Origin of the sequence: Neisseria sp. 27098_8_139, from assembly GCF_041433195.1 — a bacterium.
Lineage (GTDB): Bacteria > Pseudomonadota > Gammaproteobacteria > Burkholderiales > Neisseriaceae > Neisseria > Neisseria subflava.
Window position 1 is genome coordinate 1 of record NZ_JAPWBA010000013.1, and the last position, 52,973, is coordinate 52,973.

50 protein-coding genes are annotated in these 52,973 nt (G+C 49.4%); 21 read left to right on the plus strand and 29 right to left on the minus strand.

What is annotated here, in order from left to right; genetic code table 11:
- Both pta and trmA read left to right on the plus strand, forming a co-directional pair.
- On the plus strand, nucleotides 1–1,240 hold a 1,240-nt coding region (gene pta / locus O3660_RS09755; protein ID WP_371464910.1), incomplete at its 5' end, for a phosphate acetyltransferase.
- A 117-nt stretch (nucleotides 1,241–1,357) separates the two neighbouring features.
- Nucleotides 1,358–2,440, plus strand: coding sequence for a tRNA (uridine(54)-C5)-methyltransferase TrmA (gene trmA / locus O3660_RS09760; RefSeq protein ID WP_371464911.1), 1,083 nt, complete (start codon nucleotides 1,358–1,360; stop codon nucleotides 2,438–2,440).
- Nucleotides 2,441–2,509: 69 nt separating this feature from the next.
- On the opposite strand, the gene O3660_RS09765 is transcribed toward trmA, so the two are convergent.
- Nucleotides 2,510–3,550: a zinc-dependent alcohol dehydrogenase family protein gene (locus tag O3660_RS09765; protein WP_293193080.1), complete on the minus strand. Its 1,041-nt coding sequence runs from the start codon at nucleotides 3,548–3,550 to the stop codon at nucleotides 2,510–2,512.
- 162 nt (nucleotides 3,551–3,712) lie between these two features.
- Here O3660_RS09765 and mutY point away from each other — a divergent pair, with 162 nt between their 5' ends.
- Nucleotides 3,713–4,747, plus strand: a complete 1,035-nt coding sequence (gene mutY / locus O3660_RS09770) for an A/G-specific adenine glycosylase (RefSeq protein ID WP_049352129.1) — start codon at nucleotides 3,713–3,715, stop codon at nucleotides 4,745–4,747.
- Between the two features lie 6 nt (nucleotides 4,748–4,753).
- Here the strand turns inward: mutY and O3660_RS09775 are convergent, their stop codons facing one another.
- Nucleotides 4,754–5,110 carry a hypothetical protein gene (locus O3660_RS09775; protein ID WP_049352126.1) on the minus strand — a complete coding sequence of 119 codons (357 nt, stop codon included), beginning with the start codon at nucleotides 5,108–5,110 and terminating at the stop codon, nucleotides 4,754–4,756.
- Between the two features lie 3 nt (nucleotides 5,111–5,113).
- On the minus strand, nucleotides 5,114–5,311 hold the full coding sequence (locus O3660_RS09780) for a zinc-finger domain-containing protein (protein ID WP_003745781.1): 198 nt from the start codon (nucleotides 5,309–5,311) through the stop codon (nucleotides 5,114–5,116).
- Between the two features lie 113 nt (nucleotides 5,312–5,424).
- Between O3660_RS09780 and O3660_RS09785 the strand changes: the two genes are divergently transcribed.
- A complete protein-coding gene (locus O3660_RS09785) occupies nucleotides 5,425–5,919 on the plus strand; it encodes a DMP19 family protein (protein WP_049352179.1) in 495 nt (164 codons plus the stop codon).
- A gap of 63 nt (nucleotides 5,920–5,982) precedes the next feature.
- Here O3660_RS09785 and O3660_RS09790 read toward each other — a convergent pair whose 3' ends face one another.
- Nucleotides 5,983–6,756: a M48 family metallopeptidase gene (locus O3660_RS09790; RefSeq protein WP_049329845.1), complete on the minus strand. Its 774-nt coding sequence runs from the start codon at nucleotides 6,754–6,756 to the stop codon at nucleotides 5,983–5,985.
- Nucleotides 6,757–6,864: 108 nt separating this feature from the next.
- Complete coding sequence (locus O3660_RS09795; protein WP_371440889.1) at nucleotides 6,865–7,773, minus strand: serine hydrolase; 909 nt, start codon at nucleotides 7,771–7,773, stop codon at nucleotides 6,865–6,867.
- Nucleotides 7,774–8,086: 313 nt separating this feature from the next.
- Here O3660_RS09795 and clpX point away from each other — a divergent pair, with 313 nt between their 5' ends.
- Nucleotides 8,087–9,352: an ATP-dependent Clp protease ATP-binding subunit ClpX gene (gene clpX / locus O3660_RS09800; protein ID WP_371464913.1), complete on the plus strand. Its 1,266-nt coding sequence runs from the start codon at nucleotides 8,087–8,089 to the stop codon at nucleotides 9,350–9,352.
- 206 nt (nucleotides 9,353–9,558) lie between these two features.
- On the opposite strand, the gene O3660_RS09805 is transcribed toward clpX, so the two are convergent.
- Nucleotides 9,559–9,891 (minus strand): hypothetical protein, encoded by a 333-nt coding sequence (locus O3660_RS09805; RefSeq protein ID WP_137040409.1) that lies wholly within the window; start codon nucleotides 9,889–9,891, stop codon nucleotides 9,559–9,561.
- 360 nt (nucleotides 9,892–10,251) lie between these two features.
- Between O3660_RS09805 and O3660_RS09810 the strand changes: the two genes are divergently transcribed.
- Nucleotides 10,252–11,715: a DEAD/DEAH box helicase gene (locus tag O3660_RS09810; RefSeq protein WP_371464924.1), complete on the plus strand. Its 1,464-nt coding sequence runs from the start codon at nucleotides 10,252–10,254 to the stop codon at nucleotides 11,713–11,715.
- Between the two features lie 184 nt (nucleotides 11,716–11,899).
- On the opposite strand, the gene acnB is transcribed toward O3660_RS09810, so the two are convergent.
- Together acnB and O3660_RS09820 are read right to left on the minus strand one after the other, a co-directional pair.
- Complete coding sequence (acnB, locus tag O3660_RS09815; protein ID WP_049352109.1) at nucleotides 11,900–14,485, minus strand: bifunctional aconitate hydratase 2/2-methylisocitrate dehydratase; 2,586 nt, start codon at nucleotides 14,483–14,485, stop codon at nucleotides 11,900–11,902.
- A gap of 200 nt (nucleotides 14,486–14,685) precedes the next feature.
- Entirely contained in the window at nucleotides 14,686–15,723 is a 1,038-nt protein-coding gene (locus O3660_RS09820) for a sensor histidine kinase (RefSeq protein WP_049329839.1), read from the minus strand.
- Between the two features lie 93 nt (nucleotides 15,724–15,816).
- Here O3660_RS09820 and argH point away from each other — a divergent pair, with 93 nt between their 5' ends.
- Complete coding sequence (argH, locus tag O3660_RS09825; protein ID WP_049352107.1) at nucleotides 15,817–17,196, plus strand: argininosuccinate lyase; 1,380 nt, start codon at nucleotides 15,817–15,819, stop codon at nucleotides 17,194–17,196.
- Between the two features lie 168 nt (nucleotides 17,197–17,364).
- Entirely contained in the window at nucleotides 17,365–17,889 is a 525-nt protein-coding gene (locus O3660_RS09830) for a hypothetical protein (RefSeq protein WP_049352105.1), read from the plus strand.
- 50 nt (nucleotides 17,890–17,939) lie between these two features.
- On the opposite strand, the gene fumC is transcribed toward O3660_RS09830, so the two are convergent.
- Nucleotides 17,940–19,328 (minus strand): class II fumarate hydratase, encoded by a 1,389-nt coding sequence (gene fumC / locus O3660_RS09835; protein WP_371464914.1) that lies wholly within the window; start codon nucleotides 19,326–19,328, stop codon nucleotides 17,940–17,942.
- A gap of 321 nt (nucleotides 19,329–19,649) precedes the next feature.
- Here fumC and O3660_RS09840 point away from each other — a divergent pair, with 321 nt between their 5' ends.
- Both O3660_RS09840 and O3660_RS09845 read left to right on the plus strand, forming a co-directional pair.
- Nucleotides 19,650–21,569 (plus strand): TonB-dependent receptor, encoded by a 1,920-nt coding sequence (locus tag O3660_RS09840; RefSeq protein WP_371464916.1) that lies wholly within the window; start codon nucleotides 19,650–19,652, stop codon nucleotides 21,567–21,569.
- Nucleotides 21,570–21,627: 58 nt separating this feature from the next.
- Nucleotides 21,628–22,605, plus strand: coding sequence for an ABC transporter substrate-binding protein (locus tag O3660_RS09845; protein WP_003675852.1), 978 nt, complete (start codon nucleotides 21,628–21,630; stop codon nucleotides 22,603–22,605).
- Nucleotides 22,606–22,790: 185 nt separating this feature from the next.
- On the opposite strand, the gene O3660_RS09850 is transcribed toward O3660_RS09845, so the two are convergent.
- Nucleotides 22,791–23,753 (minus strand): RimK family alpha-L-glutamate ligase, encoded by a 963-nt coding sequence (locus O3660_RS09850; protein WP_371464917.1) that lies wholly within the window; start codon nucleotides 23,751–23,753, stop codon nucleotides 22,791–22,793.
- Nucleotides 23,754–23,810: 57 nt separating this feature from the next.
- Nucleotides 23,811–23,969 carry a hypothetical protein gene (locus tag O3660_RS09855; protein ID WP_167480302.1) on the minus strand — a complete coding sequence of 53 codons (159 nt, stop codon included), beginning with the start codon at nucleotides 23,967–23,969 and terminating at the stop codon, nucleotides 23,811–23,813.
- A 292-nt stretch (nucleotides 23,970–24,261) separates the two neighbouring features.
- On the opposite strand from O3660_RS09855, the gene O3660_RS09860 reads away from it, so the two are divergent.
- The 3 genes from O3660_RS09860 to O3660_RS09870 all read left to right on the plus strand — a co-directional run bounded on the left by O3660_RS09860 (nucleotide 24,262) and on the right by O3660_RS09870 (nucleotide 26,675).
- The gene (locus tag O3660_RS09860; RefSeq protein WP_371464925.1) at nucleotides 24,262–25,059 is read left to right on the plus strand and encodes an ABC transporter permease; all 798 of its coding nucleotides are present in this window, start codon (nucleotides 24,262–24,264) and stop codon (nucleotides 25,057–25,059) included.
- Nucleotides 25,059–25,751: an ATP-binding cassette domain-containing protein gene (locus tag O3660_RS09865; RefSeq protein ID WP_371464926.1), complete on the plus strand. Its 693-nt coding sequence runs from the start codon at nucleotides 25,059–25,061 to the stop codon at nucleotides 25,749–25,751. The genes O3660_RS09860 and O3660_RS09865 overlap by 1 nt, the downstream gene beginning before the upstream one ends.
- Nucleotides 25,752–26,060: 309 nt before the next feature.
- Entirely contained in the window at nucleotides 26,061–26,675 is a 615-nt protein-coding gene (locus O3660_RS09870) for a CadD family cadmium resistance transporter (RefSeq protein WP_003703682.1), read from the plus strand.
- A 407-nt stretch (nucleotides 26,676–27,082) separates the two neighbouring features.
- On the opposite strand, the gene yecR is transcribed toward O3660_RS09870, so the two are convergent.
- Nucleotides 27,083–27,397, minus strand: coding sequence for a YecR family lipoprotein (gene yecR / locus O3660_RS09875; RefSeq protein WP_080974673.1), 315 nt, complete (start codon nucleotides 27,395–27,397; stop codon nucleotides 27,083–27,085).
- A gap of 156 nt (nucleotides 27,398–27,553) precedes the next feature.
- Between yecR and O3660_RS09880 the strand changes: the two genes are divergently transcribed.
- A complete protein-coding gene (locus tag O3660_RS09880) occupies nucleotides 27,554–28,627 on the plus strand; it encodes an NnrS family protein (protein ID WP_152333340.1) in 1,074 nt (357 codons plus the stop codon).
- Between the two features lie 52 nt (nucleotides 28,628–28,679).
- On the opposite strand, the gene pgi is transcribed toward O3660_RS09880, so the two are convergent.
- The 5 genes from pgi to zwf all read right to left on the minus strand — a co-directional run bounded on the left by pgi (nucleotide 28,680) and on the right by zwf (nucleotide 34,558).
- Nucleotides 28,680–30,323 (minus strand): glucose-6-phosphate isomerase, encoded by a 1,644-nt coding sequence (gene pgi / locus O3660_RS09885; RefSeq protein ID WP_049352086.1) that lies wholly within the window; start codon nucleotides 30,321–30,323, stop codon nucleotides 28,680–28,682.
- Nucleotides 30,324–30,466: 143 nt separating this feature from the next.
- Nucleotides 30,467–31,315: a DNA-binding transcriptional regulator HexR gene (gene hexR / locus O3660_RS09890; RefSeq protein ID WP_049352085.1), complete on the minus strand. Its 849-nt coding sequence runs from the start codon at nucleotides 31,313–31,315 to the stop codon at nucleotides 30,467–30,469.
- Nucleotides 31,316–31,392: 77 nt separating this feature from the next.
- Nucleotides 31,393–32,373, minus strand: a complete 981-nt coding sequence (locus tag O3660_RS09895; protein ID WP_049352081.1) for a glucokinase — start codon at nucleotides 32,371–32,373, stop codon at nucleotides 31,393–31,395.
- Nucleotides 32,354–33,049 (minus strand): 6-phosphogluconolactonase, encoded by a 696-nt coding sequence (gene pgl / locus O3660_RS09900; RefSeq protein WP_049352078.1) that lies wholly within the window; start codon nucleotides 33,047–33,049, stop codon nucleotides 32,354–32,356. The genes O3660_RS09895 and pgl overlap by 20 nt, the downstream gene beginning before the upstream one ends.
- A gap of 63 nt (nucleotides 33,050–33,112) precedes the next feature.
- Complete coding sequence (zwf, locus tag O3660_RS09905; protein WP_049352076.1) at nucleotides 33,113–34,558, minus strand: glucose-6-phosphate dehydrogenase; 1,446 nt, start codon at nucleotides 34,556–34,558, stop codon at nucleotides 33,113–33,115.
- 481 nt (nucleotides 34,559–35,039) lie between these two features.
- Here zwf and edd point away from each other — a divergent pair, with 481 nt between their 5' ends.
- Nucleotides 35,040–36,875, plus strand: coding sequence for a phosphogluconate dehydratase (edd, locus tag O3660_RS09910; protein ID WP_049352074.1), 1,836 nt, complete (start codon nucleotides 35,040–35,042; stop codon nucleotides 36,873–36,875).
- Nucleotides 36,876–36,965: 90 nt separating this feature from the next.
- Nucleotides 36,966–37,604: a bifunctional 4-hydroxy-2-oxoglutarate aldolase/2-dehydro-3-deoxy-phosphogluconate aldolase gene (locus O3660_RS09915; RefSeq protein ID WP_003745733.1), complete on the plus strand. Its 639-nt coding sequence runs from the start codon at nucleotides 36,966–36,968 to the stop codon at nucleotides 37,602–37,604.
- Nucleotides 37,605–37,706: 102 nt separating this feature from the next.
- On the opposite strand, the gene O3660_RS09920 is transcribed toward O3660_RS09915, so the two are convergent.
- The 8 genes from O3660_RS09920 to O3660_RS09955 form a co-directional block, all read right to left on the minus strand.
- Entirely contained in the window at nucleotides 37,707–38,075 is a 369-nt protein-coding gene (locus O3660_RS09920; protein WP_049350704.1) for a hypothetical protein, read from the minus strand.
- Nucleotides 38,076–38,143: 68 nt separating this feature from the next.
- Complete coding sequence (locus tag O3660_RS09925; protein ID WP_049350705.1) at nucleotides 38,144–39,754, minus strand: NAD(P)-binding protein; 1,611 nt, start codon at nucleotides 39,752–39,754, stop codon at nucleotides 38,144–38,146.
- Nucleotides 39,755–39,989: 235 nt separating this feature from the next.
- Nucleotides 39,990–41,210: a DUF4178 domain-containing protein gene (locus tag O3660_RS09930; RefSeq protein ID WP_318250414.1), complete on the minus strand. Its 1,221-nt coding sequence runs from the start codon at nucleotides 41,208–41,210 to the stop codon at nucleotides 39,990–39,992.
- A 6-nt stretch (nucleotides 41,211–41,216) separates the two neighbouring features.
- The gene (locus O3660_RS09935; RefSeq protein ID WP_244284967.1) at nucleotides 41,217–41,507 is read right to left on the minus strand and encodes a hypothetical protein; all 291 of its coding nucleotides are present in this window, start codon (nucleotides 41,505–41,507) and stop codon (nucleotides 41,217–41,219) included.
- A gap of 105 nt (nucleotides 41,508–41,612) precedes the next feature.
- The gene (speD, locus tag O3660_RS09940; RefSeq protein ID WP_049350706.1) at nucleotides 41,613–41,978 is read right to left on the minus strand and encodes an adenosylmethionine decarboxylase; all 366 of its coding nucleotides are present in this window, start codon (nucleotides 41,976–41,978) and stop codon (nucleotides 41,613–41,615) included.
- Nucleotides 41,975–43,669, minus strand: coding sequence for a DUF4178 domain-containing protein (locus O3660_RS09945; protein WP_371464922.1), 1,695 nt, complete (start codon nucleotides 43,667–43,669; stop codon nucleotides 41,975–41,977). Before O3660_RS09945 ends, speD begins: the two co-directional genes overlap by 4 nt.
- 203 nt (nucleotides 43,670–43,872) lie before the next feature.
- The gene (locus O3660_RS09950) at nucleotides 43,873–44,886 is read right to left on the minus strand and encodes an SPFH domain-containing protein (protein ID WP_371464923.1); all 1,014 of its coding nucleotides are present in this window, start codon (nucleotides 44,884–44,886) and stop codon (nucleotides 43,873–43,875) included.
- Nucleotides 44,887–44,936: 50 nt separating this feature from the next.
- The gene (locus O3660_RS09955; RefSeq protein WP_193699298.1) at nucleotides 44,937–45,335 is read right to left on the minus strand and encodes a DUF350 domain-containing protein; all 399 of its coding nucleotides are present in this window, start codon (nucleotides 45,333–45,335) and stop codon (nucleotides 44,937–44,939) included.
- Nucleotides 45,336–45,540: 205 nt separating this feature from the next.
- On the opposite strand from O3660_RS09955, the gene O3660_RS09960 reads away from it, so the two are divergent.
- Nucleotides 45,541–46,293 (plus strand): type II CAAX prenyl endopeptidase Rce1 family protein, encoded by a 753-nt coding sequence (locus O3660_RS09960; protein WP_049350709.1) that lies wholly within the window; start codon nucleotides 45,541–45,543, stop codon nucleotides 46,291–46,293.
- A 73-nt stretch (nucleotides 46,294–46,366) separates the two neighbouring features.
- Here the strand turns inward: O3660_RS09960 and O3660_RS09965 are convergent, their stop codons facing one another.
- On the minus strand, nucleotides 46,367–46,714 hold the full coding sequence (locus O3660_RS09965) for a hypothetical protein (RefSeq protein WP_049350710.1): 348 nt from the start codon (nucleotides 46,712–46,714) through the stop codon (nucleotides 46,367–46,369).
- 174 nt (nucleotides 46,715–46,888) lie between these two features.
- Between O3660_RS09965 and O3660_RS09970 the strand changes: the two genes are divergently transcribed.
- A complete protein-coding gene (locus O3660_RS09970) occupies nucleotides 46,889–47,779 on the plus strand; it encodes a DMT family transporter (protein WP_049350711.1) in 891 nt (296 codons plus the stop codon).
- 18 nt (nucleotides 47,780–47,797) lie between these two features.
- Nucleotides 47,798–48,154 carry an STAS/SEC14 domain-containing protein gene (locus tag O3660_RS09975; RefSeq protein ID WP_003686136.1) on the plus strand — a complete coding sequence of 119 codons (357 nt, stop codon included), beginning with the start codon at nucleotides 47,798–47,800 and terminating at the stop codon, nucleotides 48,152–48,154.
- Between the two features lie 252 nt (nucleotides 48,155–48,406).
- On the opposite strand, the gene O3660_RS09980 is transcribed toward O3660_RS09975, so the two are convergent.
- Together O3660_RS09980 and argS are read right to left on the minus strand one after the other, a co-directional pair.
- Nucleotides 48,407–48,886, minus strand: coding sequence for a hypothetical protein (locus O3660_RS09980; protein WP_141742837.1), 480 nt, complete (start codon nucleotides 48,884–48,886; stop codon nucleotides 48,407–48,409).
- A 102-nt stretch (nucleotides 48,887–48,988) separates the two neighbouring features.
- Nucleotides 48,989–50,707 (minus strand): arginine--tRNA ligase, encoded by a 1,719-nt coding sequence (argS, locus tag O3660_RS09985; protein ID WP_049350713.1) that lies wholly within the window; start codon nucleotides 50,705–50,707, stop codon nucleotides 48,989–48,991.
- Nucleotides 50,708–50,860: 153 nt separating this feature from the next.
- Here argS and O3660_RS09990 point away from each other — a divergent pair, with 153 nt between their 5' ends.
- Together O3660_RS09990 and O3660_RS09995 are read left to right on the plus strand one after the other, a co-directional pair.
- Nucleotides 50,861–51,397, plus strand: coding sequence for an isochorismatase family protein (locus O3660_RS09990; protein WP_049350714.1), 537 nt, complete (start codon nucleotides 50,861–50,863; stop codon nucleotides 51,395–51,397).
- Between the two features lie 13 nt (nucleotides 51,398–51,410).
- The gene (locus O3660_RS09995) at nucleotides 51,411–51,911 is read left to right on the plus strand and encodes a GNAT family N-acetyltransferase (protein WP_049350715.1); all 501 of its coding nucleotides are present in this window, start codon (nucleotides 51,411–51,413) and stop codon (nucleotides 51,909–51,911) included.
- Between the two features lie 57 nt (nucleotides 51,912–51,968).
- Here O3660_RS09995 and tehB read toward each other — a convergent pair whose 3' ends face one another.
- On the minus strand, nucleotides 51,969–52,838 hold the full coding sequence (gene tehB / locus O3660_RS10000) for an SAM-dependent methyltransferase TehB (RefSeq protein ID WP_049330918.1): 870 nt from the start codon (nucleotides 52,836–52,838) through the stop codon (nucleotides 51,969–51,971).
- Nucleotides 52,839–52,973 lie beyond the last annotated feature (135 nt).

The window sequence follows — 52,973 nt, forward strand, 5'->3', positions numbered from 1 at the left end:
GCTGTCTTTGGATGCAGGCGTTGTATTGGCGCTGAAATCCGATAACACCGATGCAGCCGCCGTTGCCCAACAATTAAACCTTGCTAAACAGCTCTACACCAACTCTCCAGGCTTATTGGAAGGTTTCATCATTGACGGCGCAGCCGCAGCTTTAGGCGCACAAGTTGCCGAGCAAACCGGCCTGACTTTCTTCGGCTCCAGCGACAAACTGCAAGACGTATCCGCTTTGGCCAAACGTGAAGCCAAACGCCTGTCTCCAGCCCAATTCCGTTACAACCTGATCGACTTTGCCCGCAAAGCCGATATGCGCATCGTTCTGCCTGAAGGCGCAGAACCGCGCACCGTCGCCGCTGCCGCTATCTGTCACGAAAAAGGCATCGCCCGTTGCGTACTGTTGGCGACCCGCGAAGAAGTTGAGGCCGTAGCTAAAGAACGCGGCATCAACCTGCCTGATTCTTTGGAAATCATCGATCCTGCTTCTTTGGTTGAGCAATACGTCGAGCCGATGTGCGAATTGCGCAAATCCAAAGGCCTGACTCCTGAAGACGCACGCAAACAGCTGCAAGACACTGTCGTACTGGGTACCATGATGATGGCTCAAAACGACGTAGACGGTTTGGTTTCCGGTGCAGTCCACACTACTGCCAACACCATCCGCCCTGCCCTGCAACTGATTAAAACCGCCCCGGGTGCAAGCCTCGTATCCAGCGTATTCTTCATGTTGCTGCCTAACCAAGTTTTAGCTTTCGGCGACTGCGCGGTTAACCCGAACCCAACTCCGGAACAACTGGCCGATATCGCCATCCAATCTGCCGACAGCGCCAAAGCTTTCGGTATCGATCCAAAAGTAGCCATGATTTCCTACTCTACCATCAACTCAGGCAGCGGCCCTGATGTCGATGCAGTAATCGAAGCAACCAAACTGGCTAATGAAAAACGCCCTGATTTGGCCATCGAAGGTCCGTTGCAATACGATGCGGCCACCGTTCCATCTATCGGCCAATCCAAAGCTCCAGGCAGCGCTGTTGCCGGTCAAGCAACCGTTTTGGTTTTCCCAGACCTCAACACCGGCAACTGTACTTACAAAGCCGTACAACGCAGCGCCAACGTCCTGAGCGTAGGCCCGTTGTTGCAAGGTTTGCGTAAACCGGTTAACGACTTGTCACGCGGCGCATTGATTGAAGACATCGTCTTCACCATCGCCCTGACTGCCGTTCAAGCCAAACAAATGCAAGGCTGATTGACAAGCTGATGCTTTGAAATCAAAGGCCGTCTGAAACCGATGTTTCAGACGGCCTTTCGTATCTTTACGCCAACTATATTATAATTCGCCATTATTTTCTGAAAGACTGCCCCAATGACTGCCTACCAGCAACAACTAGCCGACAAAAAGCAATATCTTCAGCAACTTTTCCAAGGACTGGATTTTCCTGAAATCGAAGTCTTTGAATCTCCGGAACAGCATTACAGAATGCGTGCCGAGTTCCGCATCTGGCATGAAGGCGGCGAAATGTTTTATGCCATGTTTGAGCGCGGACAAAAGGCAAGCGGGGCAAGCCTGATCCGTTGCGACCAATTTCCTGCCGCGTCCGAATCCATCAATGCCTTGATGCCGAAATTGATTGAAGCCGCGTCCAATCATCCCGAGCTGAAAAACCGCTGGTACGCCGTCGAATTTTTGTCCACTTTAAGCGGCGAAATGCTGGTTACCATGATTTACCACAAGAAGCTGAACGACGCATGGCAACAAACCGCGCAAGAGCTGGCGCACAATTTAGGCATCCACATCATCGGCCGCAGCCGCGGACAAAAAATCGTATTAAGCCAAGATTTTGTGACCGAAGCATTAGAAGTCAACGGCAAGACCTTCCGCTATCGTCAAATCGAGGGCAGCTTTACCCAACCCAATGCCCAAGTGTGCCAAAAAATGCTGACTTGGGCGTGTGATGCCGCGCAAAACTTAGGCAAAGACCTGCTTGAGCTGTACTGCGGCAACGGCAATTTCACCCTGCCGCTTTCACAACATTTCAATCAGGTGCTGGCAACCGAAGTTTCCAAAACTTCCGTCAATGCCGCCCAGTGGAATATTGAAGCCAACCAAATTACCAACCTCAAAATCGCCCGCCTGTCTGCTGAAGAATTTACCGAAGCCTACACGCAAAACCGTGAATTCCGCCGCCTGCAAGAACAAGGCATCGACTTGAAAAACTATGATTTTTCAACTATTTTCGTTGATCCCCCACGCGCCGGTGTTGATGATGAGACGCTCAAATTGGTAGCCCGATTCGACAACGTCCTCTATATTTCCTGCAACCCTGAAACCCTGCGCGCCAACCTCGACACGCTCTGTCAAACCCATACCATCGAACGCGCCGCCCTATTCGACCAATTCCCATTTACCCACCATATCGAAAGCGGCGTTTGGTTGAAGAAAAAATAAAATCATACAAAAAGGCCGTCTGAATGTTCAGACGGCCTTTAATTAAGGGCATATTAAGCGATTTTCAAATCAATCCGCTTCCAAAACCACTTTCATGGCTTGGTTTTCAGCAGCGTGCTTGAATACATCGTAAGCTTTTTCCAATTCGCTGAATTTGAAATGGTGGGTCATCATTTTAGTGTAATCCACTGAGCTGCTGGAAATGGCTTTCATCAGCATTTCAGTAGTATTGGCGTTAACCAGGCCGGTAGTAATGGCAAGGTTTTTAATCCACAGTTTTTCCAGTTTGAAATCAACGGATTGACCATGTACACCGACCACTGCGATATGGCCGCCGGGTTTCACGATGTCTTGACACATATTCCAAGTCGCAGGGATACCGACCGCTTCGATGGCGCAATCTACGCCGTCTTCGCCAACAATGTCGGCAACTTGCTTGCTTACATCGCCGGAAGCAGGGTTGATGGTATGGGTCGCGCCCAATTCTTTCGCCAGTTTCAAGCGGTTTTCGTCCATATCGCAAACGATGATGGCGGCAGGGCTATACAGTTGCTCAGTCAGCAAGGCAGACATACCGACAGGGCCGGCACCGGCGATGAATACGGTATCGCCAGGTTTCACATCACCATATTGCACGCCGATTTCATGGGCGGTCGGCAAGGCATCGCTCAACAGCAGGGCAACTTCTTCATTGACGTTGTCAGGCAGTGGAACCAAGCTGTTGTCGGCATAAGGCGTACGGACGTATTCGGCCTGAGTACCGTCAATCATATAGCCCAAGATCCAACCGCCGTTGCGGCAGTGTGAATAAAGTTGGATTTTACAGTTATCGCAAGTACAGCATTTGCTGACACATGAAATAATGACTTTATCACCAACTTTGATGTTTTTTACAGCATCGCCGACTTCTTCTACAATACCGATGCCCTCATGACCGAGAATACGACCGTCGGCAACTTCAGGGTTTTTACCCTTCCAAATACCCAAGTCAGTACCGCAAATCGTGGTTTTAACGATTTTGACGACTGCATCGGTCGGATCGATAATTTGAGGGCGGGGTTTTTCTTCGAAACGAATGTCGTTTGCGCCATGATAAACCATTGCTTTCATGTGAATCTCCTTGAGCAGTTAATAAACTTTAACAATACAGCGTAAATCCACGTTAACTATATTTATATACCCCTCCACCAGATAAGTCAATTCTGATTATTATTTCATATGTTATATTGTAACATATTGTTTTAAAAATAAATAATTAAAAAGCAAATGTTAATGAACACACCCACATCCTTCGCTCGACGACTCATCGATTGGCAGCGCCAACACGGCCGCCACAACCTGCCTTGGCAGGTCAAAGACCCGTATTCCGTCTGGCTTTCAGAAATCATGCTCCAACAAACGCAAGTAGCTACCGTATTGGACTACTATCCGCGTTTCTTAGCCACATTCCCAACCGTGCAATCGCTTGCCGCCGCGCCGCAAGACGAGGTTTTATCCTTGTGGGCAGGCTTGGGCTATTACAGCCGAGCACGCAACCTGCACAAAGCAGCGCAACAAGTCGTCGAACAATTCGGCGGTATCTTTCCATCCGATCGCAAAGACTTGGAAACGCTCTGCGGCGTAGGCAGAAGTACCGCCGCCGCCATTTCTGCCTTTTCTTTCAACCGACGCGAAACCATCTTGGACGGCAACGTCAAACGCGTTCTCTGCCGTGTCTTTGCCCAAGACGGAAATCCGCAAGACAAAAAATTTGAAAACGCGCTTTGGACGCTTGCAGAAAGCCTGATGCCGTCTGAAAACACCGATATGCCTGCCTATACACAAGGGCTGATGGATTTGGGCGCAACCGTCTGTAAACGGACAAAACCTTTGTGTCATCAATGCCCTATGGCAGAGATCTGCGAAGCAAAAAAACAAAACCGCATTGACGAGCTGCCCCGCAAAAAAACTGCTCCCGAAGTGCAAACCCTACCGCTTTATTGGCTGATTATTCATCACACTGACGGCGCATTATTGCTTGAAAAACGCCCTGCCAAAGGCATTTGGGGCGGTCTGTATTGCGTACCCTGTTTTGAAAAATTAGACGATTTGTATACTTACGCCGAACACTTCGGCATTGTTTCAGACGGCCTTGAAGAACAAACCACGTTTACCCACCGCCTGACCCACCGCTTATTGATGATTACCCCTTTTCAGACGCAACAAAGGCCGTCTGAACATCTTTCAGACGGCCTTTGGGTATCATTGGAACATTTGGCGGATTATGGTTTGCCCAAACCTTTAATCAAATATTTGGCTAAAGGCTAAACCGCCCTATTCCACAATCTCTTTAAATACAGCTTCTTTCCCACCGCGAATCAGTACGGCAAATCCATCGCCAATCTGCCAACTCGAGCTCGGATTGGCGTACTCGACGCCCTGACTCCGCAAGCGGACTTGCACCAGTTTCTCAACCGTATTGCCTTCACGCAGCTCAACCATCATCGGGCTGTGGCTGTTGATATAAATTGCAGTAATCGTCCGACCTTGTGCGGATTGATAACGGACAGAATACGTCTGCGCTTGTGCAATGACCGGTAACGGCGCATCAGGGCGCACGGCCTTATACGAGCCGCACGCAGCGCACAAACTCACGCACAAAGCGCAGATAATTTTATTCAACATAGGCATAGATCAGTAATGGTGATGCGGAATCTCGCCATCAAGACGGTAATAAGTGCCACAATACGGGCATTCAATCTCACTATTGGACTGAATCGGCAAGAACACACGCGGATGGCCGTTCCACGTTTCATGATTAGGGCCGGAGCAATGCAGCGGCAAATCCTGCGGCTTGATGACTACAACGTTTTTTTCAGACTGTGTACTCATGGTTTGGTTCCTCACTATGTTTTCTTATCTTCCGATATTGTAAAGCAAAACGGCCGCTAGGTTCAGACTGAAAACATTATATAATCACTTTTTTCAGACGGCCTTTGATGATTATGACGACCCTGCTCCGCCTTCAAGATTTCGATACTTCCGATTCCGCTTCATTTCTTTATACACTCAGCGCAGCCTATTTGGACCACACCGAACAGGCAGGCGACGAGGAAATGTCCGGCCTCAACGACGAACAGCATACATTGACTGCCCTTTGCTACCTCGACAGCCAGGTTCAAGAAGGCGGCTTTGTACAGCTTATCGCTTCAGGATACGGAGAATACATCTTCGGCAATCCGGTTGCCGACAGCCTGCGCCGCTGGCGCATCAAACCGATACCAAAAATCTTAGACAAAGCCAAAGCTCTGTACGAAAAACATGGCGAAGCCATTGAAAAAATGGCAGACGAGCAAAGGGGTTTCGACGAAATCCGCAAAGCTTTTCCCGATTTTGAAGAGCTTGACGGCGATTATTATGATGTTGCCGACGAAGACTTGGAAACCGCAGCAGCCTACGTTCAGGCAAATTGGGATAAATTTGCCAAACTGTCAGGCTGAAACCATAAAACTTTGCCGGTTTGAATCATCTGTTCAAACCGGCAAAATCATCAATACGTCAAATTAACGTTTGTTTTTCTGATAAATCGGCATCACTTCAGGCAACATTTTGCGGATTGCATTGATACGCGCCTGATTGGTTGGGTGAGTCGACAAAATAGCCAATGAGCTGCCGCCCTGTACTTTGTTCATTTTTTCCCACACGCTTACCGCTGCCTCAGGGTTGTAGCCTGCTTCAGCCATCAAACGCACACCGCCGGCATCCGCTTCGCTTTCCTGATAACGTGAGAACGGTTTGGTCGCCAACAAATCTGCACCCAAGCCGACCAAATCACCATCCACACCGGTTGAGCTGGCCAAAATCGAACCGCCCAAGCCGGTCAATACTTGTCCGCCCAAAGCTTTTTTACTGTGTTCCAACAAAGCATGGGTCATTTCATGGCCGACAACGGCGGCAATTTCATCATCAGTCAGCTTCAATTTTTCTACTATGCCGGTGTACACGGCCATTTTACCGCCCGGCATTGCCCATGCGTTCATTTCATCACTGCGGATAACGTTCATCTGCCAGTTGAAAGGCACGCCGGTTTTGTTGGCGCGCTCAGCATGAGGACGCAGACGTGCAAACACGCGTTGAACGCGTTGAGCAGTTGGAGATGAAACATCCAAAGCTTTTTGACCACGCGCTTTTTGAATGACTTGTGAGTAACTTTTAGCCGCGTCTTCATTTAAAGTCGCAGTATCGTAGCCAACCATATCCGCTACGGAAGTACAGCCGGTCAACGCCAAAATCACGCCCATGCCGGCCCAATATTTTTTATTCCATTTTCCCAACATGTTTTCTCTCTGTGTTTTTAAGTTAATGTAACGACATTGTACCCAAATTTAATACACTTTACACAAAAGGCCGTCTGAACGGTTTCAGACGGCCTTTAAGCGCAATATTTAAGAGCGGCGCTGCAACATCCAAGACTCAATCTTACGCGCATCGTTCACGCGTGTTGTGGAAGACGGAGAGTTGAGCAATACGATGGTAATCGGCTGATTCTGTACATTGGCCTTAACCACCATAGAACGTCCTGCCTCGCGGATATAGCCGGTTTTCTGCAATTCAATATTCCAGCTGCCCTCACGCACCAAGGCATTGGAGTTTTTGTAGTTTTGACGACCATTTGCCGTCCAAACCGAGCCATAATTTGAAGTAGAATTTTTGCGGATCAGCGGATATTTGCTGGCTGCCGCAACCATGCGGTTCAAATCGCGTGCAGTTGAAACGTTTTGGAAATTCAAACCGGTAGGCTCATAGAAACGGCTGCTGGTCATGCCCAGGCTTTGTGCTTTGGCATTCATTGCCGCAACAAACGCGCTCATACCACCCGGATAGGTACGGCCCAACGCATGGGTAGCACGGTTTTCACTGCTCATCAGGCTCAGGTGCAACAGTTCGCCGCGTGTCAGTGTCGTGCCGATGCTCAAACGGCTGCCCGTACCTTTCAGACGGTCGATTTCAGCCTCAGTAATCGTGATAGGCTCGTTCATATCCAGATGCGCATCCAACACCACCATCGCGCTCATCAATTTGGAAATAGAGGCAATCGGCATGACACGATCAGGGTTTTTCTGATACAGCACTTCACCGGTTTTATTATTGAAAATCAAAGCAGATTGCGAAGACAGCAAAGGACCTGCCAAAGCGGCTTGAGCTTCGACTTGGTCGGCATGACTCAACGCAAAAGCTTCCATCGGGTCATTTTGCACTGGGAAATTTTGTTCCAAAAATTGTCCCAATACATCCATATCATCGGCAACGGCAGGTGCAGAAGCAAAGGCCAATGCCACACCTGTCCATACCATTCCTAAAGTTTTATAGAATTTCATATCTGCCAATTCAAAAAAATACATTTAATTCAACATTCTGTTAAATTTTTTGCTAATTGTAAAGCGAGTTGAGAAAACTTTGCGTTTGTTTGCGAGATATTCAAATCCAGCACCCTCATCTGTTTCTTAGACGATACGGCGCAATGCCTGCTCTGATTTGAAAAAACACAAGATAGTTATTATACTTAGGCTCCTTTGTCAGAGGCACTCCCTCAATCCGGCAATACGCCCGAAATATCTGTTCCCCCTTTACAACACAGCCTCCATACAACCATACGAAGAAATTATTATGTCTGAAGAAAAACGCACCTGTTCATTCTGCGGGAAGTCCGAAAACGACGTTAAAAATCTGATCGAAGGCGAACACGCCTTCATCTGCAACGAATGTGTAGAAACTTGCGGCATGATGCTGCAAGACAACGAATCAGGCGAGATTGAAAACGAGCTTGCCAAAGTGAACGCAGAAAACACCGAGAAAAAACTGCCTACCCCGGCCGAAATCGTTGCCAACCTCAACGACCACGTTATCGGTCAGGAACACGCAAAAAAAGCGTTGGCAGTATCGGTTTACAACCACTACAAACGCCTGCGCCACCCGAAAGCAGAGGGCAAAGTCGAGTTGTCCAAATCCAACATCCTGCTCATCGGCCCTACCGGCTCAGGTAAAACTCTGTTGGCGCAATCTTTGGCGCGCAAACTGGATGTTCCTTTTGTCATGGCGGATGCCACAACTTTGACCGAAGCCGGTTATGTTGGTGAAGATGTCGAACAAATCATCACCAAACTTTTGGGCAAATGTGATTTTGACGTTGAAAAAGCCCAGCGCGGCATCGTTTATATCGATGAAATCGATAAAATTTCACGCAAAAGCGACAATCCGTCCATCACGCGCGACGTATCCGGCGAAGGCGTGCAACAAGCCTTGCTGAAACTGATTGAAGGCACGGTAGCGAGCGTTCCTCCGCAAGGCGGCCGCAAACATCCGAACCAAGAATTCATCAACGTTGATACCACCAACATCCTCTTTATCTGCGGCGGTGCATTTGCCGGCTTGGAAAAAGTCATCCGCCAACGTACTGAAAAAGGTGGTATCGGCTTTGGTGCGGCGGTGCACAGCAAAGATGAAAACGCCGATATTTCAGCCCTGTTTGAAACAGTCGAGCCTGAAGACTTAATTAAATTCGGTTTGATTCCCGAGCTTATCGGCCGTCTGCCCGTGATTGCCACATTGGCAGAATTGGACGAAGATGCTTTGGTCAACATTTTGACCGAACCGAAAAATGCCTTGGTCAAACAATATCAAACCTTGTTTGCAATGGAAGATATCGGTCTTGAGTTTGAAGAAAACGCCTTGCACAGCATCGCCAAACTGGCGATGGAACGCAAAACCGGTGCGCGCGGCCTGCGCTCTATCGTCGAACGTTGCCTCTTGGACACCATGTACGCCCTACCGGATTTGAAAGGCGTAGCAAAAGTCGTCATCAATAAAGAGGTCGTGGAAAAAGGCGAACAGCCAAAACTTTTCCGTGCAGACGGCAGCGAATATAAGCAATAAGGATCATTCTCCGAAAAAGACGTGTACTCGCTACACGTCTTTTTTATTTTTTAATAAAACCAAAAGTATATCTTTGAATAATGGTCTTATACATGAAAAACAAAGGCCGTCTGAAACATATTCAGACGGCCTTTGTTTTCAAGTTGCTCTAAGTCTGCCTTCATCCGGAGTATTGATGAGAGTGACTTCCTTGAATTTTATGAAGCTTATTTTTTTACTTTTTTAACAGCTTTTTTAGCTGGAGCAGCTTTGGCGGCAGGTTCAGAAGCCGCAGCTTCAGGAGCAGCAGTTTCAGGAGCAGCTACTGGTTCAGATGCAGCAGGCTCGGAGGCAGCTGATTCAGCCGTACGTTGATAGCCTTTGCCTTTCATGCAGGCATCAAATACAGCGCGATCAGCATTTTCACCAGATGCTTGTTGACATTGAGTCATTGCTTCTTCAACAGTGATGCGTGGCGCTGCCGCTTCTTCAGGTTTGGAAGAAGAACAAGCTGCCAACATCAGGCTACCGGTTGCAAGAGCGATCAATAAAGTTTTCATAATTGTATATTCCTAAATTTTGATTTTATGGTTTACCGTTAAACGGGAGATACAGGCTACAAAACAAGCTCTGCACCTCAATATTGAGTACGTGAGTACAATTTAGTTTCATTTCAGCCTGTAAGTTTTTGATAAATTAATTCTATTGATGTTAAGACAAATGCTTAATTCCTAATAAACTCAAAACCTTGCAGACCAGTAAATTTTTCTGTTTTTGAACTGTAAAAATATCAAAACATGGTCAATCCTAGCCGCAACCACCATTTTGGGAGTCCCTCTTTTTATGGCATAATGGACTACTTGACGGATTATTCCGCTCCCCATTTTTTTCAAACCGCAGAATCAACATCATACTGCGGTTTGTCCATTTCAGAATCAGATTTTTCAGACGGCCTATCATTCAAAAGGCCGTCTGAACAGAAAGCCACCATCATGAATCCTTTCTCTTCACTCGGTTTAGGCAGCGAATTAGTCTCTGCCCTGACCGATCAGGGTTATGAAAACCCGACGCCTATCCAAGCAGTAGCAATTCCCAAAGCCTTGGCAGGACACGACCTTTTGGCCGCAGCACAAACCGGCACAGGTAAAACCGCCGCCTTTATGCTGCCCAGCCTCGAACGCCTGAAACGCTACGCCACATCCAGCACCTCCCCTGCCATGCACCCTGTTCGTATGTTGGTATTGACCCCAACCCGCGAACTGGCTGATCAAATTGACCAAAACGTGCAGGCATACATTAAAAATCTTCCTTTGCGTCACACCGTCCTCTTCGGAGGCGTCAATATGGATAAACAAACTGCCGACTTGCGCGCCGGTTGCGAAATCGTTGTCGCTACGGTTGGCCGACTGCTTGACCACGTCAAACAAAAAAATATTAATTTAAACAAAGTTGAAATCGTTGTACTCGATGAAGCCGACCGTATGCTTGATATGGGTTTCATCGACGATATCCGCAAAATCATGCAGATGTTGCCCAAACAGCGACAAACCCTGCTTTTTTCCGCCACTTTCTCACCTCCTATCCGCAAGCTCGCGCAAGATTTTATGCACACGCCCGAAATGGTTGAAGTGGCTGCGCAAAACACCACCAACGCCAATGTCGAGCAACACATCATTGCCGTTGATGCACTCAAAAAACGCAACCTGCTCGAACGTCTGATTGTTGATTTGCATATGAATCAAGTCATTGTATTCTGCAAAACCAAACAAAGCGTCGATCAAGTTACCCGCGACCTCGTCCGCCGCAACATTGCCGCGCAATCCATCCACGGCGACAAATCCCAACAAAGCCGACTAGAAACCCTCAACGCCTTTAAAGAAGGTACATTACGCGTTTTGGTTGCCACCGACGTTGCCGCGCGCGGTCTGGATATTGCCGAGTTGCCTTTCGTCATCAACTACGAGCTGCCAACCCAACCTGAAGACTACGTCCACCGCATCGGACGTACCGGCCGGGCCGGTGCCGACGGCGTTGCCATTTCCTTGATGGATAAAACCGAACAGAAAATGTTTGAATCTATTAAAGAACTAACCGGCAGCGATTTGAATGTGGAACGCATCGAAGGCTTTGAGCCGCATTGGTGGGGCACCGACAATCAAGATGAAGCCGAAGCACAACTGGTTCAGCACAACGACAGCTGCTCTCGTCGCGATGATAGAAACAAACGCAACGAATACGCGAGCAAGTCAGATAAAAACTCGAAAAAAGCAGAAGAGAAAAACGATCCGGGTATTGCCTGCGGCAAAATTGCTGGCAGAACACGCCGCAGCCGTCACGAGCGTCAGCCTTGCGCCCTGCTCCAACCTGGTTTTGGCGTAAAGTAAACAACGCTGATTAATCGGTTTCTGATTATTTATCCTAAGCAAAGGCCGTCTGAAACTTATCTTTCAGACGGCCTTTTATTAAACTAAAAATAAAAAGGACGTGATGAACACGCCCTTTTTATTTTTCCGTTTCAGACGGCCTTTATTATTTAAGGCCGTCTGAAAATCGGTTTACCTTGTTACCTTAAACATTCACGGTTTCGGCTACTTCGTTGTAGCTGTCGATTTCGTTAAAGTTCATATAGCGGTAGATTTGGTCGCCCTGCTCGTTGATGATACCGATATTGGCTTGGTATTCTTCAACAGTCGGGATTTTACCCAGTTTGGAGCAGATTGCCGCCAACTCAGCCGACCCGAGGTAAACAAAGGTGTTTTTACCCAAGCGGTTCGGGAAGTTACGGGTAGAAGTGGACATTACAGTCGCTCCTTCGTGTACTTGTGCTTGGTTACCCATACACAATGAGCAACCCGGCATTTCCATACGCGCGCCTGCACGGCCGAGTACGCCGTAGTGACCTTCGTCGGACAACTCTTTCGCGTCCATTTTGGTCGGCGGCGCCATCCACAGGCGGACGGGGATGTCGCTCTTGCCTTCCAAGAGTTTGGAAGCGGCGCGGAAGTGGCCGATGTTGGTCATGCACGAACCAATGAATACTTCGTCGATTTTGGTGCCGGAACGTTCGGACATGAAGCATACGTCGTCTGGGTCGTTCGGGCAGGCGATAATCGGCTCTTTGATGTCGTCCATGTTGATTTCAATCACGGCGGCGTATTCGGCATCTTTATCCGCTTCGAGCAGCTCCGGATTCGCCAGCCATTTTTCCATGGCTTTGATGCGGCGTTCCAAAGTGCGCGGGTCTTGATAGCCGTCGGCAATCATGTTTTTCATCAATACGACGTTGGATTTCATGTACTCGATAATCGGCTCTTTGTTGAGCTTCACGGTACAGCCGGCGGCGGAGCGTTCGGCGGATGCGTCGGTCAATTCAAAGGCTTGTTCCACTTTCAAATCAGGCAGGCCTTCGATTTCGAGGATGCGGCCGGAGAAGATGTTTTTCTTACCGGCTTTGGCAACGGTCAGCAAACCTTGTTTAATCGCGTACAGCGGAATGGCGTTCACCAAATCGCGCAGGGTGACGCCCGGTTGCAGTTTGCCGCTGAAGCGTACCAATACAGATTCAGGCATATCGAGCGGCATCACGCCGGTGGCAGCAGCGAAAGCAACCAATCCCGAGCCTGCGGGGAAGGAAATACCGATAGGGAAACGGGTGTGGCTGTCGCCGCCGGTACCGACGGTATCGGGCAACAGCAGGCGGTTGAGCCATGAGTGGATCACGCCATCGCCCGGACGCAGAGCCACGCCGCCACGGGTAGAAATAAAGGCAGGCAGTTCTTTATGGGTTCTGACATCGACAGGTTTCGGATAAGCAGCGGTGTGACAGAAAGACTGCATCACCATGTCGGCGGAGAAGCCCAAACAAGCCAAGTCTTTCAACTCGTCGCGAGTCATCGGACCGGTAGTGTCTTGTGAGCCGACCGTCGTCATGCGCGGTTCGCAATAAGTACCCGGGCGCACGCCTTGTCCTTCGGGCAGACCGCAGGCGCGACCGACCATTTTTTGTGCCAACGTGAACCCGGCTTTGCTTTCGGCAGGTGCTTGAGGCAGGCGGAACTCGGTAGAGGCAGGCAGTTTCAACGCTTCGCGCGCTTTGGCGGTCAGACCGCGACCGATAATCAGGTTGATACGGCCACCGGCTTGCACTTCGTCCAGCAATACTTGGGATTTCAGGCTGAACTCGGCAACGGTTTCGCCGTTTTTCACGATTTTGCCTTCATAAGGCAGAATATCGACGACATCGCCCATTTTCAGCGCGGAAACATCGACTTCAATCGGCAGCGCACCGGAGTCTTCTTGAGTATTGAAGAAAATCGGCGCGATTTTGCCACCCAGGCATACGCCGCCGAAACGTTTGTTCGGTACGAACGGAATATCTTCGCCGGTATGCCAAATGACGGAGTTGGTCGCGGATTTGCGTGAAGAACCAGTACCGACCACATCGCCGACGTAGGCAACGGGATGACCTTTGGCTTTGAGTTCTTCCAATAATTTAATCGGACCGACTTCGCCCGGTTTGTCAGGATTGATGCCGTCGCGCGGGTTTTTCAACATCGCCAGCGCGTGCAGAGGTATATCAGGACGGCTCCATGCGTCAGGTGCAGGAGAGAGATCGTCTGTATTGGTTTCACCGTCGACTTTGAAGACGGTAACAGTGATTTTTTCTGGAACTTTGGCGCGAGAAGTGAACCATTCGGCATCTGCCCAAGATTGCAATACTTCTTGCGCGTATTTGTTGCCTTTTTCGGCTTTTTCTTGAACATCGTGGAAAGAGTCAAACATCAACAGAGTGTGTTTCAGACCATTTGCAGCGATAGGTGCAAGTTTGTCGTTGTCCAAGAGTTCGATGAGTGCATGGATGTTGTAACCGCCAAGCATGGTACCCAACAGCTCGGTAGCATACTCAGGGGAAATCAGCGGACTGGATACGCTACCTTCGGCAACGGCTGCCAAAAATGAGGCTTTAACTTTGGCGGCATCATCCACACCGGGCGGTACGCGGTGAGCCAACAGCTCAACCAAGAATTCACCTTCACCGGCAGGTGGATTTTTCAGCAGCTCAACCAAATCAGCAGTCTGCTGAGCAGTCAGAGGAAGGGCGGGAATACCAAGGGCAGCGCGCTCGGCGGCGGCTTTACGATAGGCTTCTAACATCTCTTTGTTCCTTTTTCTGTTTTTTCTTCTGGGCAATTGCAAATGATTTGCAATTAAAGATTGTAAACAATCCTTTTAAGCATCATAGACCAGTTTTCAAAAAATGGGAACAGTTATGTTACTGAATGTAATAAATTTAAACTATTTTATTTAATGTGTTAATAGTCTAACCTATCTAAAGCCACCCTATTCTAGGCGTTTTAGCCAAACAGACGGGAAACTTCGGCTGATTTTTTACGGTACGGCAATATGATTTCAACGCGGAACAGGCCGTCTGATTGGATGTTTCTGATTTTCGCGTCGGTGTCATACATCAAAGTCAAGCGCTCTTTCAGATTGCGCAGAGCCATAGAATTACCTTTATGCGGCTTGGTATTTTCATTAGGTTCTTTTCCACACGGATTTTCGATACTGATGAAAATAGATGATTTTTCCAATTTTGTTAATACTGTAATTATCCCTGGGCGGTGGCTGGATTCGACACCATGGAATACAGCGTTTTCCAAAAGCGGTTGCAGCAGCAGATGCGGCGTTTCCGCATCGTCGGGTGCATGGTGCTGCCACATAACCTGTACACGCATATGTCCCATGCGGATTTGCTCGATGGCAATATATTCCTGCGCCCACTCGATTTCCTGCCCCAAGGTGCTGTTTTGACTACCGTCGCGCAGTTGTGCGCGGAACAGGTTGGCTAGATTCTCCAGCAAAGTTTCCGCATCATACGGACGCAGACGGATTAAGCTGATGGCGGCATTCAGGCTGTTAAACAAGAAATGCGGACGGATACGCGCCGTCAACGCACTCAATCTGGCTTCGGAAATAGAAGGCGCAAGGCTGTTGCGGCGGGCCGCTTCGATGTACATGAAACTGAAACAAAAAAAGGTCAGCAAGAAGAAGTGCTGAATCAACGACCAAATATCTGTCTTCAAAATTACTAAATCGACAAACAAGAAAATCAGCAGGTTGGAGACGTAGGAAACCACAACGCTGTACTGCGAGCGAAGCAGGGACGGCGCAAATGCCTGTAAGAAATAGACCTTAAGTAAAATTAAAAGGATGACGGGGCAAGCCCATGAAAAATGTTGGAAAATCTGTTCCGGATAAGGCACCCCCGATACTGTCATCAACGGAAAGATAAACAAACTGATTAACAAAATAATGAGCAGGCGCACCAAAGTTGCGGAATTGCGCAAATCCGGCACTGCGAAATTCTGGTTTATTTGACGTATAATAGACATGATTTCAACCGTTTTCTTTCATAATGTATAGACGGGTCTGCTATATTGAAGACGTAGACCCTGTTTTTTTATTTATATTTTAAGGATGCTGATATGAGCAAGGACAAAACCTGGTCAGGCCGTTTTAACGAACCTGTTTCCGAGCTGGTCAAAAAATATACCGGCTCGATTGATTTTGACAAACGACTGGCCGAATGGGACATCCAAGGCTCGCTGGCACACGCGCAAATGCTGACACAGTCGGGTGTTTTGAGCGAAGACGACCTCTCCGCCATCCGTCAGGGCATGGCCGAGATTATAGCAGAAATCAAAGAAGGAACGATTTCCTGGTCACTGGATTTGGAAGATGTCCACATGAATATCGAACGCCGCCTTACCGACAAAATCGGCGATGCCGGCAAACGCCTGCACACCGGCCGCAGCCGCAACGACCAAGTCGCCACCGACATCCGCCTGTGGCTGCGCGATCAAATTACCGTTATCCAAAGCCTGATTCAAAACCTTCAGACGGCCTTGGTTGATTTGGCGGAACAAAACGCCGAAACCGTCATGCCCGGCTTTACCCATCTGCAAGTTGCCCAGCCGGTCAGCTTCGGGCATCACATGCTCGCCTATGTCGAAATGCTCGGACGCGATTTCGAGCGCATGGCCGACTGCCACAAACGCGTCAACCGTATGCCGCTCGGCGCCGCCGCCCTTGCCGGTACCACCTACCCGATTCAACGCGAAATCACCGCCGAGCTGTTGGGCTTCGAACAAATCTGCCAAAACTCGCTCGATGCCGTATCCGACCGCGATTTTGCCATTGAGTTCACGGCTGCCGCTTCTCTGATTATGGTTCACCTGAGCCGTCTTTCCGAAGAATTGATTTTGTGGATGAGCCCGCATTTCGGCTTTATCGATATTGCCGACCGTTTCTGCACCGGCTCATCCATCATGCCGCAAAAGAAAAACCCCGACGTACCTGAACTGGTGCGCGGTAAATCCGGTCGCGTAATTGGCCACCTGATCGGCCTGGTTACCCTGATGAAATCGCAGCCTTTGGCATACAACAAAGACAATCAGGAAGACAAAGAGCCTTTGTTTGACACTGCCGACACACTTATCGACACCCTGCGCATTTACGCCGATATGATGCGCGGCGTGACCGTCAAACCCGACAATATGCGCGCCGCCGTGATGCAGGGTTTTGCAACGGCTACCGACTTGGCGGATTACTTGGTGAAAAAAGGCATGCCTTTCCGCGACAGCCACGAAGTTGTTGCCCAAGCTGTGCGCCATGCCGATGAAGCTGGCGTTGATTTGAGCGAATTGCCGCTTGAAGTCCTGCAAGGTTTCAGCGGTTTGATTGCCGAAGATGTTTACAGCGTGCTGACACCCGAAGGCAGCTTAAACGCGCGCAACCACTTGGGCGGCACCGCGCCTGAACAAGTCCGTTTCCAAGTCAAACGCTGGCGTGAATTGTTGGCTTAAACCTATCTAAACACATAATAAAAGGCCGTCTGAAAATTTTCAGACGGCCTTTTGATTACCCATGTTACACTCAACCTCACAATAAAAACAGATAAAACCTAAACTTATCTTCAAACGAGAAAACACGCCCCCTGACTTTGCCGCCATCTTCAAACAAAAGGAGCAAGGATGAAAAACTTTGTCTTTAAATTGGCTATGATCTGCCTATTCAGCGGATGCTATGCCGTATTTGTCGCCTGGGAAAATGGTGGATTCAGCCAGCTCCATGATTTTCAAGCAATAGAGAGCAACGGCATAAGCGTATACCTTCATCAAACCTCCCCCATAGCCATGCAGGCTGAAAAAAACGAGCTGTCGATTTTGCAAAACAACCAAAACAGCTTGGCCTCTTGTGTCGGCATTGAATCTTTATGCGAACAAGCCAAGCCAGGCATCTGGGTTGAGCATGCCAAATTCTTACAACACAAAGACACGGGCAAATTATTGGTACTTTCGTTGGACTATTTGGAAAACAATGACACCGCAAAAACCCTACACAACCGCTATACTGCATCGCTCCTACCCCAAGCAGACAGAACGGAGGCGTGGCATTATGCCTGGCGTACATTTCTAAGGTCAGTAACTTTCCTACTGCTCTTCAATTTACTGTCAATGATTTTTGCCCTATTTGAAAAAAAGACAACCGCAGCATAAAAACATGCCGTCTGAAAACATTTTCAGACGGCATGTTTCATTATCAAAGCTTAACGCGGATGAACCATATCGGCAGGAACGACCAGTTCGTCAAACTCTTCGCCTGTCAGTAAGCCCAGTTCGACGGCGGTTTCGCGCAGCGATTTGTCGTTTTTATAGGCGGTTTTGGCGACTTTGGCGGCGTTTTCGTAGCCGATTTTGCGGTTCAGCGCGGTAACGAGCATCAGGGAATGGTGCAGGAAATAGTCGATTTTTTCCGGCACGGGTTCGATGCCGACGGCGCAATGTTCGTTGAAGCTGTTGCACGCGTCGCCCAAGAGGCGGATGGATTGCAAGAGGTTGTAGGCGATAACGGGCATATAGACGTTCAGCTCGAAATTGCCCGACGCGCCCGCCATGCCGATGGCGACGTCGTTGCCGAACACTTGGCAGCACACCATGGTCATTGCTTCGCATTGGGTTGGGTTGACTTTGCCCGGCATGATGGACGAACCCGGCTCGTTTTCGGGGATTTTGATTTCGCCCAAACCGCAGCGCGGACCGCTCGCCAACCAGCGGATGTCGTTGGCGATTTTGTTCAGGCTTGCCGCCAGCGTTTTCAGTGCGCCCGAAGCGGCAACGGCGGCATCGCGTCCGCCCAAGGCTTCAAATTTGTTCGGCGCACTGACAAACGGCAGACCGGACAATTCAGCGAGTTTGGCGGCGGCTTTTTCGGCGTATTCGGGATGGCTGTTCAAGCCTGTGCCGACCGCCGTGCCGCCCAAAGCGAGTTCGTACAAACCTTTGAGCGCGTCGTTCAGACGGCCTAAGCCGTGGTCGAGCTGGGAAACGTAGCCGGAAAACTCTTGTCCCAAAGTCAGCGGCGTCGCGTCCTGCAAATGGGTGCGGCCGATTTTGACGATGGGGGCGAATGCTTTGGCTTTTTTGTCCAACGTGTCGCGCAGGGCTTTTACCGCCGGAATGAGGTGGCGGTTGATTTCAATCGCGGCGGCGACGTGGATGGCGGTCGGGAACGCGTCGTTGGTCGATTGCGCGTGGTTCACATGGTCGTTGGGATGGACGGGCTGGTACGCCGCCAAACCCGTACCGGCGATTTCGTTGGCGCGGTTCGCCAGCACTTCGTTCATGTTCATATTGGACTGCGTGCCGGAGCCGGTCTGCCAAACCACTAAAGGAAACTGCCCGTCGAGCTTGCCGTTCAACACGTCGTCCGCCGCCTGCGTAATCAAATCCGCCTGCTCAGGCTTAATCCTGCCGAGGGAAACATTGGTGGCGGCTGCGGCTTTTTTCACCAGCGCCAAAGCATAAATCAGCGGCTGCGGCAGGGTTTCGCCGCCGATTTTGAAATTGTTGCGGCTGCGCTGGGTCTGCGCGCCCCAATAGGCTTCGGACGGGACTTCGACATTGCCCATGGTGTCGTGTTCGGTACGGGTACTCATGCGTTTCTCCTATATTTAAATAGAAATAATAATGATTCGTAAAATTATTATAACCAGCAATAGGCCGTCTGAAAAGAGAGAGTTTTTTCAGACGGCCTATCTGCTTTATAAACGGAAAACACAAACGCAAGATGAAACTCAAATACAAACCTCGCCAACACTCCCCTCTTCTAAAAGTTTTTAGCCCGTATCGGCTTATGTTCAAAGCTAAAGCTTCCTTACCGACAATAAAGTTTTGTCGGCCTCAGACACTTTATCGTTTCTTTACTTTGCTTCTCTCTAAGAGCATAATAAATAAAAATGATTATCAGGATATAAATAATGAAACAAAACCATTTGATTTGCTTGTTAATGAGTAGTTTTGCCGCTGCAAACGGCTTTGCCGAAACCTTGGCAGACCCTGATGAAATCCAGCCTGTCAAAACCTTCTCCCCTCCCAAACCGATTGCCCCGACCGCCGCACAAGGCTATTTCCCTGAAAACCAGTTCGACCGCACTGACCGCAGCGATCATTACTTTGTTACCGAAAACATAGACCAAGCCTTCCGTCCGCTGAAAGCAAACAGCGGCTTTTACGGCAAAAGCTTTTACAATTCCGTTACCGCACAAGCGCGCGGGGCAAAGGTGTACGGCGTGGCCAACCTCAATCACACCAAGGCCAACGGCTATAAAGACGGCGACGGTAATCAGACCGATTGGAAATACAGCCGTTTTAATCAAGCTTTGGTACTCGGTTTTGTGCCGTCTGAAAATCAGGAATACCGTCTCACCTACCTACACGACGACATCAACAACGACCGCCAGCCGCAGTTCGTCAACGATGCATTGGATACCGAACGCCATATCGCCAAACTCAACGCGCGTTGGGGCAATGCCGATTTGAGCAATACGGTCAGCGCGGAAGCAGGCGTCATCAAACTCAAACGCCGCGCCGACAATTACTCCCTGCGCCAAAACAACACACCGCAGCAAGTGTTTGTAGAACTTGACCGCAAAGTGTATGATTCCTCGCTCAAACACGACGCGGACTTCGGCAAGTTCCACAACACGGCCGCCGTCAGCTATCGCAACGACAGCCAAAACGGCGAGCGCAACGCCCACACTCCCATGCGCGACTTCCTCAACGGCTACCGTTTCGCCGATGTGCACATCGACCGCTGGCGCATTGCCGATACCCTGTCTTACAAGTTTGACGACCGACACAAACTGGGCTTGGGTTTGAGCTACGAACTCAATGAAGCGGATGTTCGCAAAAATACGGCACAGCCCGCCCATCCGATGAACCGCAATCTCGCCTTCGCATCGGCGCAACAAATCTGGAAAACCCATTACGGCTGCGACTTCAACGGCAAAGTGCGCCGTCATGCCTTCTCAGGCGAACTCAAATACGATTTCACGCCGTCTGAAACGCAAAAATACAGCGTCTCCCTTGCTCACTTAGAACGAATCGGCGACAACACCGAACGCTTCAACTCGCTTGCCGCCATCGTGCAAAACCGCATGAACGGCGCGCTGATGAACCAAAACCCAGCCGCCGCCATCGCAGGCAATCCCCTGCTGAAAACCGAAAAACACAATCGCATCAAGCTCACCGCCGACAGCCGCAACGACTACTACAACGGCTACATGAACTCGTTGGCAGGCGCAGGCTGGAACGTAGGCGGCACACTTGTGGCGGACAAAGTCAAAGACCTGATTATTTTTGACCGCGCACACGGACAAAGCGGCACGGCTTCCAAAGGCGGCGGCATCATCACACGCAACGTGGATGCACGCCTGATTACCGCGCAGGCCTACGCGCGTTACAACTTCAATCCGCATTGGGCGGCAGGCATCAAAGCCACCTACAACTACGGACACAACGAAACCGACGGCAGGCCGCTCTATCAAATCCGTCCGTTTGAAGCAGCCGTCCAAGCCGACTACAAAAACTACTTTGCCCACGGCAGCTACAACATCGGCGCGGCAGCACGCTTTGTCGCCAAACAAACGCGCGGCGATTTTGACGCGGCAAGTGGTCTGGGTATAGACAAACGCGAAGCCGCCAAAGGCTTTACCGTTGCCGACGTGTACGCAGGCGTAAACATCAAAGACAAATACGGCTTGCGTTTAGGCGTGAACAACGTGTTCAACAAAAAATACGCCGAACACATCAGCGGCGACCACGTCCTCGCCCTGTCGCCCAGTGTGGTATATGCACCGGGTAGGACATATTGGTTGAGTTTGCACGCGGCGTTTTAAAATCAGGCCGTCTGAAAGAATGCCTGCATTGGCTTATTAAGAATTTAGGAGATAAAAAATGGATATGAAAAGACGCGATTTCTTAAAAATGACCGCCGCGCTGGCAGCCGCAGGCGTTTCGCCTTCATTGTTGGCTGCCGGTAAAGAACAATTTACCGTGTACGGCGCACCGGCAATGCCCAGCGTAACCATTGCCGTAGCGGCGTTGCAGGGCAAGCTGGCAAAGCAGGCGGACGTGTCGCTGAAAATCTGGCGTTCGCCCGACCAACTGCGCGCGGGCGTGGCGAGCGGACAATTTAAAGTCATGATGAGTCCGAGCAATGTCGGCGTGAACCTGCGCAACCAAGGGCAGAAAGTCGGCATGGTCAATATTTTGACCAACGGCATCACGCAGCTGATGTGCAAAGGCAGCGCGATTACCTCGCCGCAGGATTTGGTCGGCAAAAAAATCCTTGTGCCGTTTAAAAACGACATGCCCGACATCGTGCTGCAAGCCTTGCTGAAAAAACTGAAAATCGACGCGCACAAAGTCGGCATTACTTACACCGCCACGCCGCCCGAAGCAGTCGGACTGTTTTTAAGCAAGGACTACCACGCCGCCATCCTGCCCGAACCGATGGCGACCGCCAGCCTACTTAAAGGCAAAACCATGGGCGTAAACGTCGTGCGCGGTTTTGATTTGGTGAAAGCATGGGGACAGGCTTTTGACACCAAACCGCTGATTCCGATGGCGGGCATCATCGCCAACGAAGAATATTTCCACGCGCATAAGGCACAGTTCGACATCTTCCATCAGGATTTGAAAAACGCGCTCAACTGGATACTCGCCAACCGCCAAAGCGCGGCGAAAATCGGAAAAAACTACCTCCCCGCCCCCGAACCCGCCCTAGTCATGGGCTTAGACGGCGCGCGGCTGACGGTAACCAAAGGCAGTGAAGTAAAGAACGAGATTTTGAAGTTTTACGAAATCCTGATGCAGTTCAACCCGAAACTCTTGGGCGGCAAGCTGCCGGATAACGGGTTCTTCTTGGCTTAAAAGGGAAAGAGGTCGTTTGAAAAAGGGTAGGTTGTATTGGGGAATCCAATATACCCTTTTCAGACAACCTATCAGATAATAGTCAGAACAGCACACAAAAAGCCGTTATTCCCGCCTGTGCGGGAATGACGGTGGGTTGATAAACGTGAGTTGTTAAACCCAACCTACGCTTGCTAAAAAAATATTTAACGCCTCATTTTCAACAATAATTCTGCAATCGCTTGGCTAATTTCCAATCCAACTGCTAATTCAATCCATTTATACCGTCCAAATGGATTCACATCCAATAACCAAAACTCCCCATTTTTATCCACACACAAATCTAAGCAAGCATAGTCCAATTCAAAGTATTCTAGCACTTTCAATAACTTATTCTGAATATCAACCGGAATATCAAAGATTTTATGAATTGTATTTGGCAAATCATACGCACGCCAATCCAAATTACCAACAGGAGATTGACTGGCATCAATTTTGCAACCGAATATTTGTTTTCCAACCACAATCGCTCTGACATCAAAAACTTTATCAATTGCTTGCTGCAAAAACACAGGACATTCATTTTGCGTTTCAAATTGAGCAAAATCTGCTTGATTAACTTTTTTCACAAGCATCATCGTTTGCTCATTTTGATATTCCAAATAGATTTGGTGCATCGTTTTAATAACTACTTGCGGATATTTATTGAAAAATGTTTGGATATCCTGTTTATTATTACCAATTAACGTAGCAGGTGCACATATCCCTGCATTTTTTGCAGCCTGAAAAAAGTGAATTTTATTTTGCGCTGCTAACGCAGTAAAAATTTTCCGATTGATAAAAAATGATTTTTCCGCTAAATACGCATAAAAGCCATGTAAAGCCTCACGCCAAGTAAAATGCCAAAAATCTTTTTCATTAGAACTAACAAAACCTTTACGTGCATACAATGGCAATAGACAAAATACAGCAGAAATATCGTTTGCTTGAATGACTTGATTTTGCTGTGTAATCATCAGTTGATGAGGTGCGGAAAGATAAGAAAATTGCGTATTTAGCAAGGCTTCACGACTAGTATCTAAAATACTAACTGACTGTCCAGCCTGTTCTAAATGTTGATAAATAGAAGTTAAATGCGGGTCATCTGCACTACCAATGAGTAATTTCATTATTTTATCCTTTTATAAAAATAGGCTATTTAAAAAATTAAATAGCCTATTTATTACTTACTCACCAGTCCAATCGTCAGCTTGATTCTTACCGCTGAACGTAGCTGTTTTAATTTCAGTGCCATTTAAACCATTTTCAGGCTGCCACTTCCATTCTTGGTCCATATCAATGCTCGGATTAGCTTGCAGAAAATTTAAAGAAAAACTTTTTTCCATAAATAATACCTATTTAAAATTAATAAACTGTAAGATTGAATATAACTCATTGTTTAATTTGCCTAAAGTTGATTACTAACAAATAACTCCGCATATAAAAAAATAATTAGGCATTAAAACGATTCATTGTACCTATTCCAAACAAATTTAAGCAAGCATTTTTTACTGAAACATTTTAAAATAGCAATCATATAGGTTAGGTAACTAAGCACAACAGGATCATTGAATATCTGAAGGTTAAGCTTTGCTCCAACCTATAATCAAACCATCCCCACCAACCAACACTCAAACCATGATTAAAACCGACAAAATCCGCAAACCGCAGCCTGCGGTGTTTTACATCATCGACTACCTTTGGAGCGGCTTTGCCGGTCTGGGCGTGGCGATGGTGGTGGTGGCGTTGTGGGCGTGGGGCAGTGCCGTGTTCGGTGAGTTTATGCTGCCTGCGCCGGTGGAGGTGTTTCAAAAGTCTTTGGATTTATTGCAACATTTTCAGGAAAACGAAATCGGGATTTCGCTGTGGCGGTCGGTGGTAGGCATTTCGGTTGCGCTGGTGGCGGGATTGGCGGCGGGGCTGGTGGCGGGCAGTTTTAAGACGGCGATGGCGTTGCTCAAGCCTGTGATTACGGTTTTGTTGGCGATGCCGCCGATTATTTGGGTGGTGATGGCTCTGTTTTGGTTCGGTTTCGGCAATCCGAGCGTGCTGTTTACCATCATTGTGTTGGTTTCGCCGCTGACGTTTGCGAGTGCGGCGGTCGGGATGGCGAGTGTGAACAAGCAGCATGAGGAATTGTTTGACGCTTATAAATTAGGCCGTCTGAAAAAAATCCGTTATCTGTATATCCCGCATCTGACGGGTTATGTGATTTCCAGCGTTGGCGTGGCGGTGGCGATGGGGGTGAAGGTGGTGATTATGGCGGAACTCTTGGGCGCGAGCGAAGGCGTGGGCGCGCGGATTGCGGACGCGAGGGCGATGCTGGAGACTTCGACGGTGATGGCTTATGTGGTGTTGGTCATCGTGTTTGTGTCGCTGTTTGAATACCTGATTACCAAGCCTTTGGAAATTTTGTTTATGCCGTGGAGAAGATGATGCTCTGTCTTGAAAAAGTGCGTTTTGAAATTCTCCGCGACCCCATCGTGCGCGATTTCAGTTTGAACCTGCAACATGGCGAAGTGAAAGCCTTGTTCGGGCCGAGCGGCTGCGGCAAGACGACGGTTTTGCGGCTGATTGCGGGCTTGGAAACGCCGAAATCGGGCACGATACGCAATACTTTCCGCAAAACGGGTTTTCTGTTTCAGGAAAACCGCCTGCCGGAAAACCTGACCGCGATGCAGAATATCGCGATTTTTATGGACCAACCCGATGAAGGCGAAATCGTCGCGCTGGCGGCGAAAGTCGGGCTGACTGCGGGCGATTTGAACAAATATCCGACCGAGTTGTCCGGCGGCATGGCGAAACGGGTGGCGTTTTTGCGCCTGCTGCTGTGCGGCTGCGACCTTGCCTTGCTGGACGAACCGTTTGTCGGTTTGGACCGCGATTTACGCGATATTTTGGTCGCCATGTTGGTGGAAAAAATCGAGCGGCAGGGCATGGCGTGTATGCTGGTAACGCACGACCGCTTCGAAGCCGCACGCCTGAGCCATGAAATCATGCTGCTTTCCACTAAGGGCATGAACGTGCAAAACGTGATTACCCTGCCTACGCCGCTGTCCGAACGCGATTCGGCTTTTGAAGAAGCCGTGGTGGCAAGAGAGTTTCAGGGGATGCATTATTATGAGTGATTGGAATTTAAATTTCTGACAAACCTTGCGGTTCGTTGCCCTCTCACTAACCCTCTCCCACGGGGAAAGGGGATCAGGTTTCTCAAAATCAGAGAGCCGTAGAATTGGGAATTAGATGTCAGGTAAACCTGAAAATGTTCAGGCTCGGCAGCCCAATTCCCTCTCCCCGTGGGAGATGGCTAGGGAGAGGGTAAGCAAGCCGCAGGCTTGCCTCTTTAGCGAAAGATACGAATCTGTTATCCGAACGCGATTCGGTTTTTGAAAAAGCCGTGGTGCCAAGGGGGCAGGGGATTCATTATGAGGTGCTTTATGTTTTCGACTGTGATTACTGCTGCTGTTTTATATATTGCTACAGCAGTAGATTTGTTGGTAATACTATTAATATTTTTTGCTAGAGCAAATACTAGAAAAGAATATCGAGATATTTATATCGGACAATATTTAGGTTCTGTAATTTTAATATTAGTTAGTTTATTTCTAGCTTTTGTTTTGAATTATGTTCCGGAAAAATGGGTGTTGGGTTTATTAGGTTTAATACCGATTTACTTAGGTATTAAAGTTGCTATTTACGACGATTGTGAGGGCGAAAAAAGAGCTAAAAAAGAATTGGATGAAAAAGGGTTGTCAAAATTAGTCGGTATTGTTGCTTTGGTTACAGTTGCTAGTTGTGGTGCAGATAATATTGGACTTTTTGTTCCTTACTTTGTGACTTTAGATCTTGTCGACTTATTAGTTACTCTTCTTGTATTTTTAATATTGATTTTTGTTTTAGTATATACAGCACAAAGATTGGCTAATATTTCAGGTGTTGGTGAAATTGTAGAGAAGTTTAGTCGTTGGATAATGGCTGTTATTTATATTGGTTTAGGGTTATTTATTATTATTGAAAATAATACAATTCGAACAATAATATCAATAATATGAATGATACGGGCATTTGAGTATCTGACGAACCTTGCGGTTCGTTGCCCTCTCCCTAACCCTCTCCCACGGGGAGAGGGAATCAGGTTGCTGAAAATCAGAGAGCGCAGGATTGGGAATCGGATGGCAGGTAAACCTGAAAATGCTCGGGCTCGACAGCCTAATCCCCTCTCCCCGTGGGAGAGGGCTAGGGAGAGGGTAAGCAAGCCGCAGGCTTGCCTCTTTGGCGAAAGGTACGAATCTGTTGTCCGAAAGTGATTAGGTTTTTAAGAAGCCGTGGTGCCAAGGGAGTTTCAAGGGATTCATTATTATGAGTGATACGGGAAAAGAAGCGTCCGAAGAATCATGTGATTTTCGGACGACAAGAAATTTTTATCTTCATTTAATAATATAAATGTGATTTATTGGCTTCAATTACTCTGACATTGATAGTTTATAGATACCAAATTGTGAACACAGCCTAGTGTTGGGTCAAATTGTAGACATTGTCTTGTTGCACCACTAAATTTTTCAGCAGAAGAATAACCCCATGACTGACATCTTTGCAACGCAGTTTGTGTTGCTTTTGCTTCATCAATTATGGGTTGTTGAAACATGGTATATTCGTAACTTAAAGTAACTATACCATCAGCCTTGCTTCCTCCTGTTGGCTGAGGAGTAATATTTACAGGTGTGACACAAGCAGTAACGCCGAGTAAAACAAAAGTATAAATAATAAACTTCATCAATATTCTCCGTTATGTAAATAACGTAAATGGTAACATAAAAAACTCACCAAAGTTACACTTATTCTAAAATATCTTAACTTTTCCTTTCTGTAAGTTGCATTGTAATAGAGTTCAACATTAATGGATAAATGGCAAACCTTCTTCACCCACCCTATGCGGCCGTTTTTCGTCGGCGCGGCGGTGCTTGCCATACTCGGCGCGTTGGTGTTTTTCATCAGCCCCGGCGCCATCGTCTCGCACCGCCAAATCTTCTTAGAACTCATGCTGCCTGCGGCATACGGCGGTTTCCTGACTGCTGCGATGCTCGAATGGACGGGTTATAAAGGTCGTCTGAAACCCGTTGCTACCGTCTTGGCAGTGTTGTTGCTCGCCGCATCCGCCCTGCTGCCGTTTGCGCCGCAAACCGCTTCGTTTTTCGTCGCCGCCTATTGGCTGGTGTTGCTGCTATTCTGCGCTTGGCTGATTTGGCTCGACCGCAACACCGACAACTTCGCCCTGCTGATGCTGCTTGCCGCGTTCACCGTTTTTCAGACGACCTATGCCGTCAGCGGCGATTTGAACCTGCTGCGCGCGCAAGTGCATCTGAACATGGCGGCGGTCATGTTCGTATCCGTCCGCGTCAGCGTCCTTTTGGGCGCGGAAGCCCTCAAAGAATGCCGTCTGAAAGACCCCGTATTCATCCCCAACGTCGTCTATAAAAACATCGCCATCACCTTCCTGCTGCTGCACGCCGCCGCCGAACTTTGGCTGCCCGCGCAAACCGCCGGTTTTACCGCGCTCGCCGTCGGTTTCATCCTGCTCGCCAAGCTGCGCGAACTGCACCATCATGAACTCCTGCGCAAACACTACGTCCGCACCTATTACCTGCTCCAGCTTTTTGCCGCCGCAGGCTATCTGTGGACAGGCGCGGCGAAACTGCAAAACCTGCCCACCTCCGCGCCCCTGCACCTGATTACCCTCGGCGGCATGATGGGCGGCGTGATGATGGTGTGGCTCACCGCCGGACTGTGGCACAGCGGCTTTACCAAACTCGACTACCCTAAACTCTGCCGCATCGCCGTTCCCATCCTCTTTTCCGCAGCCGTCTCGCGCGCTGTTTTAATGAACGTGAATCCGATATTATTCATCACCGTCCCCGCGATTCTGACCGCCGCCGTGTTCGTGCTTTATCTGTTGACGTTCGTACCGATCTTTCGGGCGAATGCGTTTACGGATGATCCGGAATAAAACAAAAGGCCGTCTGAAAGTTTCAGACGGCCTTTTGTTTTAAATAAACGCTTTATTTGTTGGCGTTCAAATAAAGATTAATCAGACGTGTAGTCGAGCTGTCGTGTTTTTGCACTTCGGTCTCGCCGGTCAATTCGGCAAGAATGGTTTTGGCCAGTTGTTTGCCGAGCTCTACGCCCCATTGGTCAAAGCTATTGATGCCCCAAATAATGCCTTGAACAAAAGTTTTGTGTTCGTACATGGCAATCAGGCTGCCCATATTGCGCGGGTTGATTTTGTCCATGAGGATGAGGTTGGTCGGACGGTTGCCGGAGAAGGTTTTGTGCGGAACCAGCTCTTCGATACGTGCTTCGTCCATGCCTTGTGCTTGAAGCTCGGCGCGTACTTCGTCAGGCGTTTTGCCGCGCATAAAAGCTTCAGCTTGGGCAAAAACGTTGGCCAGCAGGATTTCGTGGTGGCCGCGCAGGTTGCTGCGTTTTTCAAGGGAGGCAATCAGGTCAATCGGCGTGATGTGCGTACCTTGGTGCAGCAGTTGGAAAAACGCGTGCTGGCCGTTGATACCGGTTTCACCCCAAATAATCGGGGAAGTTTCGTAACCGACCGGTTTACCGTCAAGGGTAACTTGTTTGCCGTTACTCTCCATGTCGAGCTGCTGGATGAATTTGGGCAGGCGGTGGAGATGTTGGTCGTAAGGCGCGATAACGTGGCTGCCGCCGCCGTAGTAGTTGATGTACCAGATGCCGATGAGGGCGAGGATGACGGGCATGTTGCGCTCCAGCGGCGTATTGATGAAGTGTTGGTCCATCAGGTGTGCGCCGTTGAGCATTTCGATGAAGTTTTCTTCGCCGAGGTACAACATAATCGGCAGGCCGATGGCCGACCACAGGCTGTATCGTCCGCCGACCCAGTCCCAAAATTCAAACATATTGGCGGTATCGATACCGAATTCGGCAACGGCTTTTTGGTTGGTCGATACGGCAACGAAGTGTTTGGCCACGGCGCTTTCATCGCCTGCATGATCCAAGAACCATTTACGCGCGGTCAGGGCGTTGGTCAGGGTTTCTTGGGTGGTGAAGGTTTTGGAAGCAATGATGAAGAGGGTGGTTTCAGGGTGGACTTTAGACAATACATCGCGCAGTTGGGAGCCATCCACGTTGGAGACGAAGTGCATATTCAGGCGCGGATGACCGAAAGGCTTGAGCGCGGTACACATCATCAGAGGGCCGAGGTCGGAGCCGCCGATACCGATGTTGACGACATCAGTAATGACTTGATTGGTGTAGCCCAACCAGCTGCCGCTGCGGACTTCGTGTGCGAACTCGCCCATGCGTTGCAGGACATGGTTGACCTTAGGCATGACATCCTCGCCATCCACGACGATCGGGGCATTGGTGCGGTTGCGCAGGGCAACGTGGAGTACGGCGCGGTTTTCTGTCGTATTGATTTTTTCGCCGTGGAACATTTGCTGCATCCGTTCCGGCACGCCTGCTTCACGCGCCAACTCGAACAAAAGCGACATGGTTTCGTCGTTGATACGGTTTTTAGAATAATCCAAAGTCAGGCCGCCAACCTGCAGCCAGTAGCGCTCGGCACGTTCGGGATCTTGCTCGAACATTTCGCGCATGTGTTGTTCTTTGGTTTCGTCAAAATGTATCCATAATTTTGACCAAGCTGGTAAATCGTGAAGGTGTTTCATCGGATGCTCTCCTGGATAGTGGACAGTTTTGTTGAGAAAACGGCCGTGAGGTCGTCTGAAACGGGAACGGGGTGGTTTCCGTTTTTTGAGGTTTCAGACGGCCTTGATGTGGGTTGGGGCCGTCTGAATATATCAGTGAAGAATCAATCTTTATCGTATTCGATGTGTTTGTTATGTATGCTTTTTTTACTTTTTTGCAGTTGCGTGCTGGCAGTGTCGCCCAAACGCAAGGCCAAGCCGATGGCAAGAATATCGATAACGGCCAGCTGCAGAAGACGGGACACCATAGGCGTATAAAGCTCGGCATTTTCCTGAGTGGCAATGCTCAATACGCAGTCGGCCATTTGGGCCAACGGCGAATCATTGCGGGTCAGCGCGATAACGGCTGCGCCATTTTCTTTGGCGATACTGGCCGCATCCAATAATTCGATAGATGAACCGGTATTGGAAATCGCCACCAACACATCCTGTTCGGTCAACACGGAAGCCGCCATCAACTGGGTATGCGTATCGACATAGGCGACGGTGGACATACCGAAGCGGAAGAATTTGTGTTGCGCATCTTGGGCAACGATGCCGGAGTTGCCGACACCATAAAACTCAACGCGTCGCGCGTGCATCAGAATAGCAATCGCGTTTTCCAGCTCGGATTCTTTCAGGAAGCGACGCTCGCCCAAAAGGGAGGCTGCGGCATTGCCCAATACTTTTTCGACCACGCTGCTCATGTTGTCATCGGCGTTCAATTCTTCATGAACGTATGGCATACCTTCATGACCGATGCTGGCAGACAAAGCGAGTTTGAACTCAGGCAAGCCTTTGTAACCCAAGCTACGGCAGAAACGGATTACAGTCGGCTGACTAACGGAGGCACGCTCGGCGATTTCGGCCACTGCGGCATGAACGAACCATTTCGGCTCGGCCAACGCAGATTCGGCAACTTTGCGTTCTGCGCCGGAGAGATTGGACAATGATTCGCTGATTTTGCTTAACATATACTCTACCCTTTGATTCTTTGACGTTCAGGACAAGGTACATTTTCGTACCCTGCCCTGCACCGCCGTTTGTGTGTTTAAACGTTATTTAAATGATTGTCTAATGCGACCGCCGCGCCGACGATGCCCGGAAATTCGCTCAATACGACATACACGGGAATGGCGGCAAGATAAGCTTCAAAGCGGCCTTTATTTTCAAAGCGGCTGCGGAATGGAGACGTTTTAAAGTAATCCAACACGCGCGGGATAATCCCGCCGCACAAATACACGCCGCCGCGCGCGCCCAAAGTCAAAGCTAAATTGGAAGCAACCGTACCCAGCATGGCGCAGAAAATATCCAAAGTCTGACGACAAATCGGTGATGTTCCGCTCAATGCCTTATCGGTGATTTCAGAGGGTTTCAGACGGCATTGTTTGATGTTGTCGCGTTTGGCCAATGCCTCGTAAATCAGGCTCAAACCTGCGCCGCTCAAAAAACGCTCGGCAGAAACATGACCGTATTTGTTTTTAGCGTATTGCCAAATCAACACTTCCATATCGTCAAACGGCGGGAAGCTGGCATGGCCGCCCTCGCCTGCCAACGCCACCCAGCCGGCAGCGCTGTGCACCAACCCGCTGACGCCCAAACCAGTACCCGGACCGATAACGGCTTTAGGCGCAAATTCGATTGGTTTTTGACCGCCGATTTGTATCAAGTCTTTCTTATCGGTTTGTGTTACCGCCAAAGCTTGGGCGGTAAAGTCGTTCAACAGAATCAACGTTTCAAAACCCAAAGCCTGACGGGTGGTTTCGATGGAGAATGCCCAGTGGTGGTTGGTCATCTGCACCCAGTCGCCCAAAATCGGATTGGCAATCGCAAAGGCGGCGTGCAAAACTTTCGGGCTGCCTGCGCGTTCCAAATAAATTTTGACGGCATCGACGATGGTGTCGTAATCCTTGCAAGGCAAGACTTCAGCTTTTTCAATGACCTGTGGTGCAGTTTCAAGTGCAAAACGGGCATTCGTACCGCCGATATCGGCGACCAAACGAGGATAAGCCTCAGTGTGCATAGTAGACATGGCAGTTAATTCCTTGGTGATTGAGAATCAGACTGGTCGGATATTCGGTGTCAGCCCTTGCAGCAGCCTTATCGAATACCGCTTTTTTCTCTGCGCCTTGAATAGCCAAAAATACATTCGGCGTTTTGGCAATCGCACCCAAAGTCATGCTCACACGCTCATGCGGTGCGGTAACCGGCGTAGTATGAATCAATGTTGGATCATTAGCTTCATTGATTGCGGCCTGTAATTGAGGCGCTTGAGGGAACAACGACGCCGTATGCCCGTCTCCGCCCATGCCCAACACCAGCACGTCAGGTTGCTTATAATATTTCAATGCGTAAGCAACGACAACTTCAGGTTGTAATTCAGTTTCAGACTTTCCGTCTTCAACAACAGGAATCCATGTGGCAACGGCCGCATTATTTTTGAGCAGATATTCGCGTACCAAGCCTGTATTGCTGTCGGCATGCGTGGTCGGAACAATACGCTCGTCCACCAAAGTAATGCCGACATTTTGCCAATCTAAATCTTTTTGCGACAAAGCCTCGAAAAACGCAATCGGCGAACGACCGCCGGAAACAGCCAAAACCGCATGGCCTTTCTCATTCAACGCGGTTTGTAATGCGGCGGCAACGGCATCGGCGAGAGCTTGCGCGGCAGTTGCAGCGTTTTCTTGTTCGTGCCAAACAAACATGTTTCGTCCTTTCATGGTTTCAGACGGCCTTTTGTTGGAAAACAAGGCCGTCTGAAAGAAATATTATTGCTCTTCGTGCCACTTGTTGCCGTCACGGGCCAACAACGCGCGCGCAGCTTCAGGACCCCAAGAATGGGCTTCGTAAGCATGTGGAGGCGTTGTATTGTTCGCCCAGTTTTCCAAAATCGGCATCACATATTCCCAAGCGGCTTCGAGTTCGTCACGACGGTTGAACAAAGCGAGTTTGCCGTTAATCACATCCAGCAGCAGACGCTCATAAGCCTCGGCGCGGCGGCCCTCTACGGCTGTGCCCAAGTCCACACCAATCGGCGTAACTTCGACTTTGTTGCCTGCACCCGGGGTTTTCACTTGAGTGTAAAGGCGGATGGATTCGGTCGGTTGTAGTTCAATAACCAAACGATTCGGCGCAGGTTGGCTGTTGTCAAAAATATGGTTTTGCAGCGGACGGAAGTTCAACACGATTTCCGCCACTTTGCCTGCCATGCGTTTGCCGGTACGCAGGTAGAAAGGTACGCCTTTCCAGCGTTCGTTTTCGATTTCGGCCTTGATGGCGACATAGGTTTCAGTGAAACTGTCTTTCGGTACATCGACTTCTTCCAGATAGCCGTTCATGCCGTTTGCTGCAACATATTGGCCGCGAATAACATTTTCGTTAACGGATTCGATAGTCAGCGGTTTCAGCGATTTGATGACTTTCACTTTTTCATCGCGTACGGCATCGGCATCCAAGCTCGCCGGTGCTTCCATCGCAGTCATACAAAGCATTTGCATCAAGTGGTTTTGCACCATATCGCGCAACGCGCCGGTAATGTCGTAAAACTCGCCGCGTTCTTCTACGCCTAACTGCTCGGCGATGGTCAGCTGTACGCTTTCAATATATTTGTTGTTCCACAAAGGCTCGAACATCACATTGGCAAAACGCAAGGCCAACAGGTTTTGCAGACTTTCTTTACCCAGATAATGGTCGATACGGTAGATTTGTTCTTCTTTGAAATAACGGGCTACATCTGTATTGATTTGTTGGGAAGAGGCCAAGTCCGTACCCAACGGTTTTTCCAAAACCACGCGCACGTTATCGGCATTCAAACCGATTTCGGCAAGGTTTTCACAGGCTTGCGCAAAGAATTTCGGCGCAGTTGAGAGGTAGATCACGACATTTTCAGTATTCTTGCGTGCTTTTACCAAGTCGCCCAAGGCAATGAAATCGCCTTTCTCTGTGACATCGACTTTTAAATACTCGATACGTTGGATAAACGACGCCCACGCTTCATCTGAGAAGTTTTGTTTGACATGGATTTTAGAATTCGTTTCCACTTTAGACAAAAAGCCGGCGGTATCCAATTCGCTGCGGCTTACACCCAAAATACGACCTTCGGGATGAAGCAAACCGGCTACATGCGCCTGATACAGGCAAGGCAAAAGTTTACGCATTGCCAAATCGCCGGTCGCGCCAAACAACACCAAATCAAAATTTGTCTGTGTACTCATCGTTTCATCTCTCGTTGAGGAAGCTTGCTTCAAAACTCTTGGACTGTCGTCATCCATAAAAATCAATTAAAATCAAAAGCCTTTAAGCAATAAGCAGTAAAAAACCAATCGCCCGCACCAAAATTTCAAACAAGCGGGCTAGTGAGTAGTAATACTACACATGGCTACAGATTTTGTCCATTCTCATTTTTACAAATTGTTTGATTTAACATAAAAGTTTGATGACTTTTGCAGCCTGCCATTTTACAAATTGACTATACCTCGATTTAAATCAAATTTCTTCCACTTAGCGAATTATTCTGTAACAAAATTACAGAATTTGTACTATAATACGCAGACACTTCGAAGAGAAATCTTCAACATTTCAGACGGCACTCATTATTTATTCCCACAGCTCCAGGCCGTCTGAAAAACACCCAATACAAAAATCAGAAACGCGCAAACAAAATCCCTATCATATCGTTTTGCCAGGAGACAGCACATGACCCCCACTCCTATCCACCCCAAGCTCGCCGAAATCACCGAGCGCATCATCGAACGCAGTCGTCCGACCCGCGAAAAATATCTGGCGAAAATCCGTAGTGCCAAACAGATGGGACGCTTAGAGCGCAACCAGCTCGGCTGCAGCAATTTGGCGCACGGCTACGCCTCCATGCCCAAAAGCATCAAAATCGAAATGCTTCAGGACACCGTTCCCAACTTAGGCATCATTACTGCCTACAACGACATGGTTTCCGCACACCAGCCGTTTAAAGACTTCCCTGATCAAATCAAAGACGAAACACAGAAAAACGGCGCGACCGCCCAAGTCGCCGGCGGTACGCCTGCCATGTGCGACGGTATTACCCAAGGCTATGCCGGTATGGAATTGTCACTGTTCTCCCGTGACGTGATTGCCATGAGTACCGCCATCGGCCTGTCGCACCAAATGTTCGACGGCAGCCTGTTTATGGGCGTGTGCGACAAAATCGTTCCGGGCCTGATGATCGGCGCTTTGTCTTTCGGCCATATTCCGGGCATCTTCGTTCCGGCAGGCCCGATGTCCAGCGGCATAGGCAATAAAGAAAAAGCCCGTACCCGCCAGCTTTTTGCCGAAGGTAAAGTCGGTCGCGATGCCTTGCTTGAAAGCGAAATGGGCTCTTACCACAGCCCGGGTACTTGTACTTTCTACGGTACCGCCAACTCCAACCAAATGATGATGGAAATGATGGGCGTGCACCTGCCTGCAGCCGCCTTTGTCCACCCTTATACCGACCTGCGCGAAGCACTGACCCGCTACGCAGCCGGACACCTCGCGCGCGGCATCAAAAACGGCACCATCAAACCCTTGGGCGAAATGTTGACCGAAAAATCCTTCATCAACGCCCTGATCGGCCTGATGGCAACCGGCGGCTCGACCAACCACACCATGCACCTCGTTGCTATGGCGCGTGCCGCAGGCGTGATTTTGAACTGGGACGACTTCGACGAAATTTCTTCCATCATCCCATTGCTGATCCGTGTGTACCCCAACGGCAAAGCCGACGTGAACCACTTTACCGCGGCAGGCGGCCTGCCTTTCGTTATCCGCGAATTGCTGGACGCAGGCCTGTTGCACGACGATGTCGATACCGTCGTCGGACACGGAATGCGCCACTACACCAAAGAGCCTTTCCTCATCGACGGCAAACTTGAATGGCGCGAAGCCCCCGAAACCAGCGGCAACGACGACATCCTGCGCAAAGCCGACAACCCGTTCTCCCCCGACGGCGGTTTGCGCCTGATGAAAGGCAACATCGGACGCGGCGTGATTAAAGTGTCCGCCGTACGCGAAGGCTGCCGCATCATCGAAGCGCCCGCCATCGTGTTCAACGACCAACGCGAAGTGTTGGCGGCATTTGAACGCGGCGAGCTGGAACGCGATTTCGTCTGCGTCGTCCGCTACCAAGGCCCGCGCGCCAACGGTATGCCCGAGTTACACAAACTGACCCCGCCGTTGGGTATCCTGCAAGACCGCGGCTTCAAAGTGGCGTTGCTGACTGACGGCCGCATGTCCGGCGCGTCCGGTAAAGTTCCGGCCTCCATCCACATGACACCTGAAGCCTTGATGGGCGGCAACATCGCCAAAATCCGTACCGGCGACCTGATCCGCTTCGACTCCGTTACCGGCGAACTCAACGTCCTGATCAACGAAGCCGAATGGAACGCCCGCGAAGTCGAGCGCATCGACTTGAGCGCCAACCAACAAGGCTGCGGCCGCGAACTCTTCGCCAACTTCCGCAGCATGACCAGCAGCGCAGAAACCGGTGCCATGAGCTTCGGCGGCGAATTTGCCTAAACCCTTTTCAGACGGCCTTTTAAAACAAACAGGCCGTCTGAAACCATGTTAACGACCCTATTACGATACAGTCCCCAACGGAGACCTAAAATGTCTAAACTGACCCCTCGTGAAATTCTGACTGCCGGCGCAGTTGTGCCTGTGATGGCGATTGACGACTTGAGTACTGCCGTCGATTTATCCCATGCCCTTGTCGAAGGCGGCATTCCTACCCTCGAAATCACCCTGCGTACCCCTGTCGGCCTCGACGCCATCCGCCTGATTGCCAAAGAAGTGCCCAACGCCATTGTCGGTGCGGGTACGGTAACCAATCCCGAACAGCTCAAAGCCGTCGAAGATGCAGGCGCGGTTTTCGCCATCAGCCCGGGTTTGCACGAATCCCTCGCCAAAGCCAGCCACAACAGCGGCATCCCCCTGATTCCCGGCGTTGCCACTCCGGGCGAAGTCCAACTGGCTTTGGAACACGGCATCGATACCCTCAAACTCTTCCCTGCCGAAGTCGTTGGCGGCAAAGCCATGCTCAAAGCCCTCTACGGCCCTTATGCTGATGTTCGCTTCTGCCCGACCGGCGGCATCAGCCTGGCAACTGCACCCGAGTACTTGGCACTACCTAATGTCTTGTGCGTCGGCGGCTCATGGCTAACTCCGAAAGAAGCCATCAAAAACAAAGACTGGGATACCATCACCCGTCTGGCTCGCGAAGCTGCCGCTTTAAAACCAAAAGCCTAATTAAGGTTATAAGGTTAAAAAAGGCCGTCTGAAATCATATTCAGACGGCCTTTTTTTACTGCAAGCATACCGAATTAAGCATTATTCGGCTTAATATTTATCCTAACTAGCGGCATTAACACACAAAGATTCAATCTTACCCGCGCGTGGGAAGCGGATGGTGTAACGTCCTTTTTGATTGATTTCGGCAAAGCTGAAGCGGTTTTCAGGTGCATCTCCATCAGCCCCTACTTCCAAAGCAATCCGTTTGCCTTTCGGGTCTTTTACAACGACACTGGGACTGACAGGCGCGAACGAAAGCACTAAACCGGCATCTGCCGAACTATTAAAACCAAACACTTGGCCACGTTTAACCTGTAAGGGTTGGTCAATGCAGCCTGTTTCGTTCAGAGGCAGCATTTTTTCAGCAGAGGCAAATGCCGCGCTCCCTAACCCTAAGGCAACAATCAGAGAAAAGCTCAAATATTTCATATAATTTCCTTTTAGAATTGAAATTTAAATACAAACAGATATTTAGCCCAGTATCCTCCTAATTCAAATTATCCCTGTCCCAACACTTTCCGTGCCGCTTCCACACCCCAATACAAAGCCTCTTCAAATACCGAATAGCTGCTTAAGTCACTGTGTGCAAATAATAATCCAGAATTTCGGTTTCTGATTTTTAATAAAGCCTCATCGCTTAAATAGCCGGGTTTCGGCACGCTCATGCCATGCCCGCGAACGGTAATGTCAACACGGGAAACGTGCCGCCAAAAGCCTTCGCCGTAAGCGGTAAGCAGATCTTGGGCGGCAAGCTGGAGCAACTCTTCGTCGCTTGCTTCAAGCAGCTGGCGGCGGACGACTTGTGGCGTATCGTGGTTAAGCGCGGCGTAGGCGGTAAAAATCGTGCGTTCAGGACGGGCAACCCGAATAAACTGGTTGGTCGCAACAACATAACCCAGCCCTTGGCTGCCATAAACCACGTTGTCCCACGCAAGTTCGCTGTTGTTTTTTTCTTTCGGAAAACTGTGCAGTTCAAAATTAGAAACCAGCCATGGCGCGTATTCGGGAATGTCCAGACCAAATCGTTCGGGAAATTCAATAACGCGGGCTGCAACCATCAGCGGCATGGCGGAGATAACGTGTTGCGCGGTTACGGCAACGGTTTCCCCTTTTGCATTATCACGCAGCCACACTTCAATCCGGCCATCCGAAAGCGGTTTGATTTTGACGGCAGAAGCATTAATTGAAGCAGGCTTCTCCAAACGGATACTGCTTTCAGACGGCCATTGCCAGTCCTCCTGCAAACCGGCATGACGGCGCAAGCTTTCAGAAAGATGCGCCAAACCTTCGGGCCAAGTGAGGACGGTTTCCGCGCTGTTGCGGGCGGCAAAATAATGCAATCCGGCAAAGGCAGACACTTGCCCAATACCTTGCCCGTAATCGTCGCGGCAACAATAATCGAGATACCATAAAAGCTCGGGCGAGTGGTAGCCCTCCTGCTCAAGCCATTGTTTGAACGTCAGATTATCGAGTTTGCGCCATGTCTCATCGGCCGATGACAGCGCAATCGGAATGGCAAAAATTTTCTTACCGTCATTGCCGTAAACCTGTTTCAGACGGCCTATCAAATCAAAAAACCGTTTGGAGTCCGCATCTTCTTTCGGCAATAAATGTTCCACCCATTTATCCTGATACAAAAGGCGCGATTCGGGCGCATAGACCAAATCGGTTTCCCTAAAGCTGCCGTCTGACTGCAAAATACCGAAATCCGCCAGCATCTCGCGCACATACACGCTTTCTTTCGACGGCAAAGCCAAATAATGCGCACCGCTCGGCGCTTTCAGGCCGTCTGAAGACGTATAGGCGGCATTGTTGCCATTACGTTCAAACCCTTCTGCCAACAATACATCGCGGTGATTATGCTTCGCTAAATACCACAACGCCCCCAAACCAGCTGCACCGCCACCAAGTATCAAGGTATTGCATTCATAACGACGAGCCGGCGCTTGTAACAATTCTCCGTCGCGCAACAAATGCCCCAACGGCAAGCCGACACGGTTAATAGAAACCGGCGGTTTGCGGTTGAGGTATTTGTAAGTCTGCCAAGAGAAAGCAGAAGCAGCACCAAGCGCGGCGGTATAACTGAGAAATTGACGGCGGGTTAGCATGTTTTATAAAAAGGTTGTCTGAAAAAATAAAACGGTACAACGAGGTTAAGCAGGTCTCGCGTTATTTATGCCCTGCCGAATAACCATGATAGGAGCTGCCGGAATGCGATGAGTCGCTATCTTCCGCTTGGACATAGTTGAACAAGACGGTAAGAAAAATGATGAAAGCAAAGAAAATAATCGTCCCTACCCGTTCTTCTTCGTAATCACGATCGTTTTTATATCTGTCAGAAACTCATATCCATACCAACGCACACAGACTGACCGCTATACCAACTGGGCTACGTAGGTGCGGTGACAGCCAGGCCGGAAGGTTGACGATGATAAGAATCAGCATAGCAATGATACAGGCTACATTATCTCTACTCCCAACATTTCTATTGTCACCCTTCAGCCAGTAAGAGAGCATCTCCTTAGTATCAAAAGACAGGCCGAATGCCTTTCTCATTTGACGGTAAGACACAGGACTGCTTTTACTCCAGACTATTTCATCCTTGCTCTGCTCAGAACACAGAATGACATTCCGGCCATAACTTTTCTTGCCGCTATATTCCTTATAATGAAGCAAATCGCCTTGTTTGACTTTCCAATAAAACGCACCAGCCGCTGCCTCGACCTGCCCACGGTAATGATCAATCAACATTTCACCGGCAGGATTGCCACTTGAATCAAAGTCCGGCCATGTGTGTAAGGTTTCTGACAACCGCCAGCGTTTTCCAGACTCAATCAGCCAGGCAAACCCTTGCTGCGTGTTATAAAGCAGATATTCCGTCCAGTATTCAGACTGATTTTGGTTATAGGACGGTATCTCAGCAAATCTTACAGCCCCGATAATCAGATATTCTGTATCGTTCAGACGGCCTTTCGTACCTATGGAAAGTGTGAACAGGTTTTCTTGTTCTTTCCTTTGGGCATTTGCCTCCATCAACGCAACAGTATCTTTTGTCGTGTTCAAACTACTGCCGCAAGACTGACATAAAAGGAAAGAAGTAACACCACCTGACCAATGAACAGGAGCGCCGCAATGAGGGCAGTTTTCAGAAAGAATCTCTCCTTTCAGACGGCCTGCACTTTCACGGATTTCATCATCACTGCGCTTATTTTCCAGCTTCAAACTGTCCAAACTGACTATGCGTCCGAAGTAGGAGTCCATTGGAAAAGCCGAATAATCCAAGGTCAAAAACAAATTGCCCCGTCGCCAGTCGCAAACCTCGCCTGTCGCTTGATTCCCAGATAAATTGAACGGCAACTCGCCTTGCGCATCGGTATTACAGTAATGTATGGTGCGGACGTCTGACGCAATAAAGGTTTGGCCATTAAAGATCAACGAACTGGAACCGGCTTTCACCGACTTAAAATTTTTCGGCCCCCGTCTCCTCTTCTGAGCCAGCAAACAAGTCATCGCATATAAATCGCCAACCTCGGAAAGCCAGCCGGTCTGCCCGTCATCAAACAAGACATACTATTCATTCCATGCGCCGACATCATAATGCACCTGCAATCGCCCAATCAGCGTAAATTTCCGATCATCAAAAACGCCTCTCGTTCCAATCTGTAACGGACTGAAATCTTCCAGCAACGCAGAATCACGCCCTGCATTGGCAACAAAATATCCGCTCCTCCCCTTACCGCTTCTAGCAACCAGCATACTGCGGCAATGGCCACACACCAGCGTCACGGCAGTAGCGCAATACGCCTCCACAGGCGCACCACAGCTTGGGCAATCGGTTTTAAAAAAAGGCGTTTTTTCCATATAGTGTCAATATTTCAGTTTAAGCAGCACAAGGTTTAAGGCCGTCTGAAAACGGATTGAATATGCTTTCAGACGGCCTAACAGATTTTATTGTTCAACCGATGGTTATATATCGTCCAGTATACCTTCGCCACGTTGCGCAACCGTCCAAACAGCCCTTTCAGCCGCCAACTCCCTGCACAAGATTTCCTTCACTTTTTCCAATTTCATGCCGCCGCAAATAAATGCATCAATGGCGGCGAAGTGGTGTTCAGGCCAAGTGTGGATACTGATATGAGACTCGGCGAGCAGCAAAACGCCGGTTACGCCGCCTGCTCCGCCAAAGGTATGGAAGTGTTCGGTTAATATGGTGGCTTCTGCGGCCTGTGCGGCAGCTGCTAAAGCGGTTTTCAGACGGCCTTCATCTTTTAAGATGGCTTCATCGCAGCCGTATAAGTCTAATAGGCCATGGTTACCGGGCATGTGGGTCATTTATGGCCTCCGGAATAGCCGCTTGAATAACCGCCATAGCTTCCTCCTGAATGAACTCGGCTACTGTCATCATCCAAATCAGACAAATCTGCATAATTCATCATCGTAACAAAAACAATCAAAGCCATTGCACAAATAACATATCCCACTCGGGAAATACTCTGTTCGCCATTTTCATCTCTCTTCCGTCCAACTATAAAAAGAGCATAGACACCCCAACCGATAAGAAATATATCGAATAGTGCATCGAAGCCATTCATAAACAATGACGGAATATTGACGATAACCAAAATAGCAATCATCAGAAGTCGTAATTTTTCATCGATATCATCTGCACTCATTTTCACGGTGTAAGATGATATTTTATTGGTCAAATTAAACGCATCTGCAATTTCCCGATAAGCAATGGGGGTACTTCTACTCCATGCCATTTCATGACTGTTTAGTTCGGAACCAAGCTTACGGCTTTGTCCGTCTCGATAATCGCTGTAATAATTCAAATCACCGCTTCGGACACGCCAATAGAAGGCGCCGGCAGCGACTTCTACCCTGCCTCCATAGTCATAAAGTTTGCCATAGCCTTGCGGTTGACGGTTGCGATCGAGGCGCGGCCAATCGTTCAAGGTTTCAGAAATATTCCAACCTTCATCAGCTTCAACCAGCCATAAGAAACCCTGAGTTGGGTTGTAAAGCAGATACTCTGTCCACTGCCCTTCTGGTGCCAATGTATGTTTGGCACCTTTGAACAAGTTATCAAATGTTTCCTGCGCATCTGTTTCTAAATATCGGACTGCGCCGATAACATGAAACTCTTTATTTTTCAGACGGCCTGTCGAGCCAATAGGCAGAGTAAACAGCGTATTTTGGGACAAACGCTGATTATTGGCGGTAATAAGCTCCGCTTTATCTTTGCCGACTGCCAATTCGCTGCCGCAACTTTGACAGTTCAGATGGGAAGTCAGACCGTTCACCCAATGAATGGATGAGCCGCAGTTAGGACAGTTTTCTGAAGTAATACTGCCTTTCAGACGGCCTGCACTTTCTTTAATTTCATCTTCGTGGCGCGTGTTTTCCAGCTTCAAATCATCTAGGTTTACCATGCGCCCGAAGAAGGCTTCGGGTGTTTTATTGTTGTAATCGAGCGTGATGAAAAGGTTTTCGCAACGCCAGTCGGAAACCCGATTTTCTGTATCCTCTTTCAAAACAAACGGCAATTCGCCCTGCGCGGCGGCACGTTTCAAACTGATTTTGCGGACATCGGAGGCAATATAGTGCCTATCTTGAAAAGTCAGCTCGCTAAATCCGGCTCGTGTGTCTTCAAATTTCGGCGGATTATCGATTTCGACCGGCATGGTCATCACATACAAATCGCCCGCCTCTGAAAGCCAACCCGCCCTGCCGTCGTCAAATAGCGCATACCATTCATTCCACGCACCATCGTCGTATTGCACCTGAAGCCGTCCGACCAAGGTAAAGCGTTGCGCGACAAATGTGCCGCTGGTTCCGATTTGTAGCGGACTAAAATCTTCCAGCAATGCGGAATCGCGGCCGGAGTCGACAACGCCGTTATCTTGCCGCACCAGCATGCTGTTGCAATAACCGCACACCAGCGTCACGGCAGAAGCAGAATGCGCTTCGACAGGTGCGCCGCAGCTTGGGCAGTCGGTTTTGAAGAAAGGAGTTTGAGACATGGATTTGCTTTTTCAGAATGGGTTGGAGTGTTTCAGACGGCCTTAACGTTTATATCAACTGGTTTTATCAATGATTTCAGATTAGAAACAAACCAAATCGCCGAACGGACTCAATCAAATGATTCAAAAGGCCGTCTGAAACCTTTTCACAGAAGCAGCTCAACACTTCTTTGAATGATATTTTTCAGACGGCCTTCAATTGCTTAACCAATCAACTGTTTCAACACTTCAGCCTTGGCTTTATCAAAATCTTCTTGCGAAATCAAACCGCCATCCAGCAAAGACTTGAGCTTCACCAATTTTACCTGCGGGTCTTCGGCAGCCGGCTGAACATTTTGCTGAGCCTGTTGCGTATTCGGCTGCATCATGCCAGACATGGCACCCGCCATCGCCTGACCAATACCGGCACCCACGCCCAAACCTGCACCGATTCCGGCAAGTCCGCCTTCATTTTGTGCCGCAAGCGGAATGGATTCGGCGGTTTGATATTGGGTGTAACGTCCCAAATCGCCGATAACGCCCATCGAAATCTTCTTATCCAACGCAGCCTGAATAGACGCGGGCAAGGTAATGCTTTCAACAGTGAAGTTTTCCAGCGCCAAACCCAGCTTGGCAAATTCTGCGCCGAGCAATTCGCCGATTTTTTGCGACAGCAAGACTTGGTTCGCCGCCATATCCAAGAATGGGATACCGGAGCTACCAAACGCGGCCGCCAATTGGGTGACTGCAATATTGCGCAGCTGGTTTTCCAAGTCTACACCGCTGTATTGCGCCGCCACGCCGCTGACTTCTTTGAAGAATTTTGCCGGATCGCTGATGCGGTAAGAATACATACCGAACGAACGCAGTTGCACCGCGCCAAACTCGGCATCACGTACGGTAACAGGTTGGGATGTACCCCATTTTCGTGCGAGCTGTTGTTTGGTATTGAAAAAGTAAACATCCGATTTAAACGGGGATTCAAAAAGCTTGTCCCAGTTTTTCAAGTTGGTCAGCACTGGCAACGTTTGCGTATTGAGCGTGTAACGCCCAGGACCGAACACGTCGGCGGTCACGCCTTCATCGACAAACATCGCCATCTGCGCCTCACGCACAGTTAGGCTCGCACCGTTTTGGATCTCCTCATCGGCAATCGGAAAACGCCACATCAGCAGGCTGTCGTCAGGATTCGGCCATTGAATGACGTCGATAAACTGTTTCTTGATAAAGTTGAACATTTCAACTCCTTATAAAATAAATCGGGATACAAAATTCAAGGTATGGGTATTCAAGTCAAGCAAGCAGCGTTCAAAATACCGATCGAGATGGACACTGCACCAAACAACGCACCGACGGCGACATTGTTGCCGATAAGTTCTGCGGTAGCGCCTTTAATCATCATTGTTGCAGCGAAATAGACAAAAATCTGAATCACTGCTGCGGCAAGTCCCCACAGGATAAAATCGATGAAGCTGACACTATGGGCAATGCTTGAGGCAAGCGTCAGACAGAAACCGACCAACGCGCCGCCAAACGCCAAGGCGCAGGCAAGGTTGCCGTTTTTAATCAGGCGCAATTCTTCGGCAGGGGTAATCCGCAGATATACGGCACCGAAAACTACAGTCATGGCAACACCTGCCAACATATATTGCAGGTAAAGCAGATATTGGGACAGAGAAATACTCACGATAAGATTCCTTGTTTTGCAATAAAGTGATTATGCCATATTTTTGAAGATAAACCCTTCGGAAATATGGCATTTTTAGAAGCGCTTCAGGCCGTCTGAAACGGTCAGATTTTTTAATTCATGTTTTATTGTGATAATTGTTGACGATTTTTGTATATTTATGTAACTATTGCGCACCGCTATTTATTAGAACAAAGAGGAGAATATGAGCATACTCGCCGCCATCCGCCCTAAAGAGCCTTTGCTCCATCTGCGCTGGTTTGACATGCTGATTGTGACCGCCATCCTGTTCGGTCAATTTGCCTACCGTTCTACCCAACTTTATATCGCCAGCCTGATGCCGCAAGTGGAGACAGCCTCTGCTACCGAAGAAGTGCGCGATACTGCGGTAACCGGCGTGGCTTATTCGGAAAACATGAGCCTGCAGCTGACGCTGCTTGCTATTGCTCTGGTTTACCTCGTTATCCGCCGTTTCGACTTCAAACAGTTGCCGATTCGCTTTAATTTAGGCGTATTGTTTTGGACACCTGTAATTTTTATCCTGATGGGTCTGACCGCCGATGCGGTGACTTCGTTAAGCGGCGGCTACAATTACTTCACCACTGAAATTTTCCAATACATCAAACCATTATCCATCTTCGACAAATTTGCCGCCCTTGCTCCAATGGCCATCCTCTACGGCCTTTTAAACGGCTTTTATGAGGAATTCTGTTTCCTCGGCCTTTCAACCTGCGTGGAAGACAAATACAAATGGCAGGCATTGGCCTATTCGACCTTGGTGCGCGTCTCCTTCCATACTTACCAAGGCATGCTTTGGGCGACCGTTATCGGCGTTGTTTTCGGCTTGATGTACTACTTCTTCTACAAATACAAAGTCAAAAACCTGCTGCCGTTTTTCCTGATTCACGCCTTGGCAGATATCTTCGGCTCCGGCTTCATCTATTTGATTTGCGCTTAATGGCAACGGTTGGATGAATAAACAAGGCCGTCTGAAACATTATTTTTCAGACGGCCTTTTATCATCTATCGGTTTACTTAATCAAAGTAATTGCCACATCCGCATCTTCGGTTGCAACTGCCTCAATCACTGCATCGCCGCCAAACCTCAACACCGAGCCTGCGCCGACCGTATGCTTTTCAGTCTGATTCAACGTCACGTCAAAGCTTCCTTTTCCAACGGTAAAAATCAGCGTTTTAAAACCCGGATGATCGTGCGGTTTAATCTGCTCCCCTTTCTTCATGTCTTTCTTAACAACCATGTAATTTTCGCCGCTGAAAATTTTACCGTTTTCGGAGGAAACCTCCCCCAAAGGCGCGGCAGAAACGGCAATGGAAAACAAAGCAGACAGCAATACAGCAGGAATATTAGATACTTTCATGGCAAACCTTTCTTAAAATAGGGCTTCCATTCTATAAAAAACCACTTTATTATTCAATAATAATTCTCATTTTCTAATAAAAAGGCCGTCTGAAACCCAACGATATTTTTCAGACGGCCTGATTGACCTGTATAATATTTTCTTATTAATAAAATCGCTTTACATACCCATCAAATGGAAACCATCAGAAAAGATCCGCTCGGCTCGGCATGGGTGGTTATTGCCACGCTCGGCTTTACCGTCATGAACCTCTCCGTCAAAGCCGCCTCTACACATTTCGGCTTTTCCAGCGGCGAGCTGGTCTTTTGGCGCATGCTGGTCTCCACCCTGTTCTTAGGCATCATGGCCAAAGTGCAAGGCAACACATTTTCCACGCCGCATTGGAAAACCCATCTCAACCGCAGCGTCATCGGCACGCTTGCCATGATGTGCACGCTTTATTCCGTCATACATCTGCCGCTGGCAACAGGCGTCACGCTCAACTACACCTCCTCCATCTGGCTTGCCATCTTTTCATTTTTCATTTTAAAAGAACGAATTACGCTTTATACCCAAGCCATTCTGGTTATGGGCTTTATCGGCGTTATCCTGTTGCTCAATCCATCTTTTCAAGGCGGACAGGAATTTGCCGCACTGGTCAGTTTGGCAGGCGGCGCCATGTCAGGCTGGGCATATTTGCAAGTGCGCGAACTCTCGCTTTTGGGCGAACCGGGCTGGCGCGTGGTGTTTTATCTGTCGCTTACCGGCCTGATTATGTCCGCCATTTGGAGCTGCTTTACCGGCTGGCATCCGCTGACCGCGTCTTCCCTGCCCTATCTGGCCGGCATCGGCATCTCCGCCATGATTGCCCAACTGGCCATGACCCGCGCCTATAAGGTTGGCAAGAAATTTACCGTTGCCTCGCTTTCCTACCTGACCGTCGTTTTCTCCGCCCTGTCCGGCGTACTGCTTTTCGGCGATAAAATCACTTGGCAGGAAGTCGCCGGCATGGTTATCATTGTTGCAGGCGGCGTGTTCAGCAGTTTTACTCCGGCCTCAATCAAAAAATTCCTGATGAAGCAATAATTTAACAAGGAGAACACCATGATTTCCATTCGCGAACAATCTTACGGCTTAAACGTAGCGCTGTACAACGAGTTCACTTTGGACGATTTCCGCCAATTGGAAGAAGCCTTGTTGGCCGCAAAACAAAAAGTCCATCTACCCGACATCCTGTTGGACTTATCCATGCTGAAAGACTTCACCATCGATATGGCGGTCGAGCAAATCAAATTCCTCAACCAACACGAAACCGACTTCGGCCGCGTTGCCGTCATTACTGACGACATTTGGATTAAACTCGGCGCGCGCCTGTCCAGCCTCTTGACCAACCAACATCCCAAATATTTCAGCGATGCCACCGAAGCGCAGGCTTGGTTGTTGGCAAGCAATTTGAAATAAAGACAAGGCCGTCTGAACGCATTACCTGAGCAAATTCAAAACCGCTTAGGCTCAAAATCAACGGCATCACAATATTTTTCAAAGCATAAAAAAAGGCCGTCTGAAACTTTCAGACGGCCTTTCTTGATTCAAACGAAGCGGTAATGGAAAACGACGGCCGGCAATCCGTTTCAAGCCAAAACACCGCATCCATACCGTCCGACTACCCTGCCGATCCACCTCCGCAGCCATTGTCCCGCATTGCCGCCAAACCTACTTCGGCTGACTGCTCCCGCCGGCTTTGGCATCCCAATAATCGGCCTGCCGTTTATTCTCGGGCGTTTGTTCCGCAGAGAGGCTGTAATATTGCCAAAGCCGCTTGGCGGCGGCCGTGTCGCCGTTTTCCGCTTTCTCCCGCAGCAGGTCGATTTGCTGTGGCCGGAGGTGGTAGATACTGCCGGTGGACACGGGGGCATCAGGATCGTAGCGTTCTTCGTCCAATACTTGTTGCAGGCGGGGCGGGAGGGTGATGCCCCGCCGTTTCAGTTCATATGCCCACGCGGCGGCATCGTGATAACGGTAGGCGGCCAGGTGTTCTTCGGCATAGGCCGACAATTCTTCATTGGTCGGCACGGCATCGGAAGCCGTTGGCGGATGTTCTTGGGAAGCGGGTCGGTTATCAGGCATGGCGGAATTTCCCCGGCAGGAGGTAAAGAGTAACAAGGCGGCAAAGATGGCAGGCAGGCGTTTCATGTTTTTCACTCCGATAAAAGGTTTGAAAAGACGGCAGGCTGGCAGGAAGGAAGCCGATAAACGGAGGCCGTCTGAAAAACAGTTTTCAGACGGCCTTTTCATTTACATCACATCCAACACATCAATGCCCAGCAAATCCAAGCCTTGTTTCAGCGTGTCGCCGGTGAGCTTCGCCAGTTGCAGGCGGCTGTTGCGGGTTGCACCTTCTGATTTCAGGATTGGGCAGGCTTCGTAGAAGCGGCTGAACAAGGTAGCGATTTGATAGAGGTAGGCGGCGAGGTAGTGCGGATATGCCGTGTCCGCCACGCTTTGCAGTACGTCTTCAAATTTCAGCAGCTCGGCAGCCAGTTGTTTTTCCAAAGGTTCGGTCAAAACGGTTGGCTCATTTGTGTCCCATTCGCCTGCTTTGCGGAACACGCTTTGCACGCGGGTGTAGGCGTATTGCAGGTAGGGGGCGGTGTTGCCTTCAAACGAGAGCATGGCGTCCCAGTCGAACACATAATCGCTGGTGCGGTTTTTGCTCAAATCGGCGTATTTGACCGCGCCGATGCCGACGGTTTTGCCGATTTTCGCCGCTTCATCCGCGCCCAATTCGGGATTTTTTTCTTTCACCAAAGCAGTGGCGCGCTCGACGGCTTCGGTCAGCAGGTCAACCAGTTTTACAGTGTCGCCGCTGCGCGTTTTGAACGGTTTGCCGTCTTTGCCCATCATGGTGCCGAAGCCGATAAACTCGGCTTTTGCATCTTCCGGCAGATAGCCTGCTTTGCGGGAAGTGGTGAAAAGTTGTTCGAAGTGCAAGGCTTGGCGGTGGTCGACGACGTACAGCAGGCGGTCGGCTTTCAGACGACCTATGCGGTAGCGCAAACACGCCAAATCGGTGGAAGCATAAAGGAAGCCGCCACCTTGTTTTTGTACGATAAATGCGGCAGGCTCGCCCTCTTTGTTTTTGAACTCGTCCAAGAACACGACTTTCGCGCCGTCGTCTTCGACCGCCAGACCTTTTTGAACCAAATCATCGACCACGGGCTGCAAATCATCGTTGTATTTAGATTCGCCGGCCACATCTTCTGGGCGCAGTTTCAAGCCCAACGTGTCATAAACGGCTTGAGCGTGCGAGAGTGAAATATCGACAAACTGTTTCCACAACGCCAATACGGTTTCATCGCCGCCTTGCAGTTTCACAACGTATTCGCGTGCGGTGTCGGCGAAGGCAGGGTCTTCGTCAAAGCGCACTTTGGCGGCGCGGTAAAACTGCTCCAAATCCGCCAGTTCAAATGCGGCATTGTCTTTCTGCTGCTCAACCAAATAAGCGACCAACATGCCGAACTGCGTACCCCAGTCGCCGACGTGGTTTTGGCGGATAACGGTGTTGCCCATAAATTCCAACACGCGCGAAATGCTGTCGCCGATGATGCTGGAACGCAGGTGGCCGACGTGCATTTCTTTGGCCAGATTAGGCGAAGAATAGTCGATAACGACGGTTTGCGGTTGGGCGGTTTTTGCTACGCCGAAATGCGCGTCGTTCAAGGCCGTCTGAATGTTTTGGGCGAGGAAATCAGGACGCAGGCGCAGGTTGATGAAGCCGGGTCCGGCCACTTCCGCGCTTTCAATCACGGCGTTGCCCGCCAATGCTTCGGCTACCTTTTGCGCCAATTCGCGCGGATTTTGTTTGGCTTTTTTCGCCGCACCCATTACGCCGTTGATTTGGAAATCGCCGAAATCGGGATTTTTCGCCGCCTGCAATACGACGGGGCTGTCGGACAAACCGGCAGCGGCAAAGGCTGCTTGGGCTTCACGTTCGACGGTTTGGTATAAATTCATGTTGTCGGTCTCTATCAATTCAAATCAGGCGGTATTTTAAAAGAATTTCGGGCTTTAAAACAGGGCAAGCTGCAATACTTTTCCAGCGGCTTGTTATATGATTGCATTCTGATTCAACGATTTTGCTGTAAAGGCCGTCTGAAAGGAAAAGCCATGAACCCCAAAAATACGCTTTGTCTGATTGTCGATATTCAAGAACGCCTGCTGCCCGCCCTTTCCGGCGCGGACGAAATGGTGGAACACTGCCGCCTGCTGATTCAAGGTTTGACGGCTTTGGACATCCCCTTTGCCGTAACCGAACAATATCCGAAAGGTTTGGGCAATACCGTATCCGCCGTATCGTTGCTGTTGCCTGAAGGCACGCCTGTTGTTGAGAAAACCCGATTTTCGGCGTTTTTACCTGAAATTCAGGAAATATTACGCAAAAACGACATCAAAAACGTTATTTTGGTGGGTGCGGAAGCGCATATCTGTATGCTTCAGACGGCCTTGGATTTGAAGGCGCAAGGTTACGCCGTATCCCTGCCTTTTGAATGCACTGCCTCGCGCACAACAGCCAACCGCGACAATGGTTTGGCGCAAATGAGCCGTCAGGGCATTATCATTTCCAATGTCGAAAGTATTTTGTTCCAACTGCTCGGCGATGCCAAACATCCGGCCTTTAAGACTATTTCCAAACTGATTCAATAACAGGCCGTCTGAAATGCAATACACCATCCGCCCTGCCCTGCGCCAAGACTTGCCCGCCATCGTCGATATTTACAACAGCACCGTGGCCACGCGCCAATCCACGGCCGATTTGTCGCCGACCACGGTTGCCGAGCGTGAAATGTGGTTTGCCGCGCACACGGACAAACGCCCGATCTACGCCCTTTACGATGCCGACGGTACAGTCTTAGCATGGGGCAGTTTCAGCGACTATCATCCGCGCTACGCCTACCACATCAGCGCGGAAGTCAGCATTTATGTCCGCCACGATATGCGCGGCGCAGGCGTGGGCAAAATCCTGTTGCGGCACATGCTCGAACGTGCGCCGTCCTTAGACACCCACAACGTCATCGCGCTTGTGTTCGGCCACAACTATCCGAGCCTGAACCTGTTTCACCGTTTCGGTTTTGAAGAATGGGGGCGGCTGCCGCAAGTCTGCGATTTGGAAACCATGTTGGCAGACGTGGTAATTTTAGGCAAAAGGATTGTGGATTGATGACGACAAAGGCCGTCTGAAAACTGAATTCAGACGGCCTTTTTTACGACAAAACCTTTATTCCGGTTTCTTCGCCAGCATGGTAACGAATTTAAACTGAATCGGATTGCCGAATTCGTCTTTCGCGTGCATCGAACCCAGCTCTTCCTTGTATTCCACCAATTCCCAATCCTTATAGTATTCGCGCAGTTCGCCCTCGCCGAACTTGAACGGGAACGGCATCGGGCAAGGGAAATCTTCCGTATCCATCGCAGAAACAATCAGGTTGTAGCCGCCGGGGTTGGTGTGTTCCTTCATGTTGGCAATCACGTCAGGAACGTAACGCGGCATCAGGAACATAAACACCACGGTCGCCACCATATAATCAAAGTTTTCCTGAATATTGGCGGCGTTGAGGTCGTATTCAAACGCGCGGACATTCAGTTCTTCGATACGCGCCAGCTCTTCCACGTTTTGAACCGCGTTCGGATTATTATCGACAGCGGTAACGTCAAAACCTTTCAAACCCAGATACAGCGCGTTTCGACCCTGACCGCAGCCCATATCCAAAACCTTGCCGACGGGCACGATACCTTCGGCGGCGCGGACGGCCGAATGTGTCGCGCTCATGCCGTATTTCTTATTGAAATAGTCCGCCGCCTCACAGTAAAACGACAGTTGGATTTCCGTGTCTTGCGTTTGCGGCGCGATAAAGTGCCATGCTTGCGGATGGATAATCCAATCATCGCTTTCAGGCGTCAGTTCGTGCGTAGCCGTAATATTGCCCGCTTCGTCCACTTCATTGAAGTTCAGACGGCCTTGGAGGACATTGAGGCAGCCCCAAGTACCGGCGGCGGTATTGTGTTTGGACAATAAGGCTTCGGGAATCTCGTCCGCCGTCCACACCGGCATCTGTTTGTAACAAAACAATTCTTGCTGTTCGCTCATCATATTTCCTTTCTATTTTGACGGTTTCAACACAGCTTCTGCCAAGGCTTTCTGAATGGCAATCACACTCTTGTCGCTTTTAAACTGCAAGGTTTCGGTTGGCGCTTCGCTGGAAGAAACCCAAATCTTCAGCTC

Excerpts from the sequence above, each read along its gene's own strand:
- O3660_RS09805 (WP_137040409.1), bottom strand. The coding sequence starts at position 9,891 with ATGAAAACTTTATTGATCGCTCTTGCAACCGGTAGCCTGATGTTGGCA.
- O3660_RS09920 (WP_049350704.1), bottom strand. The coding sequence starts at position 38,075 with ATGAAATATTTGAGCTTTTCTCTGATTGTTGCCTTAGGGTTAGGGAGC.
- O3660_RS09945 (WP_371464922.1), bottom strand. The coding sequence starts at position 43,669 with ATGTCTCAAACTCCTTTCTTCAAAACCGACTGCCCAAGCTGCGGCGCA.
- O3660_RS09845 (WP_003675852.1), top strand. The coding sequence starts at position 21,628 with ATGGATATGAAAAGACGCGATTTCTTAAAAATGACCGCCGCGCTGGCA.
- O3660_RS09865 (WP_371464926.1), top strand. The coding sequence starts at position 25,059 with ATGCTCTGTCTTGAAAAAGTGCGTTTTGAAATTCTCCGCGACCCCATC.
- O3660_RS09970 (WP_049350711.1), top strand. The coding sequence starts at position 46,889 with ATGGAAACCATCAGAAAAGATCCGCTCGGCTCGGCATGGGTGGTTATT.
- O3660_RS09995 (WP_049350715.1), top strand. The coding sequence starts at position 51,411 with ATGCAATACACCATCCGCCCTGCCCTGCGCCAAGACTTGCCCGCCATC.
- O3660_RS09870 (WP_003703682.1), top strand. The coding sequence starts at position 26,061 with ATGTTTTCGACTGTGATTACTGCTGCTGTTTTATATATTGCTACAGCA.
- speD (WP_049350706.1), bottom strand. The coding sequence starts at position 41,978 with ATGACCCACATGCCCGGTAACCATGGCCTATTAGACTTATACGGCTGC.
- argH (WP_049352107.1), top strand. The coding sequence starts at position 15,817 with ATGAGCAAGGACAAAACCTGGTCAGGCCGTTTTAACGAACCTGTTTCC.
- acnB (WP_049352109.1), bottom strand. The coding sequence starts at position 14,485 with ATGTTAGAAGCCTATCGTAAAGCCGCCGCCGAGCGCGCTGCCCTTGGT.
- edd (WP_049352074.1), top strand. The coding sequence starts at position 35,040 with ATGACCCCCACTCCTATCCACCCCAAGCTCGCCGAAATCACCGAGCGC.
- O3660_RS09965 (WP_049350710.1), bottom strand. The coding sequence starts at position 46,714 with ATGAAAGTATCTAATATTCCTGCTGTATTGCTGTCTGCTTTGTTTTCC.
- O3660_RS09895 (WP_049352081.1), bottom strand. The coding sequence starts at position 32,373 with ATGTCTACTATGCACACTGAGGCTTATCCTCGTTTGGTCGCCGATATC.
- mutY (WP_049352129.1), top strand. The coding sequence starts at position 3,713 with ATGAACACACCCACATCCTTCGCTCGACGACTCATCGATTGGCAGCGC.
- fumC (WP_371464914.1), bottom strand. The coding sequence starts at position 19,328 with ATGAGTACCCGTACCGAACACGACACCATGGGCAATGTCGAAGTCCCG.
- O3660_RS09795 (WP_371440889.1), bottom strand. The coding sequence starts at position 7,773 with ATGGTATGGACAGGTGTGGCATTGGCCTTTGCTTCTGCACCTGCCGTT.
- O3660_RS09880 (WP_152333340.1), top strand. The coding sequence starts at position 27,554 with ATGCGGCCGTTTTTCGTCGGCGCGGCGGTGCTTGCCATACTCGGCGCG.
- O3660_RS09780 (WP_003745781.1), bottom strand. The coding sequence starts at position 5,311 with ATGAGTACACAGTCTGAAAAAAACGTTGTAGTCATCAAGCCGCAGGAT.
- O3660_RS09830 (WP_049352105.1), top strand. The coding sequence starts at position 17,365 with ATGAAAAACTTTGTCTTTAAATTGGCTATGATCTGCCTATTCAGCGGA.
- O3660_RS09960 (WP_049350709.1), top strand. The coding sequence starts at position 45,541 with ATGAGCATACTCGCCGCCATCCGCCCTAAAGAGCCTTTGCTCCATCTG.
- O3660_RS09975 (WP_003686136.1), top strand. The coding sequence starts at position 47,798 with ATGATTTCCATTCGCGAACAATCTTACGGCTTAAACGTAGCGCTGTAC.
- clpX (WP_371464913.1), top strand. The coding sequence starts at position 8,087 with ATGTCTGAAGAAAAACGCACCTGTTCATTCTGCGGGAAGTCCGAAAAC.
- O3660_RS09820 (WP_049329839.1), bottom strand. The coding sequence starts at position 15,723 with ATGTCTATTATACGTCAAATAAACCAGAATTTCGCAGTGCCGGATTTG.
- O3660_RS09915 (WP_003745733.1), top strand. The coding sequence starts at position 36,966 with ATGTCTAAACTGACCCCTCGTGAAATTCTGACTGCCGGCGCAGTTGTG.
- pgl (WP_049352078.1), bottom strand. The coding sequence starts at position 33,049 with ATGTTTGTTTGGCACGAACAAGAAAACGCTGCAACTGCCGCGCAAGCT.
- yecR (WP_080974673.1), bottom strand. The coding sequence starts at position 27,397 with ATGAAGTTTATTATTTATACTTTTGTTTTACTCGGCGTTACTGCTTGT.
- O3660_RS09925 (WP_049350705.1), bottom strand. The coding sequence starts at position 39,754 with ATGCTAACCCGCCGTCAATTTCTCAGTTATACCGCCGCGCTTGGTGCT.
- O3660_RS09790 (WP_049329845.1), bottom strand. The coding sequence starts at position 6,756 with ATGTTGGGAAAATGGAATAAAAAATATTGGGCCGGCATGGGCGTGATT.
- O3660_RS09775 (WP_049352126.1), bottom strand. The coding sequence starts at position 5,110 with ATGCCTATGTTGAATAAAATTATCTGCGCTTTGTGCGTGAGTTTGTGC.
- tehB (WP_049330918.1), bottom strand. The coding sequence starts at position 52,838 with ATGAGCGAACAGCAAGAATTGTTTTGTTACAAACAGATGCCGGTGTGG.
- O3660_RS09840 (WP_371464916.1), top strand. The coding sequence starts at position 19,650 with ATGAAACAAAACCATTTGATTTGCTTGTTAATGAGTAGTTTTGCCGCT.
- O3660_RS09935 (WP_244284967.1), bottom strand. The coding sequence starts at position 41,507 with ATGGAAAAAACGCCTTTTTTTAAAACCGATTGCCCAAGCTGTGGTGCG.
- O3660_RS09990 (WP_049350714.1), top strand. The coding sequence starts at position 50,861 with ATGAACCCCAAAAATACGCTTTGTCTGATTGTCGATATTCAAGAACGC.
- trmA (WP_371464911.1), top strand. The coding sequence starts at position 1,358 with ATGACTGCCTACCAGCAACAACTAGCCGACAAAAAGCAATATCTTCAG.
- O3660_RS09850 (WP_371464917.1), bottom strand. The coding sequence starts at position 23,753 with ATGAAATTACTCATTGGTAGTGCAGATGACCCGCATTTAACTTCTATT.
- argS (WP_049350713.1), bottom strand. The coding sequence starts at position 50,707 with ATGAATTTATACCAAACCGTCGAACGTGAAGCCCAAGCAGCCTTTGCC.
- O3660_RS09860 (WP_371464925.1), top strand. The coding sequence starts at position 24,262 with ATGATTAAAACCGACAAAATCCGCAAACCGCAGCCTGCGGTGTTTTAC.
- zwf (WP_049352076.1), bottom strand. The coding sequence starts at position 34,558 with ATGAGTACACAGACAAATTTTGATTTGGTGTTGTTTGGCGCGACCGGC.
- O3660_RS09785 (WP_049352179.1), top strand. The coding sequence starts at position 5,425 with ATGACGACCCTGCTCCGCCTTCAAGATTTCGATACTTCCGATTCCGCT.
- hexR (WP_049352085.1), bottom strand. The coding sequence starts at position 31,315 with ATGTTAAGCAAAATCAGCGAATCATTGTCCAATCTCTCCGGCGCAGAA.
- O3660_RS09765 (WP_293193080.1), bottom strand. The coding sequence starts at position 3,550 with ATGAAAGCAATGGTTTATCATGGCGCAAACGACATTCGTTTCGAAGAA.
- O3660_RS09950 (WP_371464923.1), bottom strand. The coding sequence starts at position 44,886 with ATGTTCAACTTTATCAAGAAACAGTTTATCGACGTCATTCAATGGCCG.
- pgi (WP_049352086.1), bottom strand. The coding sequence starts at position 30,323 with ATGAAACACCTTCACGATTTACCAGCTTGGTCAAAATTATGGATACAT.
- O3660_RS09980 (WP_141742837.1), bottom strand. The coding sequence starts at position 48,886 with ATGAAACGCCTGCCTGCCATCTTTGCCGCCTTGTTACTCTTTACCTCC.
- O3660_RS09855 (WP_167480302.1), bottom strand. The coding sequence starts at position 23,969 with ATGGAAAAAAGTTTTTCTTTAAATTTTCTGCAAGCTAATCCGAGCATT.